Annotated in this window: 43 protein-coding genes and 2 pseudogenes; 29 read left to right on the forward strand and 16 right to left on the reverse strand. The window is 68.7% G+C overall.

The features are described from left to right. Window positions 1-459: 459 nt before the first annotated feature. The gene (locus ACNAVT_RS21140) at window positions 460-876 is read left to right on the forward strand and encodes a hypothetical protein (RefSeq protein ID WP_416298763.1); all 417 of its coding nucleotides are present in this window, start codon (window positions 460-462) and stop codon (window positions 874-876) included. Between the two features lie 741 nt (window positions 877-1,617). Here the strand turns inward: ACNAVT_RS21140 and ACNAVT_RS21145 are convergent. Together ACNAVT_RS21145 and ACNAVT_RS21150 are read right to left on the reverse strand one after the other, a co-directional pair. Then, window positions 1,618-1,728, reverse strand: a pseudogene (locus ACNAVT_RS21145) (IS5/IS1182 family transposase); the annotation flags it as partial. Between the two features lie 212 nt (window positions 1,729-1,940). Then, on the reverse strand, window positions 1,941-2,360 hold the full coding sequence (locus ACNAVT_RS21150; RefSeq protein ID WP_416298764.1) for a hypothetical protein: 420 nt from the start codon (window positions 2,358-2,360) through the stop codon (window positions 1,941-1,943). A 131-nt stretch (window positions 2,361-2,491) separates the two neighbouring features. Here ACNAVT_RS21150 and ACNAVT_RS21155 point away from each other — a divergent pair, with 131 nt between their 5' ends. Next, window positions 2,492-4,582: a bifunctional polysaccharide deacetylase/glycosyltransferase family 2 protein gene (locus tag ACNAVT_RS21155; protein WP_416298766.1), complete on the forward strand. Its 2,091-nt coding sequence runs from the start codon at window positions 2,492-2,494 to the stop codon at window positions 4,580-4,582. 42 nt (window positions 4,583-4,624) lie between these two features. Here the strand turns inward: ACNAVT_RS21155 and ACNAVT_RS21160 are convergent, their stop codons facing one another. Beyond that, window positions 4,625-5,665, reverse strand: a complete 1,041-nt coding sequence (locus ACNAVT_RS21160; protein ID WP_416298767.1) for a glycoside hydrolase family 6 protein — start codon at window positions 5,663-5,665, stop codon at window positions 4,625-4,627. 148 nt (window positions 5,666-5,813) lie between these two features. Between ACNAVT_RS21160 and ACNAVT_RS21165 the strand changes: the two are divergent. Further along, window positions 5,814-6,093 (forward strand): annotated as a pseudogene (locus ACNAVT_RS21165) (transposase); the annotation flags it as partial. Between the two features lie 111 nt (window positions 6,094-6,204). On the opposite strand, the gene ACNAVT_RS21170 reads toward ACNAVT_RS21165, so the two are convergent. Both ACNAVT_RS21170 and ACNAVT_RS21175 read right to left on the reverse strand, forming a co-directional pair. Then, a complete protein-coding gene (locus ACNAVT_RS21170; protein ID WP_416298769.1) occupies window positions 6,205-6,474 on the reverse strand; it encodes an SH3 domain-containing protein in 270 nt (89 codons plus the stop codon). Between the two features lie 565 nt (window positions 6,475-7,039). Then, window positions 7,040-7,822 carry a DUF4352 domain-containing protein gene (locus ACNAVT_RS21175; RefSeq protein ID WP_416298770.1) on the reverse strand — a complete coding sequence of 261 codons (783 nt, stop codon included), beginning with the start codon at window positions 7,820-7,822 and terminating at the stop codon, window positions 7,040-7,042. A 564-nt stretch (window positions 7,823-8,386) separates the two neighbouring features. On the opposite strand from ACNAVT_RS21175, the gene ACNAVT_RS21180 reads away from it, so the two are divergent. Continuing rightward, a complete protein-coding gene (locus ACNAVT_RS21180) occupies window positions 8,387-8,923 on the forward strand; it encodes a hypothetical protein (protein WP_416298771.1) in 537 nt (178 codons plus the stop codon). A gap of 164 nt (window positions 8,924-9,087) precedes the next feature. Continuing rightward, the gene (locus tag ACNAVT_RS21185; RefSeq protein ID WP_416298773.1) at window positions 9,088-11,577 is read left to right on the forward strand and encodes a right-handed parallel beta-helix repeat-containing protein; all 2,490 of its coding nucleotides are present in this window, start codon (window positions 9,088-9,090) and stop codon (window positions 11,575-11,577) included. A 321-nt stretch (window positions 11,578-11,898) separates the two neighbouring features. Here the strand turns inward: ACNAVT_RS21185 and ACNAVT_RS21190 are convergent, their stop codons facing one another. After that, window positions 11,899-15,693 (reverse strand): family 78 glycoside hydrolase catalytic domain, encoded by a 3,795-nt coding sequence (locus tag ACNAVT_RS21190; protein WP_416298774.1) that lies wholly within the window; start codon window positions 15,691-15,693, stop codon window positions 11,899-11,901. A 294-nt stretch (window positions 15,694-15,987) separates the two neighbouring features. On the opposite strand from ACNAVT_RS21190, the gene ACNAVT_RS21195 reads away from it, so the two are divergent. The 3 genes from ACNAVT_RS21195 (at window position 15,988) to ACNAVT_RS21205 (ending at window position 20,800) form a co-directional block, all read left to right on the forward strand. Continuing rightward, the gene (locus ACNAVT_RS21195; RefSeq protein ID WP_416298776.1) at window positions 15,988-16,149 is read left to right on the forward strand and encodes a hypothetical protein; all 162 of its coding nucleotides are present in this window, start codon (window positions 15,988-15,990) and stop codon (window positions 16,147-16,149) included. Between the two features lie 110 nt (window positions 16,150-16,259). Beyond that, on the forward strand, window positions 16,260-17,153 hold the full coding sequence (locus tag ACNAVT_RS21200) for an IS982 family transposase (protein WP_416298777.1): 894 nt from the start codon (window positions 16,260-16,262) through the stop codon (window positions 17,151-17,153). 551 nt (window positions 17,154-17,704) lie between these two features. After that, window positions 17,705-20,800 (forward strand): glycosyl hydrolase, encoded by a 3,096-nt coding sequence (locus ACNAVT_RS21205; RefSeq protein WP_416298778.1) that lies wholly within the window; start codon window positions 17,705-17,707, stop codon window positions 20,798-20,800. Window positions 20,801-21,417: 617 nt separating this feature from the next. Here the strand turns inward: ACNAVT_RS21205 and ACNAVT_RS21210 are convergent. Then, window positions 21,418-22,440: a LacI family DNA-binding transcriptional regulator gene (locus ACNAVT_RS21210; protein ID WP_416298780.1), complete on the reverse strand. Its 1,023-nt coding sequence runs from the start codon at window positions 22,438-22,440 to the stop codon at window positions 21,418-21,420. Window positions 22,441-22,718: 278 nt separating this feature from the next. Between ACNAVT_RS21210 and ACNAVT_RS21215 the strand changes: the two genes are divergently transcribed. The 12 genes from ACNAVT_RS21215 (at window position 22,719) to ACNAVT_RS21270 (ending at window position 35,625) form a co-directional block, all read left to right on the forward strand. Further along, window positions 22,719-24,236 carry a sugar ABC transporter ATP-binding protein gene (locus ACNAVT_RS21215; protein ID WP_416298782.1) on the forward strand — a complete coding sequence of 506 codons (1,518 nt, stop codon included), beginning with the start codon at window positions 22,719-22,721 and terminating at the stop codon, window positions 24,234-24,236. Continuing rightward, on the forward strand, window positions 24,233-25,294 hold the full coding sequence (locus tag ACNAVT_RS21220) for an ABC transporter permease (RefSeq protein ID WP_416298784.1): 1,062 nt from the start codon (window positions 24,233-24,235) through the stop codon (window positions 25,292-25,294). The genes ACNAVT_RS21215 and ACNAVT_RS21220 overlap by 4 nt, the downstream gene beginning before the upstream one ends. Then, on the forward strand, window positions 25,284-26,351 hold the full coding sequence (locus tag ACNAVT_RS21225) for an ABC transporter permease (RefSeq protein WP_416298786.1): 1,068 nt from the start codon (window positions 25,284-25,286) through the stop codon (window positions 26,349-26,351). Before ACNAVT_RS21220 ends, ACNAVT_RS21225 begins: the two co-directional genes overlap by 11 nt. Window positions 26,352-26,389: 38 nt before the next feature. Then, window positions 26,390-27,472: a rhamnose ABC transporter substrate-binding protein gene (gene rhaS, locus ACNAVT_RS21230; RefSeq protein ID WP_416298788.1), complete on the forward strand. Its 1,083-nt coding sequence runs from the start codon at window positions 26,390-26,392 to the stop codon at window positions 27,470-27,472. A gap of 65 nt (window positions 27,473-27,537) precedes the next feature. Continuing rightward, window positions 27,538-27,891: an L-rhamnose mutarotase gene (locus ACNAVT_RS21235; protein ID WP_416298790.1), complete on the forward strand. Its 354-nt coding sequence runs from the start codon at window positions 27,538-27,540 to the stop codon at window positions 27,889-27,891. After that, complete coding sequence (rhaI, locus tag ACNAVT_RS21240; protein WP_416298791.1) at window positions 27,888-29,069, forward strand: L-rhamnose isomerase; 1,182 nt, start codon at window positions 27,888-27,890, stop codon at window positions 29,067-29,069. The genes ACNAVT_RS21235 and rhaI overlap by 4 nt, the downstream gene beginning before the upstream one ends. A 32-nt stretch (window positions 29,070-29,101) precedes the next feature. Further along, window positions 29,102-31,135, forward strand: a complete 2,034-nt coding sequence (locus tag ACNAVT_RS21245) for a bifunctional aldolase/short-chain dehydrogenase (protein ID WP_416298793.1) — start codon at window positions 29,102-29,104, stop codon at window positions 31,133-31,135. Window positions 31,136-31,150: 15 nt separating this feature from the next. Beyond that, a complete protein-coding gene (locus ACNAVT_RS21250; RefSeq protein ID WP_416298795.1) occupies window positions 31,151-31,369 on the forward strand; it encodes a helix-turn-helix domain-containing protein in 219 nt (72 codons plus the stop codon). Beyond that, window positions 31,366-32,799: a rhamnulokinase gene (locus ACNAVT_RS21255; protein ID WP_416298797.1), complete on the forward strand. Its 1,434-nt coding sequence runs from the start codon at window positions 31,366-31,368 to the stop codon at window positions 32,797-32,799. The genes ACNAVT_RS21250 and ACNAVT_RS21255 overlap by 4 nt, the downstream gene beginning before the upstream one ends. Before the next feature lie 2 nt (window positions 32,800-32,801). Then, window positions 32,802-33,596, forward strand: a complete 795-nt coding sequence (locus ACNAVT_RS21260) for a (Fe-S)-binding protein (RefSeq protein ID WP_416298799.1) — start codon at window positions 32,802-32,804, stop codon at window positions 33,594-33,596. Continuing rightward, window positions 33,593-35,023, forward strand: coding sequence for a lactate utilization protein B (locus ACNAVT_RS21265; protein ID WP_416298801.1), 1,431 nt, complete (start codon window positions 33,593-33,595; stop codon window positions 35,021-35,023). The genes ACNAVT_RS21260 and ACNAVT_RS21265 overlap by 4 nt, the downstream gene beginning before the upstream one ends. Further along, window positions 35,020-35,625, forward strand: coding sequence for a LutC/YkgG family protein (locus tag ACNAVT_RS21270; RefSeq protein WP_416298802.1), 606 nt, complete (start codon window positions 35,020-35,022; stop codon window positions 35,623-35,625). Before ACNAVT_RS21265 ends, ACNAVT_RS21270 begins: the two co-directional genes overlap by 4 nt. Window positions 35,626-35,666: 41 nt before the next feature. Here ACNAVT_RS21270 and ACNAVT_RS21275 read toward each other — a convergent pair whose 3' ends face one another. After that, on the reverse strand, window positions 35,667-35,984 hold the full coding sequence (locus tag ACNAVT_RS21275; RefSeq protein ID WP_416298804.1) for a hypothetical protein: 318 nt from the start codon (window positions 35,982-35,984) through the stop codon (window positions 35,667-35,669). A 746-nt stretch (window positions 35,985-36,730) separates the two neighbouring features. On the opposite strand from ACNAVT_RS21275, the gene ACNAVT_RS21280 reads away from it, so the two are divergent. Continuing rightward, the gene (locus tag ACNAVT_RS21280; protein WP_416298806.1) at window positions 36,731-40,135 is read left to right on the forward strand and encodes a glycosyl hydrolase; all 3,405 of its coding nucleotides are present in this window, start codon (window positions 36,731-36,733) and stop codon (window positions 40,133-40,135) included. 691 nt (window positions 40,136-40,826) lie between these two features. On the opposite strand, the gene ACNAVT_RS21285 is transcribed toward ACNAVT_RS21280, so the two are convergent. Beyond that, entirely contained in the window at window positions 40,827-41,963 is a 1,137-nt protein-coding gene (locus ACNAVT_RS21285) for an epoxide hydrolase family protein (RefSeq protein ID WP_416298808.1), read from the reverse strand. An 83-nt stretch (window positions 41,964-42,046) separates the two neighbouring features. Here ACNAVT_RS21285 and ACNAVT_RS21290 point away from each other — a divergent pair, with 83 nt between their 5' ends. The 3 genes from ACNAVT_RS21290 to ACNAVT_RS21300 all read left to right on the forward strand — a co-directional run bounded on the left by ACNAVT_RS21290 (window position 42,047) and on the right by ACNAVT_RS21300 (window position 45,752). After that, a complete protein-coding gene (locus tag ACNAVT_RS21290) occupies window positions 42,047-42,688 on the forward strand; it encodes a TetR/AcrR family transcriptional regulator (protein ID WP_416298810.1) in 642 nt (213 codons plus the stop codon). 662 nt (window positions 42,689-43,350) lie between these two features. Next, window positions 43,351-44,925: an MFS transporter gene (locus ACNAVT_RS21295; RefSeq protein WP_416298811.1), complete on the forward strand. Its 1,575-nt coding sequence runs from the start codon at window positions 43,351-43,353 to the stop codon at window positions 44,923-44,925. A 470-nt stretch (window positions 44,926-45,395) separates the two neighbouring features. Beyond that, window positions 45,396-45,752: a hypothetical protein gene (locus ACNAVT_RS21300; RefSeq protein WP_416298813.1), complete on the forward strand. Its 357-nt coding sequence runs from the start codon at window positions 45,396-45,398 to the stop codon at window positions 45,750-45,752. Here the strand turns inward: ACNAVT_RS21300 and ACNAVT_RS21305 are convergent. Together ACNAVT_RS21305 and ACNAVT_RS21310 are read right to left on the reverse strand one after the other, a co-directional pair. Further along, on the reverse strand, window positions 45,742-46,740 hold the full coding sequence (locus ACNAVT_RS21305) for an SAM-dependent methyltransferase (protein WP_416298815.1): 999 nt from the start codon (window positions 46,738-46,740) through the stop codon (window positions 45,742-45,744). The two genes, ACNAVT_RS21300 and ACNAVT_RS21305, sit on opposite strands and share 11 nt — an antisense overlap. Next, the gene (locus ACNAVT_RS21310; protein WP_416298817.1) at window positions 46,737-46,928 is read right to left on the reverse strand and encodes a hypothetical protein; all 192 of its coding nucleotides are present in this window, start codon (window positions 46,926-46,928) and stop codon (window positions 46,737-46,739) included. Before ACNAVT_RS21310 ends, ACNAVT_RS21305 begins: the two co-directional genes overlap by 4 nt. 1,235 nt (window positions 46,929-48,163) lie before the next feature. Here ACNAVT_RS21310 and ACNAVT_RS21315 point away from each other — a divergent pair. Next, entirely contained in the window at window positions 48,164-49,174 is a 1,011-nt protein-coding gene (locus ACNAVT_RS21315) for a ScyD/ScyE family protein (RefSeq protein WP_416298818.1), read from the forward strand. A gap of 992 nt (window positions 49,175-50,166) precedes the next feature. On the opposite strand, the gene ACNAVT_RS21320 is transcribed toward ACNAVT_RS21315, so the two are convergent. Then, the gene (locus ACNAVT_RS21320; RefSeq protein WP_416298820.1) at window positions 50,167-50,466 is read right to left on the reverse strand and encodes a hypothetical protein; all 300 of its coding nucleotides are present in this window, start codon (window positions 50,464-50,466) and stop codon (window positions 50,167-50,169) included. Between the two features lie 762 nt (window positions 50,467-51,228). Here ACNAVT_RS21320 and ACNAVT_RS21325 point away from each other — a divergent pair. Continuing rightward, on the forward strand, window positions 51,229-52,347 hold the full coding sequence (locus ACNAVT_RS21325) for an FUSC family protein (protein ID WP_416298821.1): 1,119 nt from the start codon (window positions 51,229-51,231) through the stop codon (window positions 52,345-52,347). 182 nt (window positions 52,348-52,529) lie between these two features. On the opposite strand, the gene ACNAVT_RS21330 is transcribed toward ACNAVT_RS21325, so the two are convergent. Both ACNAVT_RS21330 and ACNAVT_RS21335 read right to left on the reverse strand, forming a co-directional pair. Further along, entirely contained in the window at window positions 52,530-52,877 is a 348-nt protein-coding gene (locus tag ACNAVT_RS21330; RefSeq protein ID WP_416298823.1) for a DUF4190 domain-containing protein, read from the reverse strand. A 402-nt stretch (window positions 52,878-53,279) separates the two neighbouring features. After that, window positions 53,280-53,807, reverse strand: coding sequence for a MarR family winged helix-turn-helix transcriptional regulator (locus ACNAVT_RS21335; RefSeq protein ID WP_416298899.1), 528 nt, complete (start codon window positions 53,805-53,807; stop codon window positions 53,280-53,282). 80 nt (window positions 53,808-53,887) lie between these two features. Here ACNAVT_RS21335 and ACNAVT_RS21340 point away from each other — a divergent pair, with 80 nt between their 5' ends. Both ACNAVT_RS21340 and ACNAVT_RS21345 read left to right on the forward strand, forming a co-directional pair. Further along, entirely contained in the window at window positions 53,888-54,616 is a 729-nt protein-coding gene (locus ACNAVT_RS21340) for a DUF4386 domain-containing protein (RefSeq protein WP_416298825.1), read from the forward strand. Between the two features lie 2 nt (window positions 54,617-54,618). Then, the gene (locus tag ACNAVT_RS21345) at window positions 54,619-55,392 is read left to right on the forward strand and encodes an SDR family NAD(P)-dependent oxidoreductase (RefSeq protein ID WP_416298826.1); all 774 of its coding nucleotides are present in this window, start codon (window positions 54,619-54,621) and stop codon (window positions 55,390-55,392) included. Between the two features lie 39 nt (window positions 55,393-55,431). On the opposite strand, the gene ACNAVT_RS21350 is transcribed toward ACNAVT_RS21345, so the two are convergent. Next, a complete protein-coding gene (locus tag ACNAVT_RS21350) occupies window positions 55,432-56,262 on the reverse strand; it encodes a PIG-L family deacetylase (RefSeq protein WP_416298828.1) in 831 nt (276 codons plus the stop codon). Between the two features lie 74 nt (window positions 56,263-56,336). Between ACNAVT_RS21350 and ACNAVT_RS21355 the strand changes: the two genes are divergently transcribed. Continuing rightward, entirely contained in the window at window positions 56,337-57,068 is a 732-nt protein-coding gene (locus ACNAVT_RS21355) for a hypothetical protein (protein ID WP_416298830.1), read from the forward strand. A gap of 109 nt (window positions 57,069-57,177) precedes the next feature. Here ACNAVT_RS21355 and ACNAVT_RS21360 read toward each other — a convergent pair whose 3' ends face one another. After that, window positions 57,178-57,564 (reverse strand): low affinity iron permease family protein, encoded by a 387-nt coding sequence (locus tag ACNAVT_RS21360; RefSeq protein WP_416298832.1) that lies wholly within the window; start codon window positions 57,562-57,564, stop codon window positions 57,178-57,180. Window positions 57,565-57,671 lie beyond the last annotated feature (107 nt).

A 57,671-nucleotide genomic window follows, 5' to 3' on the forward strand; every position in this document is an offset into this window, starting at 1 on the left:
ACACGGCGCCGATGATCGTTCTCGCGTTCCATCCACTTAATCCGTCGGGGGAAGCGCGCCCCCGCCGGGATCATGATGGCCGCCATAACTTCGCCGTCACACCTGGTACAACCGCTGACATTCTCGATAGGAAACGCGTGGTGGCTTCACGCTTCCGTCTGTTCCCGGAGGGGAAGAATTGTCTCGGGTTCTCAAGCGCAGGCCTGAGCCTGGTACTCCAACATCACTTGATCTATCGGCTGGCTTGGCGGCGGATCAAGCACCGGAGTCCTTACATGGGCCACCGGGCATGCTCGGTGCCGGCAACCGCCCCGCCGCGGTCGCCGAGGGTCGCCCCGTTGCTGGGTGCGGTGATCGAGTCGGGCGCGGAGCCCTGTCATTGTGGCTACGCGCCAGGGTTGACAACCTTTGTTGTCGAGCGGACCCTAAGATGAGCTACCTGGCGAGAGGAGTCGCACCATGCGGGAGCTGACACCGGACGAGAAGCAGGAGCTGCGGCGGGAGCTGGGTGCGCTTGCTGCCGATTGGGCGCGGCGGCTGACGGCCGCCGGCGCCGATGCTCGGGCCCTAGGCGACCACGAGTCGGGGGACGCGGAGCGGATGTTGGTCGCCCACCTGGCGCGCATGGCGGCAGGCGAACAGATGCGCCGCCTGCTCGCTGACCTCGTGTCCGACAGCGCGGAGGAAGCGGTGCAGTGCGGTGCCGGGTATCCCGAGCTAGGCGCGGCGGTAGGTGCCAGCCGGCAAGCGGCACGAAAGCGTTGGCCCCACCTGCCGATCTCGAAGAAGCGTGCCGGCGATTGGAAGCAGCCGCCCGGAGGCCTCGGTTCCCAGGCCGGCGAGAGTTACCTGGGATACCCCAAGGGAGTGGTCTAGTATTCCGACCGCGCCTCCGGGAAAGGGCGGCAGGGCAATGCGCCGAGCGGCCGCCCGGAACGCACGCCGTCCACACCGGACGTGCCACCGCTGCGCCACGGCGAGCATCGGCGTGACCGGCCGGTGCGGCACTGGATCCGCCGTGGCCCCTGCCCGGCGCCGAACGGGCTCACCGCCCGCGCAGGCTGTCAGCGCTCCTCATCCTCGCCATCGTGGGGGAGGGAACACTGGGCAGGGGTGAAGAGCCGCGACAACCAAGGCGCCTAGCAGCAGCGACGTGCGAGGCTGATGATTGTGCGCACGCCCGACGACCCGTTCGTACGACGGTGGCCCACCCGCCTGGTCAGCCCTCGTGTCGGTAAGGTGCGCTGACGTCTTTGACGCCTAACGACATTGAATGGGGACTAGCAAACGCCGAATCCGGCCTGGAGTATCCGATCTGGCCGCGTAGCGCGCCCCTTCGGCCAGTCAAACGCTGTCATCGGGTGAGGCAGGCCGAAGCTTCATCCGGCAGGTGCTGGCCCCGTGGACCGGGTCCGGGCCGTGGTCGGCGGGGATGTCCAGGGCGATGGGGAAGCGGTCGACGGGCACAGGTACCACACGCGGTAGCGCCATCGCCGGTGCTCGACAGCGGTGTCCACTTCGGTCCCTGCCACCACGGTCGGTTCCAGGGCCCGACCGGCGCTTAGGCGCGGACACTCCGGCCGCCGAGTATCACAGCCGCAAGCAGGAGCACCAGTCCGACCTGCCAACTATCGTCGTCGTCCTGAGTCGCAGGATCCCAGTGCGTAGCACAAACAAGATCCCGGCCAGGGCGGCCTGGTCGTCGCGAGCCAGGCGTCCGGGGTAGCGGAACGGCGAGCACGAGTCGGGATCAGCGGCGCAGGTCCCAGAGCCCACCAACGATCACCTCTTCACGTACGGCCATCGATCTACCGACCGCCGCGAGGCAATCCACGAACAACACCCTCAACTCGGATGAAACGATCTCTTAAAGGTTGTAGGCGGACGGTACGGGGGTGGCGAAGGCGAATCGCTCCCGCAACTAAGATCCCGCGCGTGGATCAAACCGCCATCATTCCCGTCGTACCCGAGCCACCCCCGGTCTTCGTCGACCCGAGCGGGCGGCGGCGGCGGTGGCTGCGCCGCCTCGCATACGGTTTCGGCGTGCTCGGTGTCGGCTCCACGCTGGTGGTGGGGGTGAGCTTCGCGGGCGGTCCGGCGCGTCCCGAGACCATCGTGCCGTTCGTCGAATCCACCGCGAGCCCGACCTGGGAGCCGCCCCCCACCCTCTCGCCCGACCAATCGCCCAGCACCCGTGCCTCCGCCAGGCCTTCGCCCACCTCGCTGCGTACCGGCACGCCAACGGCCGGCACCGGCGCGACAACCCGTAGCTCCGCCTCGGCTAGGCCGAGTGCGACCAGGCCCTCCGCCCCGGCCACCCCCACATCGCCGAAGCCCAAGCCAGAAAAGCCGAAGCCCAAACCGCCACCCCCGACCGAGCAGGGGCCTGCCGGTGAGTAATCGCCGTGGCGTGGGGCTCGGGGCCCAGCCCCGTCACGCCCGCCGGACATACCGGCGCATCGTTCCCCGACCAAGTTGGACGGTGCTCGCGATGGTCTTCGTGGTGCTCGCAGGGCTGCTCTTCATCGAGGCGTACGCCAACGCCGCCTTCGTGCCCGATCACAAGGCCACCCACAGAGGCCAGGACAACGTGCCCACCGAGGTAAGCAACGGCGGCCCCATCCTCAACGTCGGCGCCGACGGCCGTACCCAGTCGCACCGCCTGCCGCCCCGTACCCTGGCGCTGACCTTCGACGACGGGCCGGATCCACGCTGGACGCCGGAGGTGCTCCGGGTGCTGGCCCGGCACCAGGTGAAGGGAACCTTCTTCGTCCTGGGCACCCAGGCTGTCCGGCATCCCGAGCTAGCCAGGGAGATGGTGGCGGCCGGACACGAACTCGGCGTCCACACGTTCACCCACGCCAACCTTGCCGACCTCCCCGCCTGGCGACGCCAACTGGAGTACGAGCAGACCCAGATGGCGATCACCAGCGCCACCGGGGTCCGGACCTCCCTGCTGCGCTTCCCGTACTCGTCGCGGCCAGACGCCTACACGGACGGGGACTGGCCGCTGCTGCGGCAGGCCGGTGAGCTGGGCTACCTCACGGTGGTCAACGACGTCGACAGCCAGGACTGGGCGAAACCCAGCATCGAGACGATGATCGCGAACGCCACGCCCTCGGGATACGCGGGAGCCATCGCGCTGTGGCACGACGCCGGTGGTGACCGGTCGGGTACCGTCGCCGCCCTTGACCGGTACATCCCGCTGATGAAGGCGCGCGGTTACCGCTTCACCACCGTGACCGAGGGGCTGAACCTCGCGCTGGCCGAGGCGGGCATTGCGGTGGCGGGGCACACCCCGGTCATGCCCGGCGAGCGGTGGCGTGGTGACGTGCTGGCGTTGGCGGTGCGCGGTGCCGATGCCATGTTCAGCGTCTTCGGTGTGCTTTTCGTGATCGTCGGAGTGCTCACCCTCGGACGTACCGTCCTGCTATTCGTGCTTGCCCTGCGGCACGCCCGCCGGCGCCGGCATCCCGACTGGTCGTGGGGTCCGCCGGTGACCGAACCGGTCTCGGTGGTCGTCCCGGCCTACAACGAGAAGGAGGGTATCGCCGCGGCGGTGCGGTCCCTGGCGGGCGGTGACCACCCTGGCGGAATCGAGGTCGTCGTGGTCGACGACGGATCCACCGACGGCACGGCCGACATTGCCGAGGCCCTCCGGCTGCCGAACGTACGGGTGGTGCGCAAGCCGAACGGGGGCAAGCCGAGCGCGTTGAACACCGGAGTCGCGTTGGCCCGGTTCAACCTGATTGTCATGGTGGACGGGGACACCATCTTCGAGCGCGACTCGGTCCGGCGACTGGTCCAGCCGTTCGCCGATCCTCGCGTGGGTGCCGTGGCCGGCAACGTCAAGGTGGGCAACCGCAGCAGCCTGATCGCCAAGTGGCAGCACATCGAGTACGTCATCGGATTCAACCTGGATCGCCGCCTGTACGAGACGCTGCAGTGCATGCCCACCGTCCCGGGCGCGATCGGCGCGTTCCGCCGGCAGGCGCTCAACCAGGTAGGAGGAATGACCGACGAGACGTTGGCCGAGGACACCGACATCACCATGGCGCTGGGCCGGGCCGGCTGGCACGTGGTGTACGAGGAAACGGCCCGCGCGTGGACCGAGGCGCCGACCACCCTCGGACAACTGTGGAAGCAGCGCTACCGCTGGAGCTACGGCACCATCCAGGCGATGTGGAAACACACGGCCTCGGTCTTCGACCATGGTGCCTCGGGCCAGTTCAGCCGACGCTGCCTTGCCTTCCTGGCGCTGTACGGGGTGCTGCTGCCGCTCGGCGCTCCGGTGATCGACCTGCTCGCCGTGTACGGCCTGCTCTTCCTCGACCGGACGGAAACCGTCCTGGCCTGGCTGGCGATGCTGGGCCTGCAGTTCGTCACCGCGATCACGGCGTTCCGGCTGGACCGGGAGAAGCTCGGAGTGCTCTGGGTGCTTCCGCTACAGCAGTTCGCCTACCGGCAGCTGATGTACCTGGTGCTGCTCCAGTCGGTGGTCACCGCGCTGACCGGCGGCCGACTGGGCTGGCAGAAGCTGCGCCGGACCGGGCTCGCGCCGCCGGTACAGGGCCGAGCCTAGCTGGAGCTTGTCTCTGGGTTGATGATTTCGGCGCGTCCCGGGTCAGCCGGCCGCGTCGCGGGCGAGCGCGAGGGCATACTCGGGCCACCAGACGCCGCGCTCGGGTTCGCCGGGGCGGCAGGCTCCGTCGGACTCGCCCGGGTACTTGATCCAGAGCAGCGCGTCGACCCGGTCGAGGCCGGGGGCGTCGGTGGGTTCCTCGCCGAGCGCCCGGCCCGGCGGGTTGCACCAACTCGGCGCGCCGTCCACGGTAGCGCCGCCGGCCGGGCCGTTGCCGTTGCGGCTCGTATCGATGACAAACCGCACATCGCCGCCGAGAGCGTCGGACAACCGGTGGCCGTAACGGACGTTGTCCCGCGTACGGAAGAAGTTGGCAACGTTGAGCGTGAAGCCGTCGGCGTTGCTGACACCGGCCTGGTCGAGGGCCGTGGCCAGCGACGCGGTGTCGCTGACCCACCCGGGGTGCCCGGCATCCAGGTAGACCCGCGCCGCGCCGGTGCTCTTGAGCACGGCGACCGCGTCGCGCAGCAGCAGGAGCCGCTCCTTCAGGTTGCGGACGCACCGATCCACGGCGTCCGGGACCGCACCGGGTTCGAGGACCACGATGACCGGCCTGCCCTTGATGCCGCCGGCCAGCTCCCGGATCCAGCGCTGGTACTCCTGGCCGGTCTTGGCTCCCCCGGAGCTATGCCGCCCGCAGTCGCGATCCGGCACGTTGTGAATGACCAGGACCGGTGTCTGGCCCGCGATCGCCGCCTGAGTCAGGTAGGCCTCAACCTCCTCGCGAACCGGGGCATCGCCGCCGATCAACCACTTCGCGCTCGGGCGGGTGCTGATACGCCGTAGTGTCTCAGCCTCGGCGGCCCGGCCGGCACGCCCCCATCGGTCGACCTCCTGGGCGGCCTCGCTGTCCGGATCCACGTAGAAGACCGGCGGCGGCGGGGGTGGCGAGAACGGCGCGGAGTTGGCGGTGCCACGTTCCGGAGCGCCACCGCCGCAGCTCGCCAGCAACGCGGTCAGTACGACCCCGGCCGGCACAAGGGCCCAGCGGCGTCGCCCGGGGAGGTAGACGGTGCGAACCACGGCGGTCAGGCTACCGGTGCCCGCCGAGCCGACCCGGGGGTGTGCTGAAGTCGGTGCCTGGGCTTGAGCCGACTTGAGGATCTTCGCGTGTCGGAGATCGAGAATGGGTGAGGTCGCCGGTAGATGGTTCAGCGACCGAGCAGAACCGGCCTTGGAACCCGGCCACAGTCCCTGGGCGGCGCCGCTGGATGCTCAGCGGCTCGCGTCGGGCGAGGATGCCGCCACGGTCACCGCCGGACAGCTGCGCCAATTCGTGCAGCGACCCATCACCGCCGGACAGTGGCGCACCGGTAACCTCGACATCCTCATCGTCGCCGACGCCGACTACGACACGCCCGACTGGCCTACTGCTGCGCGAACTGCCGGTGCAGGTGCTGGGCCGGATGCGCTCCGATCGAGTCCTGGACAGCCGCGCTGCCCCGTCCCGACATGGGCGTGACATGGCTCGGTCCTGCCCAAGAGGTCGGACCGCTATCAAATCCGGGGCGGTTCACGTGCACACCTGCAAGGAACTTGAGCCGGCGTTGACACGGGGTGGGTCAACGGTCTGCTTCGAGAGCCCGGATGGGCACCCAGCCTTCCCGACCACTACTGGACCGGCACCATTGCCAACCGCTGACGAGGTCTTCGGCCACGACTTCGAGCACTTCACCGGCCTTGGTGGGTAGTTCGGCCGTGTCATAAGCCGTGGTCACGATGGCTCGCCCGGACGACTGGGAAAGGTGCCGTGCCGGTACCCAGCCGGTGCCGTGAGGTGCGGTCACGAACACGAACTCCGGCCACTCGGTGTCCCGGTCGCCGACCTGCACCTCCTCCCCGGCTGCCAACTGAAGGGAGCTCGGTCCGGAATCTCATGCGCGATCCGCGCTACCACTCGCCTCACAACCACCACCATGCCCGCGACCTGTGACAGTTTGCCGCGCAGCGTGAGCCAGAACTCGATCTGAGGATGTGAACGCGACCGATTCGCCGAGATCGGCGGCCAGTGCGCTGCCGTCTTCCTCCCGTACGGCTGATCGGCGCCGTCATCGAACGCGCCGTCCAACAGGCCCGTCGGCACCAACGAGACCGCCGAAGGCGCCATCGTCGGGCATCCAGCCTCCGCAGGTCGAGCCACCGGGGAAGTCGCCATTGTGTGCGGACCGGAGGACTTCGCCGCCTTCGCCGAAGGTCAGATGCTCGTCGCGAAGGCCGCCGTCCCTGCATGGACGCCGCTGTTCGCGCGCGCCTCCGCATTGGTCACGGACGGCGCAGTGACGCTCGCGGTGTGGGCGGACGGGCTGGAGGGGGTGAGCCCGGCCTGGCAGCGACAGCCCGGAGTCTTCCGGGCTGTCGCTGTTCTCGCCAGTCATGCATCTCGCGGCTGGGGGCCGATCACAGGGTGACGACGGCGTCCTCGGCGAGGGTGAACAGGCCGGCGCTGAAGGTGATCGTCTTCAGCTTGGTGCCCTTCGGCACGTCGAAGTAGACGCTGGCCTTCACCGCATTGCCCGGATTGATCTCGTCGAGGAAGCCCTTGGCGTCCTCGTTGCCGTAAATTCCGGCCGTCCCGTCGGGGCTGAACTCCCGGCCGCTGCCGTCCTGCGCGGTGAGGACGCTGTCGGCGTGGAAGGTATGCGCCTTCTTGGTCACGTTCTTCGCGGTGACGCTGACCCGGCAGAAGGTGCCCTGCGCCTTGGTGTTGAGGAAGCTGGTGCCGACCTTGGAGATGCCGCACTTGACGCTGTTGACGGTGTACTCAAAGTCTCCGCCGCGGACCTTGTCCCCGATGCCGGAGGTCTTCGGCTCGGCCGGCACCGGCGGGGTGGTCTTCACCGGAGCGGGAGCGGTCGTGGCGGCGGCGGTCGTGGCGGCGGCGGTGGTGGCAGGCGCCGGCGCGGCAGAGGCCGTCGTCGGCGCGGCCACCGCCGGGGGTTCACTCGCCGACACGCTCGCCGGCTTCGGGTCGCCGAAGATCGCGCCCGCGGCGCCGATCCCACAGCACAGCAGCACCAGGGCGCCGACGCCGATGGCCGTCGGCACGAGCCACGCTGGGCGCTTGCGCGGCGGGGCGATCGCCGGGAACTGGGCGGTGGGCGGAGGCCCGTACGGCGCCGGTCCACCGGTAGGCGCGCCAGGGTGCTGCTGGTTCTGGCTCGGATCGCCAGGCATAGTCATGTTTCTATCCCTACAGGTTCAAGACGCGGCGCCCCCGCCGCGTTAAGCCCGGTAGACGGTATCGGCGGCGCCCTAAAGGGGCACCCGCGAGTCCGCTATATGACTCCGCACTACTGTGCGAAAAGTTCGGCCGAACTGTTGCCCGCCGGCAACCGTTAAGCTGATCATGAAACCCTCGTTGCCGCGGGTCACGCCCGTCCTGCCGCGACCGTTCACGCACCGGCGGCAGCATCGGTGGTGGTCGGGTAAATCGTGTGGGACCTCGTCCTGGTGGTGGACGCGATTCCCGCAGGGGAGGAGACCTCCCTGGTGCGGCGGCGACGGGAGTTACTCGGCGGCGAGGGTGCCAACCAGTGCGGTCGGCCTGGCCCAGCTCGGCGTGCCGGTTGGACTGCTCGGGGTTCGGCGACGACGAGGTCGGCGACCGGCTGCTGGCCCAAGCCCGCGCCGACGGCAACGACATCTCCACCGCCGTCCGCCCTGGCGGGGCGCCCAGCGCGCTGATCGTGGACGTGGCGGACCGGCGCGCGCTGGCGCCACCTGGAGGACATCCCGGCGCCGACGATGCTCACCGAGGCGGACGTCGCCGGCGCGGCCGAGGCGCTGCGCGCCGCCCGGATCGTGGTGGTGCAGTTGCAGCATCCCCCGGCGACGACTCTGGCGGGGGCGCGGTGCATGCGGGCCGCCGGGCGGCGGGTCGTGCTCGACGGCGTACCCGAGAGACACGTGGCGGACGAGCTGGTCGCGGACGCGGACGCGGACGTGCTGCGCGCCGACGCGAAGGAGACCCGGTTGCCGGCCGGCACGACCGTGGACGATTTGGCGACCGCGCTGGGGGTCGGCCGGGACCTGCTGCGGCGTGGGCCGTCGCTGGTCGCGCTCGCGGTCGGCCGGCGACCACGGCAACGCGTTCGTCTGGGCGGACGGGCAGGACATCGTCCCGTTGGGCCGTACGACCGTGGTGGACACCGCGGGGGCCGGGACGCGTTTATCGCGGTGCTCACCGCCGGGCTGCTGCCCGGCGAGGCGCCGGAGACGCTGGCCCAGCGCACGGTCGCCGCGGCCAGTGCCACGGTCGGGCACCCCGGTGGCCGGCGCTGAGCGAGCGGGCGATCGCCGAGCAGTTGGCTCGGATCGGCGCCTGACAGCCCCCGCCCCAGCACACGTCGCCACCTGATGCCGCCGGGGACGCGGAAATGTTGATCGCCGAGTCTAAACTGCCGCTCGTGGCGTGGTGGCGTAATCGCGAAGACAATGTCCCTCGGGTGCTGCGGGTCGGCGACGGCGGGTTCCGTGATATCGGGTCGGCGGTCCGGGCCGCTCGCGACGGCGACGTCATCGAAATCATTGGCGGCACGTACATCGAACAGGTCGAGATCGACAAGATGATCGAGCTGCGCCCGGTCGAGGGCACCGGTGCGGTCGGCCTAGCGCACAATGACGGCCCCCTGACGCTGCGGGCCCATGCCACCGTTCGCGGCCTCATCGTCGCGGTCGGCGACGACGGATCCGGCGACGCCCTGGTGATCGAGGGTGCCGGCGTTGCGCCACTCGTCGAGGGCTGCCTGGTGAGCACCAACTCCGGTGCGGCGATCGCGGTGACCGGCGGTGCTGCCCCGACAATCCGTGACTGCCGGGTGGAGGGCTCGGAGGACGGGCTGCGGGTCAAGGGGGCGGCCGGCCGGTACGAGCGGTGCGAGTTCATCGAGCCGACGTCGTACGGCGTGATCGCCAGCGGGGGCGCGACCCCGACCCTGGTCGGGTGCCGCATCGTACAGCCGGAGGACGACGGGGTCTGGGCGGCAGACCGGGGCACGGTGCTCACCGTCCAGGACTGTGTGATCGAGGAAGCGTCCCTCGACGCCGTCAGCGCCACCGACGGCGGCCGGGTCGTACTGGTCGGCACCACCCTGCGCGACGCGGAGCTTAACGCGGTCAGGGTGCGCGACCGGGCATCGAGCGCCGAGCTGACCGGCTGCACGATCTCCGGACGCAACATCGCCGGCGTGACGGTCCAGTCGCACGGGACGGCGACGATCGCCGACTGCCGGATCTCCGGGGTCGACTCGGGCGTCGACGTCTCGGGTCGGGATGCAACCGCCACGGTCATCCGCACCAGGATTCAGGACGCCGCCCACGCCGCGGTGACGGTCATGGACCGGGGGCAGGTGACGATCACCGACAGCAGCGTGCACGGCGGCTCCGCCAGCCTGCGGGCGGACGACGGCGGGACGCTGGTCGCGGAGAACGTCATGATGGACAGTGGCGAGTGGGGGATCGAGGTACTAGGCGGTGAGGGACGGTTCACCCGCTGCCGGGTGACCGGGGCCGCCGAGACGGGCGTGTTCGTCGGCGGTGGCCGGGTCGTCCTCGACCACTGCGAGGCCAGCGATGGGCGGAACGCGGGCTTCCACCTCGGCGACGGCGACGCCTTCCTGACCGGATGCGTGGCGCACGACAACCGGGGGCGGGGCTTCGAGCTGTACACGAGGGCGAAGCTGACCGCGTGCGCCTCGTACGCCAACGGCGAGGAGGACGAGGTCGGCGTGCAGCCGGGCGCACCGGTCCCCGACGACGTGGCCGCGCCGTCCGAATCGCCACAGGGGCCGGTCGCGGAGGTCGTGGCGGGGTTCGAGAACGTCGTCAACGAGGTACGGCGGCTCGTCGAGGAAGCCGAAGGCGGCACTCTGGCCGACCCGAAGGATCGGGCGGCAGCCGAAGGGATCCTCACCGACCTGGCGGCTCGTGTCGACGCGTTGCGGGAGCTAGCCAAGACGGTTCCCGCCGGCAGCCCCCTGTCCGATCCCAACGACCGGGCGACCGCGAAAGCGCTGGCCGGCGACATCAAGGAGCGCCTGGGCGCGTTGGAGCCGCTGCTCGAGGGACGGGCGGGGAGCACTCCCCCCGACGTCGGCGAGCCGGCCACCGTCGAGCAGTTGCTCGCCGCACTCGATGCGCTCGTCGGGTTGGCCGAGGTCAAGGCCGAGGTGCGTACCCTCATCGACATCATCGTCGTCGGGCAGCGCCGCGCCGCGGCCGGCCTGCGCACGCCACCGATGAGCCGCCACCTCGTCTTTACCGGCAACCCGGGCACCGGCAAGACCACCGTGGCCCGGCTGTACGGGCGGATCCTGGCCGCGCTGGGGCTGCTCAGCCGGGGACACCTGGTGGAAGTGGCCCGGGTCGATCTGGTGGCCGAACACGTCGGCGGCACCGCCGTGCGGACGAAGCAGGCGTTCGACCGGGCTCGCGACGGGGTGCTCTTCATCGACGAGGCGTACGCGCTGTCCCCGGTTGATCCCGGGCGGGACTTCGGCCGGGAGGCCATCGACACGCTGGTGAAGCTGATGGAGGACCACCGCGACGAGGTGGTGGTCATTGTCGCCGGATACACCGGCGAGATGGCGCGGTTCAACGCGGCCAACCCGGGCCTCGAGTCGCGCTTCGGCCGCACCATCCAGTTCCCGGACTACAGCCCTGAGGAACTGGTGCGCATCACCGAGTTGCAGGCGCGCGCGCACGACTACACCTTGACCGACGCGACCCGGGCCGAGCTGCTGGCCTACTACGCGCAGCTGGAGCGGGGCGTGGGCTTCGGCAACGGCCGCACGGCCCGCCGTACCTTCGAGACAATGGTGGCCGAGCAGGCGAACCGACTCGCCCGCGGCAGCGGCGACACCGCCGAGGAGTTGACCACCCTGCGGCCGGAGGACCTGCCCGACGAATGGACCGCCCGCGGGATCCTGGCGCGATAGTCCGGTATCCACTAACGCTCACCGGATTCCCCGGTTGGGTTGTGGATCCTCGCCCTTTGGCGAGCGACTCCCCCAAGATGGTGGGGCGAGCCTCCGTGGGCCCGGATCCACTTCGCCGCCTGGGGTGGGCGGCGGGGGCCACGCCGGGACCACCCAGGTAGATTTCGGCTGGCGCGACAGTGCGTGACCACCCCCCCAGCACGGCTGCGCAGGATGAAAATGGCTCCAGGATCGGGACAGTCCGACAGAGAGCGAAGTGGTGCCCTCAGATGAAGGGGTCCTGGCGCCCAAGCGCCAGGACCCCCGTTCCGGTCTTCTCTTCTACTTCGTCACGACGAACGTGTAGGTGCCTGACCCGACCTCGTACACGATCGCGTCGTCCTGCGGGCCCACGAGCCTTACGCCCGGTGTGTTGGCGGCGACGAGGGGCCTGCCGGACCCGGTCTCCTTGACCGCCCCTGTGCTGGCAGCGGGGACGTGGACGCGGGCGGTCGTGTTCGCGGGGATCGTGACCCTCATGGTGAGGGTGGTGTTGTCGTCGATCCACTCCGACTTGATCAGCCCGCGCACGGTGTCGACGCTGGCCGACACCCTGTCCACGCCGTACTCGTGGCCCGGCATCGGCCGGATACTGATCGTGCGGTAGCCGGCCTCGGCGGGCTTGATGCCGGCGAGCTCCTCGTAGAACCACTGGCCGATCGAGCCCTGGAACTGGTGGTTCCGGGTGCGGGTGCTTGACTCCCAGTACTCACCGACGCCGGTGTAGCCCAAGCCGACGTGATAACCGTAGGACGGGTACGTCGTCTGCTGTGCCACCTTGAACAGGGCCTCCTTGGCGTACGGCACGCCCTCGTGAGCGGCATCGCTCAACACCGGCCAGATCCAGCGGATTCCGACGAAGCCCACCATCGCGTGCCCGGTCCGGGTAACGGCCACGTCGTAGGCCAGCTTTTCCTGCAGCGACCGCTTGTACTGGTCCGGCACCAGACCGAAGCCGATGGCCCACGCCTGGAATCCCTGACGGAACTCCTGAGTCGGGGTCTCGGCGTAGAAGCCGCGGCTCGCGTGCCACCAGCGTGCGTTGAAGGCCGCCTTGATGTTCTCGAACAGCTTCTCGTACTTCTTCGCGTCGTCGAGGTACTTCGAGTCGCCGCTGTCCTTGTAAAGAAGGCGAGCCGCCTCAGCCGTCTTGGTGGCCAGGTAGGCGGTGAACGCCGTAGACGAGGCCGCCTGGAAGCCACCCACGTTGAGATTCGTGCCCTCAGCCGCGTTGCCCTCCGCACCGGTCACGAAGGCCCAGTCGCCCAGGCCCGAGTTCAGCGTCCAGTCATTCGAGCCATCCCAGACGAACCAGCCGCCCGGGCCCTCGTCGTACGGCTTGCCGCCCTGGATGTTGACATCCATGTACTTAGTCATGGCGTTGTACGCCGTCTTGATCGGCTCGAGGTCGTCATACCGGAGGTAACCCTCAGCTGGGACCACCTGCAGGAAGGCATCCCAGATCGGCGTCGCGCCGCCACCACTGGACTTGAAGACGGCGAGGGAGGGCGAGCTGCCACACGGCACATAGACGTTTGGCGTCGAAGGGCTCGATGGCGAGCAGTAGCCGTACCCCTCGGAACCCGGAATCAGCAGGCCCACCTGGCCGTTGGCGAGCTGGCTGTCGACGGCGTCCCGAGCAGACTTCCGCATGGACCGCTGGATATCGAAGATGTTCGCGACCGTCGGCAGGATGATCTGAGCGTCACCAGTCCAGCCGTCCTTCTCGTAGGTCGGCGTGTCCATCGAGTAGCCAGCCACCCAGTCGCCGGCGACGGAACCTCGCACATTGGCGTAGATCTGGTTCAGCAGCGGAACAGAGGACTCGAATGTCCCGATCTCAGGCAGATTGGTTCGGATCTCCTGCACCGAGTCAACGTCGACCTTCACGTTGTCCGGCAGCGCCGTCCCGTTGGAGCCGTCGATTTGCACCCACTGGAAACCGGCGAAGTTCCAGTTCGGCGCGTAGACCTCCGGGTGCTCCTTGGTGCCCGTGCCGTCCGAGACGTAGTACTCCTGCTGCAGGTTGCCTGCCAGCTGCAGCGCGCCGTCCTGTCCAGTACCCGGGACGTCCGGGTCGTCCTTGGTCGTGTCGTCGTTGCGACGCTCGACGTAGACGATGCGGATGACCTGGCCCTTCTCGGCGCCCCAGACCTTGATCGTCGCCCAACCGGTGCGCTGACGCTCGGTGTCGAACGCGTAGACGCCCGGCGAAGGCTTCCAGCTCCGGAACGGACCTGGGTGGGACTTCACCATCTCGGTGCGCTCCTGCTGCATCGCGACAACCTGGCCCTGCGGGCCATTGACCACACGGGCGTCGGCCCAGTCGGAGTCGTTGACCGTCGCGGTGTTCCACCCCTGGATCTGCTTGCGGGCGTCGTACGTCTCACCGTTGTCGAAGTCGTTGTACCGAGTGGGACCGTTGATGCTGGTCTTCCACGAGTCGTCGCTCTTCACCAGCTGCTCGGTGCCGTCCGCGTACGTGACGTACAGGTCAGCGCGCAGCGTTTCGAGGTTGCGCCACTGCGCGTTCTCGAACCGGTGGTTGCTCGGCACCGACTCCGAGTCATACCGCCCCGCGCCCAGCTCCGCCGCAAGGACGTTCTTCTTCGGTGCGGTGGCGTCCTGTTTGATGAGTTCGGTCACGTCGTCAGTGGTGTACTGAACAGTGTCTTTGTAGTCGGTGAAGCCCGGGTTGAGGTGACCGTTCGGGTCGGCCTTTTCCCCGTTGAGGCTCGCCTCACCCCAGCCCAGGCCGGTGGAGTACAGCCGCGCCTTCACGACCTTGCCGTGCTGGGATGCGGGCGCGACGTCGAAGCTCTGCCGGAGCAGGAACGTCGGACGGATGGGCTTGCACTGACCCGCATTCGGTGAGTTGCCGACGGGCCGGCAGATGTCCGCGTCCCCCGGCTTCCGGACCGCCGTTCCGACCGGCCGGTCGGCTATGAGCGCGGGGTTGATGTCGATGCCGGTTCCCGGCTTCACGAGGGTGCCACCCAGCGCCACCGCACGGTTGAGAGCCGTCGCGGTGCCGACGCCGGAGCCAAGCCCGCGGGCCGGTGTGTTGTTCGGGTAGCCCGAGGTGAGCGCGGCGTCGAAGGTGATCCCCGTGCCGGTCGCGCCTGCCGTACCGACGGCGGTGACCGTCCGGATCGACGCGTTCGCATCGCTGCCGATGATCATCTTCTGGCCGACGGCGAAGCCGCCGGTGTTGTTCACCTTGATGTTGGTGTCACCCGCGGCCGCCGGGGCCGAGAGCGTGCGGCTTGCCTGCGCGGCCGTGCCCACCTCGGTGACTGTCACGGTGCTGCCGTCGACCACGACCTGGTCGTTTACGGCGAGCCCGTTGACGCTGGCGAGGTACAGCCGCGAATCGCCGGCAGGCGCCGGTGCTGCGAGGGTCGTGCTGGTCGACGCCGTACCGATGCTCGTCATGGTGACGGTCTGCGTGGAATCTCCGAGTCCGACCGTCACCTGGTCACCGGTGGTGGCGCCGGCAATGCTGCTGACCTTGATGTTCGTGGCGCCGGCGGGCGCCGCGACGGTGAGTGTGCTGTTCGGCAGGCAGCAGGCGTCGTCGGCCGTTCCCTCCTGTGTGGTGGGTGACGCGACAGGACGTTGCGGTCCGGCGATCCAGGAGCCCCTCCACTCGCTGGGGTCCAGGTAGGCGGTCTCGAACCACGCAGCGGGTGCCCACTTCGTCACGCCGGGAACCCACGCCCGCACGCTCCAGTAGTAGCGGGTGCGGGACTTGAGCCCCGGCCCGTTGTACTCCAAGACCATGGCGTCGGACTCGACCTCACCTGAGTCCCACACGTCGCCCACACCGGCCGCTGCTTTGGCGGCTGTGCTCGCGACAACTACGCGGTACTGCTTCTGCCTCACAGCCCGCTCGTCGGACTTGATCACCCAGGAGAACTCAGGCGTCGCATCGTCGATTCCCAACGGCGTCGGATCGGCGTTGGTCTCCAGCCTGCCGGCCTCCGCAGTCTTGATCGCGGCGTCCGCGCGGAGAGGTGGTATGGACATCGATGCGGCGAGCGTGACGACCGCCAAGGGGACGATGGACTTGGCCAACCGGAGGGGCCGCTTTACGGGCGGAGGGGCCATGTCTTCTGGAGGCAAGGCGATTCCAATCTGTTAGGGGCATGTTGCCGGCCGGAGTCACTGAAACGCTTCAATAGACTGTTGTGCGGCTCGTCACACTGTCAAGGGGTTGGCCGTAATCGGCCAACTCCCTGACCTCGGCCTTCTTGTCCGGTTATCGGCCGTAGTTGCCGGGTATGAGCCTTTAACGTTTCAGTCAGCAGTGCCGCTGAACCGGCCGTCTACGGTGCCGACCAAAGCCATACGGGCGCAGCGCGGAGCGGCATGCATTTCCACGACTTTCGCCACACCCACAAGGCCTGGCTCATCGAAGGCGGCATCCCCGAATTCGCCCAAGCCCGCCGCCTCGGACACCGCCTCGCCGGGGTGCGGGGCATCTACAGCCACGTCACCGTACCTTGTACTTCGGCAGGTTCTTCTGCATGAACGGGTCCAGCAGCGCGGAAAGGTGCTGCTCGCCCCGGTGCACTAGACGAGTAGTTCCGATGTCAGGGGTCGATGTCTGGGCATGAAGAGAGGGCATCCAAGATCATGTTGTGACGCAAGACCTGGACACCCTCTTGACCGCACTCTACGTGAAAATCGATGACACCATCCGGACGCCCCGGTGGCGGGGCAGGCCACCGCTGCTCACCGACTCCGAGCTGGTCTGCCTGGCCGTGGCGCAGGTTCTGCTCGGTGCCCGCTCGGAGGCGCACTGGATCCGCTACGCCCGCATCCACCTGCCCGGCATGTTCCCGTACCTGCCGCAGCGTCCGGGCTACAACAAGCGGCTACCCGCGGCGCTGCCGCTGATCAAGAAGGCGATTCGGGATCTGGCCCGCGACAGTGACTTCTGGTTCGACAACCACTGGATCGTCGACTCCACCCCGATCCCGTGCGGCATGTCCCGCCCGACGGTCCAACGCTCGGACCTTGCCGGCTGGGCCGGCTACGGCTACTGCGCCTCACACTCCCGGTTCTTCTGGGGACTGCGGCTGTACCTGGTGTGCACCCCGACCGGGATGCCGATCCTGTGGGCCCTGGCCAACCCGAAGATCGGCGAGCGGGAGGTCCTGGCCGCGATGCTGCAGGTGGAGGCCGGCGTGCTCGCCGAGCACGACGGGATCCTGCTGATCTCCGACAAGGGCTTCGCTTCCAGGCCCTTCGAACGGGAACTGGCCGAGCAGGGCATCGAACTGCTCCGCCCATCCCGGAAGAAGGAAAAGACCCGCTACGGCGAGCCGATGCTCAAGAAGGTCCGCCAGCTCATCGAGTCGGTCAACGACACCCTCAAGGGCCAACTCGACCTGGAAGAACACGGCGGACGAACCTTCACCGGCGTCGCCGTCCGTGTCGCTCAGCGTCTGCTCGCCATGGCCGCCGCGATCTGGCACAACAACAAGACCGGCGCACCCATCACCCGATCACTGATCGCCTACGACCACTGATCGAGTTCGGAACTACTCGTCTAGTCATCCCGTGCTTCAACGAGGCCGGTTATCTCACCCCCCAGGATCGGGGAGCCTGTGGGCCCCGTCGGGTGCGCTGAACGGCGTTGAACGGCATCCAACAGCGCGCAACGGCGTTCAACTGTACCCGCGCCTACCTGCGGCTCCGCCCGTCGACGCGCAAGTGACGAGTGCCCTGATGGCGGGTGGCCGGATTCGGTCAACCTTGGGCCGCTCCGTTGACCCATGAAGGTGACGCCGGTCATAGTGTTGGACAAGCATGGGATGAAACGTTCCAACTCGTCACGCCCGTGCCGGACCGGCGGGCCCGCGCGAGGACGGCCGGAGCGTTCATCCGGCTGAGTTTGCGATCACTGACAAGCCGTCCGCCGAAACTCGCGGCACATAGAAGGAGAGTTGATGTGAAGCTGAGATTTTCCATCGCGCTGCTGTCAGCGTCGTCCCTGATTCTGCTGAACCAGGGGGCGGCGCCGGGCGCTGCACAAGCGGCCGCCGAGCGGAGCGGGACTAATGACGCGTTCGTTACCCGGATGGAGGCGCTTTACGACAACATCGAGCCCGAGTATCGGCCCGGCGTTCGGTGGTGGCTGGCCGAGGGCTTGAACACCGACGAGACGCTCCAAAAGAACGTCAAGGAGATCGCAGACTCGGGTTTCGGCGCGGCCGAGTTCCTGGCCATGCCAGAGCCTGGCGCCCCCGACAACGTGTACGGGTGGGGTTCAGACGAGTGGACCCATGACTCCCGTATGGTCATCCAGGAGGCGATCGACCGTGGTCTCGGTTTCTCCCTGACCAGTGGTGCTCACTGGGCGACCGCCAACCTACCCGACACCTACACCTGGCAGGGCGCGAAGTACAGCCCTGACAACAAGGCGGCTTCGAAGGAGCTCGACTACTCCACGGTGCTCCTCGCCCCGAACGAGTCGTTCAACAGCAACCTGCCCCGCTCGGTACTGCCGAGCCAGTCGGCCAATGCTCAGGAGCTCGTCTTCCAGGGCGTCGTTGCCGCCAAGATCACGGCGCCGCGCACGAACAGCGGACAATCCAACGGCTTCCGTGAAGGAAGCGGTACCGGGACGCTGGACTTCGCCTCGCTGGTCGACCTCACCGATCGTGTCGTGAAGAGCGGTGACAACTACTCGCTCGACTGGACCGCGCCCGGCGACGGGCGGTACGGCCTGTTCACCTACTGGATGCACGGCACCGGGCAGACGGCCGACCCGTCGGTCAGCAAGAACTATGCCATCAACTATGTCGACAGCTACGGCGCTCAAGCAGTCAAGGACTACTGGGACTCGGAGGTCCTGACCCCCGAGCTGAGAGACCTCATCAAGCGCAGTGGCCGCGGCGAGATGTACATGGACTCCCTGGAGATCGCCAGCTACGCCGCGGGCGGATTGCTGTGGGGATACGACTTCCAAAAGGAGTTCAAGCAGCGGCGCGGCTACGACGTCAGGCCGTACCTGCCGCTCCTCACCTGGGACAAGGTGCGCCACGACTCCAACCGGAACCCGGTGTATGACTACGCGGTGGCAAACGCGGCGGATCAGGCGGCCCTCAAGAAGATCCGTTTCGACCTGGCCCAGACGTTCTCCGAGATGTATGAGCAGAACGTCCTGAAGCCGCTCCAGGAGTGGCTGCACGGGCTGAACATGAAGCTGCGCGCCGAGCCCTCGTACGGGTTCACCTACGAGATCTCCACGCCCGGGAAGTACCTCGACGGCATTGAGACGGAGACCTTCGCGCATAACGGCGACCTCGACGTGTACCGCGGAATGGTCGGTTCGGCGCACATGTACGGCCGGCCGTTCTCCAGTGAGACCGGCGCCATCGGCGGCCGGAACTACTACAACAACATGGACTACTGGACCCAGCTGTCCTACCTGCAGTTCGCGGGCGGCGTGAACCGGGTCGTCTTCCACGGCTACTCCGGAATCGAGGGCTCGGAAGCGGACACGTACTGGCCGGGTCACGAGGGCATGTACACCACCTTCTCCGACCGGTTCAACCACCGGCAGCCCGCCGCAGCTCAGTACCCCGCGTGGACGGAGATGCTCGGCCGCAACCAGAAGGTGCTGCGCCAGGGCCAGCCGCAACGGGACATCGCGATTCTGCGTACGGACAACTCCTTCATCTCGTACGGCCAGCCGAGCACGAACACGCCGGCGGAGAACAGCTACTTCATGAACGACAAGCCGTACTTCTGGAAGGACCTGTCCCTGCAGCACGCGGGCTACACGTACGACTACTTCTCGCCGCAGCTCCTCGAGGACGAGGGCAACGTGAAGTGGACCGGCGATGCCCTGCAGCCGGACGGCCCCTCCTACCAGGCGGTCGTGCTGTACCAGGAGGCCCTGGAACTGGGCAGCGCGAAGAAGCTCCTGCAGATCGCCAAGGCCGGCCTGCCTGTCCTGTTCGTCAACAACACCTCTGAGATCCAGTTCCACCTTGAGCCGGACATCCAGCACGGACAGGCGGCCTCGAAGAGCCGATCCCTGGGCGTCACTGACGCCGAGCTCCAGGCCGTCGTCGCGCAGATCAAGGCTCTGCCGAACGTGCGCACCATCGACAAGCAGGCGGACGCCCTGTCGACCCTGCACGGCATGGGGGTGAGCCCGCGGGTGGCGTACGACAAGCCGAACGACAAGATCATGACGATCTCCAGGCTCGACAAGAAGGAGAACGTCCTCTACACCTTCGCGTACTCGTTCAAGTTCGAGAAGGACAAGGGCGCCGCTCCCTACACGTTCGACCTGTCGATGGACGCGCCGGGCAAGCCGTACACGATCGACGACTGGACCGGCGGTGTCAATGCGGTCGGGGCTTACCAGGTCCGTGACGGGCACACCAACGTCCGGCTCACCCTCAAGCCGGGCGAGGCGCAGATCATCGCCCTCGACCTGAACGACGCCGGCAAGGGGGTACACGCGGTATCCACGACCGCGGACAAGGCTCTCCAGGACAATGGGAACATCTCGATCCTGGCGACCGGCTCCGGCGAATACTCCACCACGTTGAGCAACGGTCGGACTGTCCGCACCGAGGCCAGCGTGCCGAACCAGATCCCGCTCGACCGGTGGGACATCACCGTGGAGGACTGGGACGAGGGCGAGCGGGTCGTCAACACCGAGGAGAAGTTCGGACACGTGACCAGGGAGACCTACTACACCACGAAGAAGACCCCCTTGCAGTTCCCGAACAGCCAGCTGATGCCGTGGAAGTCCCTCCCCGCCACCGCCGAGCAGTTGTCCAAGCTCTCGGGAAGCGCGCCATCGATGGCGCACGTGTCGGGAATCGGGACCTACAAGACCACGTTCGAGCTGCCCCGCAACTGGAACGCCAAGAACGGCGCGTACCTGCGCATCGGTTCCACCAACGGCGGTGAGACGCGCGTGGTCGTCAACGGCAAGGAGGCTCCCGGGCTCGACCTGAGGGCGCTGCAGGTCGACATCACCGATCTGCTCAGGAAGGACAGGGAGAACACGATCGAGGTCACCGTGGCGACCACCCTGACCAACCGGCTGCTCCAGCGTGGCTACCGCACCCGTGGGCCTGCCCAGGACTACGGGATGACCGGCGACGTACGGATCGTGCCGTACACGATCGCCAATGTGTCGCACGGCTAAAGGTGACGAGGGGAGACTCACACCTCACCGCGCGTTGCCTCGGTAACGCGGAGAGGACGCCGGCCAGGAAGGGGGAGTGCGTCCCTCGCTAGGCGTCACCTGCAACGGTGGCCGCGTCGATGCGAATGCATCGACGCGGCCACCCTCACGCTCGCTCCTCTGATGGCAGGTGGCAAGGCCAGCGCAGAGTTCCTGGTCGGGAGGTCCACCAGGCGGGCTGGGTGACTGTCGCTTCGTACCCGCCCGATTGTCATCGACGGCCAACCGGAAGAGCTGATGCGGTGGCGCGACGTCGACCAGCCTCACGAGAAGGGGCTGCGCCTCCTCGGCGAAACTCGGTCAGATCGGCGGAGCTAGTTCCGGCTCCCGGCCGTGGGCGCGGCACGGGCCCGCCGGGATGACCGCGAATAGCACGGGGGCGGTCCCGGCGCAGGCAGCCGGGGCGGCAGCACCAGCAGCGGTGGAGGATGAGGCCGAGACAGAGCAGCCCGGCCACTCGTGCTCGGGGCGGGCGTGGCCACCCGTCGCATCGAACTCACAATGCGAGGGCTCCGCCAATCGTGCCTGGTGTCCTGAGGTGTCGGATGCCAGGGCCTGTAACACCTCGGCCCGGCCGATCAGCTCCGGGGGTTTTGGCTGGAGCGGCGGACGACGAGTTCCGGTTGGAACACCACGTGTCGGTGCTGGTGTTTCTTGCCGGCGTCGGCCTCTTCGAGCAGCAGTTGGGCGGCTGCCCGCCCCAGTTGTTCGCGCGGCTGGCGCACCGATGACAGCGGAACAGCGGCAGCGCCGGCGAACTCGATGTCGTCATATCCGACGATCGCCACGTCATCCGGTACGCGCAGCCCACGAGCGGTCACCTCCTGAAGCACACCGAGCGCAATCAGATCGTTAGCGCAGAAGACAGCGCTGGGACGCTGCCGGGCAGGCAGGGTCAACAACTCTTCGGCGGCCCGTCGGCCGGCGGCTACCGTCAGGTTGGTCGTCTTCGCGATACGCAGCTCGCCGCCGGTGTCGTGCTCGGCCAGTGCCGCCGCGGCGCCGGCGTGCCGGTCCGCCACCTGCGAGATGGAGAAGGGACCACCGAGGTACGCAACGTGGCGGTGGCCCTGGTCCAACAGGTGCTCCATGGCGAGCCGGCCGCCCAGCACGTCATCGACCGCCACGGAGCAGCGGCTGGCCCGACCAGATCCCCGGTCAACGAGCACGACCGGAATGCCCCGGTCGTGCAGGCGATCGAGGTCAGGTTGCCGGTCATGGCTGACCGGTGTGATGAGCACTCCGCGTACCCGCTGCTCCTCCAGCAGCTCAAGGTGCCGCCGTTCCCGCGCGTCGTCCTCGCCGCTGTTGCAGACCACGAGCATTGCCCCGGCCTCCTCGACGACCTGCTCGGCGCCGCGGACCACGTCGGTGAAGAAGGGGTTGGCCACGTCGAGGACGACGATGGCGATGGTGCGGCTCTGGCCTGCGCGCAGTTGCCGGGCGGAGTCGTTGCGGACGTAGCCGAGTTCGGCGATGGCGTCGAGGACTCGCTGACGGGTGGCGGGTGCGACCGCGTTAGGCCGGTTCAGCACATTGCTGACCGTGCCGAGAGACACGCCGGCGTGCGCCGCCACCTCCTTGATGCTTGCCGCTGCCATGGCTCCCCCGACGATGTGAACTTCCGACGTTACCGCCCGCGACGGGCAGGAGTAGCCGGCCAGCTGGTGGTGGGCAGTAGTCTATAGCGCCCTAAAACGTTTCATCTACCCCCGGGTCTTGCGGGCTTCGCTCTACCTGCCCCATAGGCGGCGATCCCCCTGTGTCGGCAGCGATTTCTCCGAAACCGACGAGAAATCTCCCGGAAACTATTGACGCTCGTTCGCGGCGAACTCTACCGTCCTTGCACAACGGATGAAACGATTCAGGAGGGGGTCGGATGAGCCCCGGTGCATCGGACGGCGCTCCGCTGCTGGTACTGGACGGCGTGACGAAGTCCTTCGGGGCGGTCGCCGCGCTGCGTGGGGTGCACCTGGCGCTGCACCCCGGTGAGGCCCACGCCTTGGTGGGAGAGAACGGGGCCGGCAAGTCGACCCTGGTGAAGATTCTGGCGGGAGCTCACGCGCCGGACGCGGGCCGGATGACCCTGGACGGCCGAGCGGTGGAGTTGCGTAGCCCCGCCGAGGCCCGGGCCGCCGGCATCGCGGTGATCTATCAGGAGCCGACCCTGTTCCCGGATCTGTCGGTCGCGGAGAACATCTTCATGGGCCGGCAGCCGCTGCGCGGCGTGCGCCGCATCGACACCCGGGCGATGAACCGGGATGCTGAACGACTGTTCGCGCGCCTTGGCGTGCGGATCGACCCCGCCCGCCCCGCGCGCGGGCTTTCCATCGCCGACCAGCAGCTCGTCGAGATCGCCAAGGCGATCTCCCTCGATGCCCGGGTCCTGGTGATGGACGAGCCCACTGCGGCGCTCTCCGGCGTCGAGGTGGAGCGGCTGTTCGGGGTCGCCCGGTCGCTGTGCGAGCGCGGCGCGGCGGTGCTGTTCATCTCGCACCGCTTCGACGAGGTCTTCGACCTGTGCCAGCGGATCACCGTGGTACGCGACGGGGCGTGGGTGTCCAGCGACCGGGCCGCTGACCTCAGCGTCGACGAGGTGGTGCGGCGCATGGTCGGTCGTGAGGTCTCGTCGCTGTATCCGAAGCAGGACGCCCGGATGCGCGACACGCTGCTGGAGGTTCGCGGGCTCAGCCGGGCCGGTGTCTTCTCCGACGTGTCCTTCACCGTGCGCGGCGGCGAGATCGTCGCCCTGGCCGGGCTGGTGGGCGCCGGGCGCAGCGAGGTGGCCCGTGCCATCTTCGGCGTCGACCGTTACGACGCCGGCGAGGTACGCGTTGCCGGACGGATCCTGCCGCCGGGCCGCCCTCGCAAGGCGATCGCCGCCGGCATGGCCCTGGTGCCCGAAGACCGCCGCCAGCAGGGCCTGGTCATGGAGCTGTCGGTGGAGCGCAACGCCACCCTCGCGCGCCGCCGGGCGCTGAGCCGGCTGGGGCTGCTCCTCGGCGGCGCCGAACGGGCCGAGGCCCGCCGGTGGACCCGCCGGCTGCAGGTCAAGGCTGCCCGGCTCGCCGCACCGGTGGCCACCCTGTCCGGCGGCAACCAGCAGAAGGTCGTCCTCGCCAAGTGGCTCGCCACGGAACCTCGGATCCTGATCATCGACGAGCCCACCCGGGGCATTGACGTCGGCACCAAGGCAGAGGTCCACCGGCTGCTGTCCGAGTTGGCCGGCGAAGGGCTGGGCATCCTCATGATCAGCAGCGAGCTGCCCGAGGTGCTCGGCATGGCCGACCGGGTCCTGGTCATGCACGAGGGGCGCCTGGTGCGGGAGTTGCCCCGGGCCGAGGCAGACGAGACGTCCGTGATGTTCGCCGCCACCGGTCAAGGAGCGACCGCATGAGCCTCACCGACACCGGCGCGCCTACCCGGGCCGCCGAGAACCCGCCGCCCGGGCCCGGCCGGCCTCGCCGTGGCCTGATCGAGCGGCTGCTCGCTGTCCGCGAGCTGAGCCTGCTGATCGCGCTCGGCGCGCTGATCCTGGTCACCACGCTGCGCAACGACCGGTTCCTCAGCGGGCAGAGCATCAAGGACCTGCTGCTCGGCTGCGCCATCCTGGTCATCCTCGCAGTCGGCCAGACCCTGGTCATCGTCACCCGCAACGTCGACCTGTCCATCGGGTCGATCCTCGGCCTGGTCGCCTTCGCCACCGGCGAACTCTTCCTCGCCGCACCCGGCACCCCCTGGCCGGTCGCGCTCCTGATCGGCGTCGGGCTCGGCGCGGTCTGCGGGGTGGTCAACGGTGGCCTGATCGCGGTGGCCAAGGTTCCCGCTCTGGTCATCACCCTCGGCACCCTGTACGCCTTCCGCGGCGTCGACTACTACTGGGCCGCCGGACGGCAGATCAACGCCGCCGACATGCCCCGCTCGTTCCTGCGCCTGGGCAACCAGACCGTGCTCGGCGTACCCGTGCTCTTCCTGGTCGCGCTGGTCGTGGTGGCCGCCGTCGGCTTCTACCTGCGCTCCTACCGCAGCGGCCGGGAGCTGTACGCGATCGGCTCCGAGCCGGTCGCCGCCCGGTTGTCCGGCATCCCGGTCGGCCGGCGCGTCTTCGCCGTCTTCGTCGCCAACGGCGCGCTCGCCGGGCTCGCCGGGGTGCTCTACGCCGCCCGCTTCGGCACCCTCGACGCGGCCGCGGGCAGCGGCCTGGAACTGCAGGTCGTCGCCGCTGCGGTCGTCGGCGGGGTAGCGATCTTCGGCGGCAGCGGCAGCGCGTACGGCGCGGCGCTCGGCGCCGTCCTGCTCACCACGATCGGCAGCTCGCTGGCCGTCCTGCGCATCGACCCGTTCTGGCAGCAGGCCGTGGTCGGCGCGCTCATCCTCGCCGCCATCGGCCTGGACCGGCTCCTGGCCCTCCGGATGGCGGCCCGGCTTCGAGGGAGAAGTTCCCATGGCGCATGACAGCCTGTACGCCGCACCGCCGTCCGGCGCGGGCGCCGAGACCGAGCGGGAGGCCGGCGGCTTTGCGCGGCTGCGCGGCGCCATCGGCTCCTGGGACGCAGCCATCGTGGCCACCCTGGTGGTGGCCGTGCTGCTGGCCAGCCTGTCGGTACAGAACTTCGCCACCGGCCGCAACATGCAGTTCCTGCTGCTCGACCTGGTGCCGCTGGCGCTGCTCGCGCTGCCCATGACGCTGATCGTCATCACCGGCGAGATCGACCTCTCGGTGGCCAGCATGGTCGGGCTGTGCAGCACCCTGATGGGGAAGATGTGGCTGTCCAGCGCCCTGTCGCTGGAGCTGATCTGCGTGCTGGTGGTGCTGCTGGGCGGCGTGCTCGGCGCGGTCAACGGCGTCTTCATCCCCGGGTTCGGTCTTCCGTCGCTGGCCGTGACCATCGGCACCCTCGCCCTGTACCGGGGACTGTCGTTCGTCGTGCTCGGCGACCAGGCGGTGGCCGACTTCCCAGCCAGCTGGACGGCCGCCGCAGCGCAGAACCTCCCCGGCACCTCGATCCCCGCCGCGGTCGTCCCGGTGGTGCTGCTGGCGGTGGTCTTCGGCGTCGTCCTGCACGCCACGCCGGTCGGGCGGGCGCTGTACGCCATGGGCAACAACGACCAGGCCGCCACCTTCGCCGGGGTGTCGGTGGCCCGGACCAAGTTCTGGCTGTTCGTCGTCTCCGGGGCTGTCAGCGGGCTGGTCGGCATCTTCTGGACCCTGCGTTACGCCAGCGCCCGCGGGGACAACGCCACTGGCCTGGAGCTGACCGTGGTGACCGCCGTGCTGCTCGGCGGCGTGTCCATCTTCGGCGGCCGCGGCGGCCTGCTCGGCGTCGTGGGCGGCGTGCTCCTGCTCGGCGTGCTGCGCAACGCGCTGCAACTGGCCGACGTGGACGCCAACGCGCTGACCATCGTCACCGGAGGCCTGCTGATCGTCTCCGTGGTACTGCCCAACGCCGTCGCGGACGTCCGCGCCCGGCTGCACCGCCGACGGCAACGCGCGCAGCTCAGCGCGTCGTGACCGTCACCGCTTCCCCCACCACCCTCGAAAGGATGTCGATGTTCACGTACAGACGGCTCCGCGCCGCAACCACCGCCCTCACCCTCGCCGGGCTCCTGGTCGGCGCCACCGCCTGCGGCGGCACCACCCGCGAGAACTCGGGCAACGACACCGGCGGTGGCGCGCAGGTCAGCGGCGCCGCGAACCCGGACGCCAAGATCAAGGAAGGGCTCAAGATCGCTTTCCTGCCGAAGCAGGTGAACAACCCGTACTTCACCACCAGCGACAACGGTGGCAAGGAGGCGATCACCGAGATCAAGGGCGAGTACAAGGAGGTCGGCCCGTCCGAGGCCAGCGCCTCGTCCCAGGTCAGCTACATCAACACCCTGTCGCAGCAGGGCATGGATGTCATCGTGACCTCCGCCAACGACCCGAACGCGATCTGCGGTGCGCTGAACCAGGCGAAGGCGGCCGGCGCCAAGATCGTGACCTTCGACTCCGACACCAAGCCGGAGTGCCGTCAGATCTTCGTCAACCAGGTGACCGCCGAGGGCATCGCCGAGAACCAGGTCAAGCTCATCTCCCAGCAGATCGGCGGCGAGGGCGAGATCGCCATCCTGTCCGCGACCGCCAACGCCACCAACCAGAACGCCTGGATCGCGCTGATGAAGGAGGAGCTGAACAAGCCCGAGTACAGCAAGCTCAAGCTGGTCACGGTGGCGTACGGCAACGACGAGGACCAGAAGTCCTTCCAGGAGACCCAGGGCCTGCTGCAGTCGTACCCCAACCTCAAGGGGATCATCTCCCCGACCACCGTCGGTGTCGCAGCGGCCGCCCGCTACCTGAGCGGCTCGAAGTACAAGGGCAAGGTCAAGCTGACCGGCCTGGGCACCCCGAACCAGATGCGTGAGTACGTCAAGGACGGCACCGTCGACGCCTTCGCCCTGTGGAACCCGGCCGACCTGGGCTACCTCGCCGCCTACGCGGGCGCTGCGCTCGCCTCCGGCCAAATCACCGGCGCTGAGGGCGACAAGTTCAAGGCTGGCAAGCTCGGCGACTTCACCGTCGGCAAGGACGGGGTGGTCGTCCTCGGCCCGCCCACCGTCTTCGACAAGAGCAACATCGACAAGTTCCAGTTCTGACGTGCCACCCGGCCGGTGCCGGCGCCCGCACCGCGGGCACCGGCCGGGGCGCCGACAGGAGAACCATGCCCCGCATCTGTTTCACCCTCCAGGTCGACCCGGCCCGACTAGAGGAGTACCGCGCCCGGCACGAGCGGGTCTGGCCGGAGATGCTCGCCGCCTTGGCCGAGTGCGGCTGGCGCGACTACTCGCTCTTCCTCCGCGCGGACGGCCTGCTCGTCGGGTTCCTGGTGACCGACGACTTCGCCGCAGTCCAGGCCGCCATGCAGTCCCGCGACGTCAACACCCGCTGGCAGGCGGAGATGGCGTCCTTCTTTCTCGACCTCGACCAGGGCACGCCCGACCGGTCCATGCGGCCGATGGACGAGACCTTCAACCTCGAGGCGCAGCTCGCCGCCCAGACGGGAGAACCACGATGACCCAGACCGACGTGCCGACCCACGAGCGAGTCAAGCAAGCCCTGCGCGCGCAACGCATCGAAACCCCGTCCTGGGCGTACGCGAACTCCGGCACCCGGTTCAAGGTATTCCCACAGGAAGGCGTACCGCGCAACCCGCACGAGAAGATCGCCGACGCAGCGATGGTGCACCGCCTCACCGGGGTAGCGCCGACGGTGGCCCTGCACATCCCATGGGACCGGGTCGACGACTACGCCGACCTGGCGAAGCATGCGACCAACCTGGGGGTGACGCTCGGCACGGTCAACTCAAACGTGTTCCAAGACCCGGACTACATGCTCGGCAGCGTCACCAACCCGGACCCCAGGGTCCGCCGCAAGGCGACCGACCACCTACTCGAGTGCGTCGACATCATGGACGCCACAGGTTCCCGCGACCTGAAGCTGTGGTTCTCCGACGGCACGAACTACCCCGGACAGGACGACATCCGCGCCCGGCAGGACCGCCTCGCCGCCGCGTTGCGGGAGGTGTACGACCGGCTCGGTCCGAATCAGCGGATGCTGCTGGAGTACAAGCTGTTCGAGCCGGCCTTCTACACCACCGATGTGCCGGACTGGGGCACCGCATACGCGCACTGCCTGGAGCTGGGCCCGAAGGCACAGGTCGTCATCGACACCGGCCACCACGCCCCCGGCACCAACATCGAGTTCATCGTGGCGTTCCTGCTGCGCGCACGGAAACTGGGGGCATTCGACTTCAACTCCCGCTTCTACGCCGACGACGACCTGATGGTCGGCGCCGCGGATCCGTTCCAGCTGTTCCGCATCATGTACGAGATCGTTCGCGGCGACGCCCTGCGCCCCGAGGCTGGCATCGCGTTCATGCTCGACCAGTGCCACAACCTCGAGCCGAAGATCCCGGCGATCATCCGCTCGGTGCTCAACGTCCAGGAGGCCACCGCCAAGGCGCTGCTCGTCGACGCCGACGCACTCGCGGCCACGCAACAGGGCGGTGACGTGCTGGGCGCGAACGCGGTGCTGATGGACGCGTACAACACGGACGTGCGGCCACTGCTCGCCGAGCTGCGCACCGAGATGGGCCTGGAGGCGGATCCGATGGCCGCCTACACCGGCTCCGGCTACTTCGAGCGCATCCGCGCCGAGCGCATCGGCGGCCAGCAGGCCGGCTGGGGCGCCTGATCACCACGACGACGCAGACAGAGGAGAGGACGATGCACTCTGAGGTTCAGGCGCTGATCGCGCGCAGCAACCGGCTCGGCGCCGACCCGACCACGACCAACTACGCCGGCGGCAACACCTCCGCCAAAGGCGAGGCCACCGACCCGGTGACCGGCGGCCCCGTCGAGCTGCTCTGGGTCAAGGGCTCCGGCGGCGACCTGGGCACGCTTACCGAGGCCGGGCTGGCCGTGCTCCGCCTCGACCGGCTCCGCAGCCTGGTCGACGTCTACCCCGGAGTGGACCGGGAGGACGAGATGGTCGCCGCGTTCGACTACTGCCTGCACGGCCGGGGCGGAGCGGCGCCGTCGATCGACACCGCGATGCACGGTCTGGTCGACGCCGCCCACGTCGACCACCTGCACCCCGACTCCGGCATCGCGATCGCCACCGCCGCCGACGGGCCCGAACTGACCAAGGAAATCTTCGGCGACCGGGTGCTGTGGGTGCCGTGGCGGCGGCCGGGCTTCCAGCTCGGCCTCGACATCGCCGCCGTCGCGCAGGCCAACCCGCAGGCCATCGGCGTCATCCTCGGCGGGCACGGCATCACCGCCTGGGGCGCCACCAGCGACGAGTGCGAGCGCAACTCGTGGGAGATCATCCGCACCGCGCAGGCGTACCTCGACGAGCACGGCCGGCCCGAACCGTTCGGCCCGCTGATCCCCGGCTACGAGCCGCTGCCGCCCGACCAGCGGCAGGCCCGGGCGGCGGCGCTGGCCCCGGTGATCCGGGGACTGGCGTCGACCGACCGACCGCAGGTCGGGCACTTCACCGACAGCGACGTGGTGCTCGACTTCGTCGCCCGCGAGCGGCACCCCGCCCTCGCCGCGCTCGGCACCTCGTGCCCGGACCACTTCCTGCGCACCAAGGTCCGCCCGATGGTGCTCGACCTGCCGCCCACCGCCCCGCTCGAGGACACCGTCGCCCGGCTCAAGGAACTGCACGCCGCCTACCGGGACGACTATCGCGCCTACTACGAGCGGCACGCCAGCGCGGACAGCCCGCCGATGCGCGGCGCCGACCCGGCCATCGTCCTCGTGCCCGGGGTGGGCATGTTCAGCTTCGGGGCCAACAAGCAGACCGCCCGGGTCGCCGGCGAGTTCTACGTCAACGCCATCAACGTCATGCGCGGCGCCGAGGCGGTGTCCCGCTACGCCCCGATCGACGAGGCCGAGAAGTTCCGCATCGAGTACTGGGCTCTCGAAGAGGCCAAGCTGGCGCGGATGCCCAAGCCGAAGCCGCTGGCCACCCGGATCGCCCTGGTCACCGGTGCCGGCTCCGGCATCGGTCGGGCCATCGCCCACCGGCTAGCCGCCGAGGGCGCCTGCGTCGTCGTCACCGACCGGGACACCGCCGCCGCCGAGACCGTCGCCGGTGAGCTGGACGGCCCGGACGTCGCGGTGGCCGTACCGCTGGATGTCACCGACGCCGAGGCGGTGGCCGCCGCGGTCCGCGCGGCGGTGCTCGCCTACGGCGGCCTGGACCTGGTGGTCAACAACGCCGGACTGTCGCTGTCCAAGTCGCTGCTGGAGACCACCGAGGCGGACTGGGACGTGCAGCACGACGTGATGGCCAAGGGTTCCTTCCTGGTCTCACGGGAGGCCGCCCGGGTCCTCATCGACCAGGCGATGGGCGGCGACATCGTCTACATCTCCAGCAAGAACTCCCTGTTCGCCGGCCCGAACAACGTCGCCTACGGGGCGGCGAAGGCCGACCAGGCGCACCAGGTTCGGCTGCTGGCCGCCGAACTCGGCGGCCACGGCATCCGGGTCAACGGAGTCAACCCCGACGGGGTGGTGCGCGGTTCGGGCATCTTCGCCGGCGGTTGGGGTGCCCAGCGCGCCGCCGTCTACGGCGTGCCGGAGGAGAAACTGGGGGAGTTCTACGCCCAGCGCACGCTGCTGAAGCGGGAGGTGTTGCCCGAGCACATCGCCAACGCCGTCTTCGTGCTCACCGCCGGTGACCTGTCCCACACGACGGGGTTGCACGTTCCCGTGGACGCCGGCGTCGCCGCGGCCTTCCTCCGCTGACCCGGCCGGTGCGAGATGGGGACGACGGTGATCGTGGAGAATCCGGCGCTCGACGAGGAGGACCTCCGACTGCTGCGGCTACTGGCGGCCGGACTGCCGCCCGAGACGGTGGCGCGGCGGCTGGGGCTCTCCGAGCGGACCGTGCGCAGGCGGATACGAGCCGTCTGCGACCGGCTCGGCGTGACCAGGCCGATCCAGGCCGTGGTCTGGGCGGCCCGACGGGGCATGCTGTGAACGGAGTCGTCCACCTCGCGGCCGTCGACCTGGGAGCCTCCAGCGGCCGGGTCATGCGCGGTCGCGTCGCGCCGGGCCGGCTGGAGCTGACCGAGGTGCACCGGTTCCCCAACGAGCCGGTACCCGTCGGGGGCAGCCTGCACACGGACATCCTCGCCCTGTGGCGCGGCGTGCTCGACGGGCTGCGGGCCGCTGGCCCGGTCACTAGCATCGGCATCGACTCCTGGGCCGTCGACTACGGGCTGCTCGACGCCTCCGGCGCGCTGCTCGGCAACCCGGTGCACTACCGCGACGGGCGCACCGACGGGGTGGCCGAACGGGTGGCGAAGCAGCTGGGGGAGGAGCGGCTGTACGCGGCCACCGGGCTGCAGTACCTGCCGTTCAACACCCTCTACCAGCTCGCCGCGGCCACCGGCACGCCGCAGATGGAGATCGCCGACCGGCTGCTGCTCATCCCGGACCTCATCGCGTACTGGCTCACCGGTGAGATCGGTGCGGAGGTCACCAACGCCTCGACCACCCAGCTGTACGACGTGCGCCGCCGGGCCTGGGCCGTCGACCTGATGGCCGACGTGGGCATCCGCGCCGACCTGTTCCCCCCGCTGCGCGAGCCCGGCACCAGGATCGGCCCGGCCCGGGCCGACCTCGGTCTTCCCGGCGCACCCGAGGTGGTGGCGGTCGGCTCGCACGACACCGCGTCCGCGGTGGTGGGCGTGCCGGCGACTGGGCAGAACTTCGCCTACATCTCCTGCGGCACCTGGTCCCTGGTGGGAGTCGAGCTCAGTGCCCCGGTGCTCACCGAGGCGAGCCGGCGGGCCAACTTCACCAACGAGTCCGGCGTGGACGGCACGATCCGCTACCTGCGCAACGTGATGGGCTTGTGGCTGCTCCAGGAGTCGCTGCGGGCCTGGAACACCACGGACCTGCCGGAGCTGCTGCGGAAGGCGGCGCAGGAGCCGGCCTTCCGCTCCGTCGTGGATCCGGACGACCCGGCGTTCCTGCCGCGCGGTGACATGCCGGCCCGCATCGCCGACGTCTGCCGGCGAACCGGCGAGCCGGTACCCGCCACCCCCGCCGCCACGGTCCGCTGCATCCTCGACAGCCTCGCCCTGGCGCACCGCCGCGCCGTCCGCCAGGCCCAGGAGCTCTCCGGCTGGCACGTCGACGCCGTACACATCGTCGGCGGCGGCGCCCGCAACGAACTGCTGTGCCAGCTGACCGCCGACGCCTGTGGACTGCCGGTGTTCGCCGGTCCGGCCGAGGCCGCCGCGCTCGGCAACATCCTGGTGCAGGCCCGCGCCACCGGCGCCATCGGCGGCGACCTGGCGGCCCTGCGGGCCGTCCTACGGGACACTCAGCACATCGTGCGGTACGAACCGCGCGGCGACCAGCCGGCATGGCAGGCCGCCGAGACCCGGATTGGCGGTTGAGGATGCGCATCGCGCTGTTCGTCACCTGCCTCGCCGACACGCTCTTCCCGGATGCGGCGAAGGCGACGGTGCGGCTGCTGGAGCGCCTCGGCCACAAGGTCGACTTTCCCGCCGACCAGACGTGCTGCGGGCAGATGCACGTGAACACCGGCTACCCGGACGACGCGTTGCGGCTAGTCCGGCGACACGTGCGGGTGTTCGCCCCGTACGACGTGGTGGTCGCCCCCTCCGGTTCGTGCGTCGGCTCGGTCCGGCACCAGCACGCGACGGTGGCGCGCCGGGCGGGGGACGAGCGGCTGGCGAGCCGGGCCGAGGAGGTCGGCCGGCGTACGTACGAGCTCTCCGAGTTGCTGGTGGACGTGCTGGGGGTGACGGACGTGGGCGCCTACTATCCGCACCGGGTCACCTACCACCCGACGTGCCACTCACTGCGGATGCTCCGGGTGGCCGACAAGCCGCTGCGCCTGCTGCGCGAGGTCCGCGGCCTCGAGCTGGTGGAGCTCCCGCAGGCGGAGCAGTGCTGCGGCTTCGGCGGCACCTTCGCGGTGAAGAACGCGGACACCTCGACGGCCATGCTGGCGGACAAGATGCGCCACGTCCTCGCCACCCGCGCCGACGTGTGCACGGCGGGGGACGCCTCCTGCCTGATGCACATCGGCGGCGGACTGTCCCGGCTCAGAGCCGGCGTACGGACGGTGCACCTGGCGGAGATCCTCGCCAGCACCGAGGGTGCTCGCGCCGGCGACGGCAGGCCAGCGACCGAAACGGCTGCGCCGATCGCCGGAGGTGCGCGATGAGGCGGACCTTCCTGGGCATGCCGACGACCGCGCCGCCGGGCGTCGGGCACCTGCGCGGAGAGGAGCCCTTCCCAGCCGCCGCCAGGCAGGCGCTCGGCGACGCGCAGTTGCGCCGCAACCTGCGCCACGCCACCACGACGATCCGCGCCAAGTCCGCCGCGGTGATCTCCGAGGTGCCGAACTGGGAGCAGCTACGGGCCGCAGGCTCCGCGATCAAGGCCGACGCCATGGCCCGCCTGCCGGAACTGCTCGAACAGTTGGAGGCAGCAGTCACCGCGGCCGGCGGCACGGTGCACTGGGCCGCCGACGCGGTCGAGGCGAACCGGATCGTCACCGACCTGGTCCGGGGCGCCGGCGCCGAGCGGGTGACGAAGGTCAAGTCGATGGCCACCCAGGAGATCGGCCTCAACGAGGCCCTCGAGGCCGCCGGGATCGAGCCGGTGGAAACCGACCTCGCCGAGTTGATCGTCCAGCTCGGCCACGACCGGCCCAGCCACATCCTGGTCCCGGCCATCCACCGCAACCGCGCCGAGATCCGCGAGATCTTCCTGCGCGAGATGCCGGATGTGGACCCCGACCTCACCGACGACCCACCGGCCCTGGCCGCCGCCGCCCGCCGGCACCTGCGCCAGACGTTCCTGGCCACCCGGGTGGCCATCTCCGGGGCCAACTTCGCCGTCGCCGAGACCGGCACCCTCGCCGTGGTCGAGTCCGAGGGCAACGGACGTATGTGCCTGACCCTCCCCGACACCCTGATCACCGTGATGGGCATCGAGAAGGTCATCCCCACCTGGGACGACCTCGGGGTGTTTCTGCAACTGCTGCCCCGCGCCTCCACCGGGGAACGGATGAACCCCTACACCTCCATGTGGACCGGGGTAGCCCCCGGCGACGGCCCGCAACGGGTACACCTGGTGCTGCTGGACAACGGTCGCAGCGCCGTGCTCGCCGACCAAGTCGGCCGGCAGGCCCTGCACTGCATCCGCTGCTCCGCCTGCCTTAACGTCTGCCCCGTCTACGAGCGCACCGGCGGGCACGCCTACGGTTCCGTCTACCCCGGGCCGATCGGTGCGGTGCTCTCCCCACAACTCACCGGCGTAGCCGACAACCCGTCCTTGCCCTACGCCTCATCCCTCTGCGGCGCCTGCTACGACGCCTGTCCGGTGAAGATCAACATTCCGGAGCTGCTCGTGCATCTGCGCGCCGAAGCCCCGCACACGAAGAGCGAGGCGGCGGCGATGGCCGCCGCGGCGTACACCATGGACCACCCGGCGCTGTACGCGGCCGCGCAACGCGCCGCGCGCCTGTCCCGCCTCGCCGGCCCCCGCGGCCGGGGCCTGCCCCCGCCGCTGAACGGCTGGACCGCGAGTCGCGACCTGCCGGAGCCGCCACCGCAGACCTTCCGCCAGTGGTGGGCCGACCGGTGACCGCACGCGACCTCGTCCTCGGCCGAATCCGCACCGCCCTCGGCGACACCCCGGCGGCACCGGTCAACGTGCGACGCGAGCACTGGCCCGCCGGCTCCGACGCCGCCGACCTCGACCTGCTGGTCCACCGGCTCACCGACTACCGGGCCACCGCCCATCGGTGCGCCGAGGACGGCGAGGTCGCGCAGGTCGTCGACCGGATTCTCGGCGGCCAGCGCATCGTGATCCCGCCCGGACTGCCTCGGCACTGGCTGCCCGACGCCGTCGCCGCGGTGACCGACGACAACCTCACCGCCGAGCAGATCGCCGCCGTCGACGGGGTCGTCACGGCGGCCGCCGTGGCCATCGCCGAGACCGGCACCATCATTCTCGACGCCGGCCCGGACCAGGGCCGCCGGATCATCAGCCTCCTACCCGACGTGCACGTCTGCGTGCTACGGACCGGCCAGATCGTCGCCGACGTGCCGAGCGCCCTCGCCCGGGTCGAGCCGCGCCGGCCATTGACCTGGATCAGCGGGCCCTCCGCCACCAGCGACATCGAACTCAACCGGGTCGAGGGCGTCCACGGTCCCCGCCACCTGCACGTGATAATCACGCCATAGGACCGTGGAGGCAAGGCCGCCACGCTCGTGCCAGTGGTAGATCATCGCGGATGGTGATCATGGGTTTGTGGCTCGTGTTCCCTTTCGAACACGAGCCGCAGCGGCGGCACCAGCAATCGATTGATGTGGCTATCCGGGCGTGAGTGTTGCGGTTCCCCAAGCCCCTCCAGGCTGTTGCGGGTGCGTTGCGCCTTGGCTCCGAACGCCCGGTACGCCTCCCGCCACGCCGCCACGTGCGGGAGCTGCTCCACCAGCCGATCGCGCAGCGCCTCCCGGGCTGTGGCCTCCGCCGCCTGAAGCAGCTCGTCGCTCGCCTGGTCGCTCGGGCCTGGGACGAGCCCGTCGACGGCCAGCAGCATGGCGCGGTCGTCGGGCCACAGTGCGCACACCGTGGCGTCGCCATGACCGCAAGGAACGGGGCTTGTCGCTCACCGGTCCGGACGGGCTGCTCAAGCATCTGACCAAGATGGTGCTCGAGACGGCGAGGTTCGCGTGCGATGATCGGGCCGCCGCATGGCCACCAACCGGACCGAATCGGTGCAAAGGTCGTCACAGCCAAGAGGCAACCCTAGGGGCCTGGTAGCAACAGGGTTTTAATTCAGTCGAAACCTTGACGTAGGGCGGCTCGCTGCTTTAGCGTCTAATCACATAACGTCAATGAAACGTTTCATCCGCCCTGCTGAGCCGTGGGTGGGCAGCGAGCTGGCAGGTCCCTGCCGGGACGCGGTGTGGCCACTTCATGGAGTTGTATCCAGCGAGACAACGTACGCGATAGGAACGCCGGCAATGCTACGGCGCGCCCTACGGGTTAACCCTGCAAATTTACCTGTTTTGCCGCTCGGCAACTCAGGTGTTGCGGCATGACCAGAATTCGCTGTCAGTCGGTTAGGCCGCAGCAATAAGCGTTCCACGATCGCGATCGAAGGTTGGCTGTCCTTAAGCGTCTTCTTCTCGAAACGAGGCAATGATGGCAACAAGACGTGTATTTCTTCTACGAGCCGCCGGGGTCGCAGGAGCCGTAGCCATCGGTGAATCACTTGCGACGCCCGCTGTCGCAGCCGTGCCCACCAACACGCAGGCGCAGCCAGCCGCTGTAAGAACTGCAGTGACCACCCCAACCTCCGCGTTCGCGGAGAGGCTGGAAAGCAAGTTCATCGACCCGGACCGGATCTACAGCACCGACGTCCGCTGGTGGCTGGGCGACGCGTCGCACACCGACGAGACCCTGCTGGAGGAGATCCAGGCCCTGTACGACGGCGGGTTCCGGGGTGTCGAGCTGTGCATGCAGAACGACAGCGGTGCGCCGGACGCCACGTATGGGTACGGCTCCGCGATGTGGACCCACAAGTGGAACTTGGTGATGAACAAGCTCCTCGACCTGGGCATGGGCGTGTATCTCACCTCGGGCACCAACTGGTCCACCTCGAACGTGCCTGGACTGGACCCGACGAGCCAGGCGGCAATGCAGAACCTGACCCTGGGCACCGGCACGGTGAACGCCGACCAAAACCTGGCGGTACTGCCGTCGCCGGCCTCGGGTTCGCGGAAGGCCGGGGCGACGTTCGTCACCGCGTACGCATACAAGGTGGTCTCGGGCAACACCGTCGACCCCAATAGCTTTGTCAACCTGGCACCCATGCTGACGCAGGGTGCCGACGTGTGGAACCAGAACCTGAATTGGACGGCGCCGAGCGGCGGTCAGTACCGGGTCTTCGCCCTGTGGACCCAGGGGACCTACCAGACCTCCAGCCCAGCCACCCTGCCGAGCTACGCCACCAACTACTTCGACGAGCGCGGCGTGGGGGCGCTGAGGGAGTTCTGGCAGCAGCACTACCTCAGCGACACAGCGCTGGTGGACAAGATCAAGCGCGGCGACGTGCAGTTGTTCATGGACTCCCTCGAAATGAGCACCGGCAACGGCTTCACCTGGTGGGCCCAGGACATGGCCCAGCAGTTCCAGGCACGGAAGGGCTACGACATCACGCCGTACCTGTTCCTGATCAGCGGTGTCGGCAACGTCTGGAACAATCCCTATCACTCGGTAGCCCTCGCCGGGACGTACAAGCTGGACGGCGCCGAAGACCGCCGCCAGAGGATCGTCAACGACTACCAGGACGTGCTCACCCAGCTGTACCGGGAGCGGATGCTTCAGCCGCTGAAGCGGTGGCTGAACTCGGTGGGCATCAAGACGCGCGCGCAGATCTCGTATGGACAGCCGCTGGAGATCTCCGAGCCCATCATGGATGTGGACTACCCCGAGGCGGAGAACCGCAACCAGTACAACCAGGTTGACATGTTCCGGTACTGGACCGGTGGCGCGAAGCTGGAGAACAAGGTGCTCTCGTCCGAGACCACCGCTCTCACGTTCGGTGCGAACGCCACGCTTCAGCTGCGCCTGCAGGATGCCTACTCCCAGTTCGCTGCTGGCTTCCAGCGCACAATCTGGCATATCTGGACCGCCGGCTACGGCTACGGCAACTACCAGTGGCCCGGGTATTCCTTGGGTGGCAGCTTCGCGCTCATGGCGGAGCGGTTCCCTGGGGCCGAGAATTACGACGAGTTGAACGCACATCTGGGTCGTGTGCAGCAGCTGATGCAGACGGGCAAATCCCGCGCCGATGTCGGCTTCATTCAGCAGAAGTTCGTGCACGGCATGGCCTACGGTGGCGGCATCGGAAGCAATAACCAGCTGATGAACTGGCAGCTCGCGCACCAGGGTCTCCAGTACCGTTCCACCGAGTTGCAGGACAACGGGTACACCTACGACTACTTCAGCCCGCGGTTCCTGTTCGATGACGACGTGTACTTCGACGAGAAGACCAAAACGATCGAGAAGGCCGGTTACAAGGCTGTCGTGCTGTACCAGAACTGGCTTGACCTCGACGGCGCCAAGCGGGTTCGCGACTGGGCCGAGAAAGGCCTGAAGGTCGTCATCCTGGGCAATGCCGCCTCGCAGACGCCGTACAACGACGGCAAGGACGCGGAGCTGGCGAGCGTCGTGGCCGAGCTCAAGACGCTCCCAACAGTCAGGACAGCCACCGTCTCCGACAGCCCCGCCGACTACTTCAGCTCGGCTGCGGGCGGGTACCACGACAACGTCATGGAGAAGCTGCAGGAGCTGGGCGTGTACCCCTACACCGGGTACTCGCAGCCCAACGAGCAGCTACTCACCCAGACCAGGCAGGACGCCGAGGGCAACCGCTACGTCTACGTCTACAACTACGACGACGGCTCCTACCGGGACAAGAGCCTCCGGCCGGAGATCCGCGACGCACCCAACCCCGGCACCAACATCAAGACCCGCCTCGTGGTGGACGGTCAGTACATCCCGTACCTCATCGACGCCTGGACTGGCAGGTCCACGCAGCTCGCGGACTACAAGTGGGAGAACGGCAGGACCGTGGTCCCGATCGACCTGGACTACAACAACATCGCCCTGATGGCGTTCGAGAAGGTGGATAGCCAGAAGCTGCACATCAACTCCACCAACGCCGACTCTGCTCATGCCACCCCCGGTGGGGTGGCCGTCCGCGCCACCCACAGCGGGACCGTGACGACCGAGCTGAGCGATGGCCGGCACTACCAGCAGGATGTGACCGTCCCGGCTCCGTACGACGTCACCGATTGGGACCTCACCGTGGAGTCCTGGCGGCCCAGCAACATCGCCGGTGACCTGGTCCGCATCGAGACCATCGATGGCGTGACGACCACCAACCGCAAGACCTCCACGGTCAAGATCCCGATCCGGGTGGGGCTGGACAAGCTGACCACCTGGAACAAAATTCCCGAGGTCGGCAAGGCGGTCTCCGGCACCGGTCACTACGAGGCCACCTTCAACTGGGACGCCAGCAAGGCGACCGGCGCCTACCTCGACTTCGGCGACATGCTGGAGGAGAGCATGGAGGTGTGGATCAACGGCCAGAAGGTCGGCGGCCGGGTCTCCACCAACCCGACCAAGGTCAAGAAGGACGTCGGCGGGGTCGGTAAGCCGACCATCAACGACGGCACCGGCCAAGAGGTCCCGCTCGTAGGCAAGGACCAGTACACCGGCGGCGTGAGCTGGATGAAGCCGATCGCCGATGTCAGCGGCTACCTGGTCGACGGCGAGAACGAGATCGTCATCGACTACAACTCGGCTCTGTCCAACGTCCAGCTCGACCGAGGGGTGGCGAGGGTCACCCAGAACGCGAACGGCTGGTGGGGTTACAACATCGATTACCTGGACTTCGGTCCGAAGCAGGCGAAGATCGTTCCTTTCGTGGAAATGCAGTACCCCGGGAACGACTTCGCAGCCGTCCGCTGGCACATCGATCAGGCCGAGCAGGCGGGTGAGCTGAGTGGCACGGCTCTCATGCAGGTGCGCAACCACGTCGACCAGGCGCAGAAGCTTGCCGACGGACACGCGGCTGCGCGCGCGGTGATCGCGCAGCTCGACAACGCCGCTCGAACGGCGGCGGCGAGCCCCGCGCTCGTCCAAGCGCTGCAGGCGTTGGAGGCCACGTTCCGCTGAGTCCCCAACCGGTGTGCCCGGCAGACCTCGCGTCGCCGGGCACACCGGTGTCTCCCCCCGGGAGCCCAGCCCAACTGCCGACGACCGGGAAGGCGGAGACAGACTGAGCGCGCCACAATAGATGGGACTGTAAGACGAACGGAGACCTCTCTGTTTCCGACGACTTGACACAGAGAGGTGCCGTTCGTCTGACAGGCCCCTGTGAGGGGCCGGCCGTAGGGCGCTGACCTGGGACGTACCGCGCTTGCGGTAGGCGGCCGGCAGGCAATTACCGCAGGTGGTTGACGACGTGGCCGGGGGCGGTGGCGAACCTCGAGAGAGGTCTGAACGCCGTCTCTCGGAAGGTTCCTGTGGTGAGATCACTGGCTCGTGCGTGCTACCGGTGGCGGCGTGCCACTCTGTTCGGTTGGGTCGCCGCGCTGCTGGCGCTGGCAGGGGTCGTGGTGGCGCTGGGGACAGCGTTCACCGACGTCGCGAACATGCCGGACAGCGAGTCGGCCACCGCTTACAGCGTCTTGGCGGAGGCCGGCGTCGGGCAGCCGGCCACGACCTCCGGCAACATCGTCTGGCACTCCACCAGTGCCGCAGCCGCGCAACCTGCGGCGACTCAAGGTCGAGGTGCTCACTCGGTGGGGCACGGTCGTGCCCGATCGGGACCGGATCCCCGACCGGGCACGTGAGCGGCCGATGCTCAGCGAAGCGAGGCGAAGAACTCCCGGATGTCGCCGGCCAGCACATCGGTCGCCTCGTGGGCCGCGTAGTGCCCGCCGACGTCGCCGCGCCCCTCGACCTCGGTCTGGTACGCCGTCCAACGCACGATGTTTCCGTGGTCCCGCTCGGCGAAGCGGCGGATCGACTGGAAGTCGCCTGGAAACATGGCCAGCGCCGTGGGCGTGGTCGTCGGCCCGGTCGGGTGCTCGGCGGTGTGCGCGTCCTCCCAGTAGAACCGCATGGACGAGGCGGCCGTGCCAGTGAACCAGTAGATCGCCGTGTTGGCCAGGATGAAGTCGGCGTCCAGGCTCTCGTCGAAGAGTTGCGCGTTCCAGGCGAGCAGCCCGACGGGTGAGTCGGCCAGCGCGAACGCCAGGGTCTGCGGCTGCTGGCTGTGGACCTGGTTGAAGGAGAACTTGTTCTCGTAGAACCACTGAAGGTGTTTGAGGGCGGCCTGGTCGGCCTCGGAGAGTCCGGCGAACTCGGCCGGGTCGCCGGACGGGAATGAGAAGAGTTGGGTGACGTGCACGCCGAGCACGTGCTCGGGGTCGATCCGGCCGACCTCGGGCGACACCAACGAGCCGCCGTCGTTGCCGACCGCGCCGTAGCGGTCGTAGCCGAGGCGGGCCATCAGCTCCGCCCAGGCGCGGGCGGTGCGGTGGCGGTTCCAGCCGGCGTTGCGGGTCGGGCCGGAGAAGCCGAAGCCGGGCAGCGACGGGATGACCAGGTGGAACGCCGGCGACTCCGGGTCGGTCGGCTCGGTCAGCGGGGCGATCAGGTCCAGGTATTCGACCACCGAGCCGGGCCAGCCGTGGGTGAGCACCAGCGGGATGGCGTCCGGCTGGGAGGACCGGACGTGCAGGAAGTGGATGTCCTCGCCGTCGATCTCGGTGACGAACTGCGGGTGCGCGTTGAGCCGCGCCTCCACCGCCCGCCAGTCGAACGTCTCCAACCAGTGGTTCACCAGCCCGCGGACCCGGTCGGTCGGCATGCCGTACGCATTGCCGGCGCCGGGCAGCTCTCCGGGCCAGTTGATGCGGCGCAGCCGGGCGGCCAGGTCGTCGAGGGCGGCCTGCGGGATCTCGACGCGGAACGGGCGGATGGTGGTGCTGGACATGCGCTGCTCCTTCAGAACGGAATGCTTCGTTCCCCTTGACCATAGCAGAGCGGAACGATCCGTTCCACTGGTAGTCTGGAGTCATGCCCAACCCGACCGAGGCTTCCCGGCTCCCCGGCCGCCGTGCGCAGGCCGCCCGCAACGACGCGGTGATCCTGGAAGCCGCCCGCGCCGTCTTCCTGGCTGACCCGAAGGCGCCCATCGCCGCCGTCGCCGAGCGTGCCGGCGTCGGCATCAGCGCCCTCTACCGGCGCTACGCCGGCAAGGAGGACCTGCTCCGCAAGCTCTGCCACGACGGCCTGCGGCGGTACATCGCCGTGGCGGAGGAGTCCGCCGCCGACCCGGACGGCTGGCGGGCCTTCGCCAAGTTCCTGGAGCGTGTCGTCGATGCCGACGTGCACTCGCTGACCGTGCATCTCGCCGGCACCTTCATGCCGACCGAGGAGATGGGGCGGGACGCGGTGCGCTCCGGTGAGCTCACCGCGGAGCTGGTCGAGCGGGCCAGGGTCGCCGGTCGGCTCCGCGCGGATGTGGTGGTGCAGGACGTCGGGTTGCTGCTGGAGGGGTGCGCCGCGATCCGCGTACCCGATCCGGAGCGGACCCGGCAGCTGCGTCGCCGGCACCTGGCGCTGCTGCTGGCCGGTCTCGCCGTGACCGAGCCGCCACTGCCCGGGCCGCCGCCGGCGGCTGGCGAGTTCGACTGGCGGTGGCGACGCTCCGAGTAAGCCAGTCACACCGCTGGAGCTGAGCGGAACAGACTCAACTCTGGTTGTGTCTATCCCAGTGAGCACGCCGATCCGGGCCCCCGCGGCACCGGGCCTGTCAAGACACGGATCCAGCGACCTAGGCAGTGACTCGAAGTGTGTGTAGCCACTCGTTGATGGCGGTGACGTGGATGGTGGCTTCCCGCGGGTGCAGGCCGGCCACCACCGCCTCAGCCATAGCCGGATCGTAGCGGCGAACGCAGGACACAGACGAGATCAGCGATGATGGCGGGCGGACGTGACTCACTTCTGACGATCAACAAGGCGTAGAGAACCTCGATGATCATCTGAACTGGTCGTGCCCGCCCTGCTACCACCAGCAAGGGCGCGTCTACACCAACCACATCAAGCCGGGCACCCCGCGGCTCTGCCGTGACCCTGCTGTAGTAGGTCACCCTCTACACCATCCAGCGGGACGCAACCCTTCGTTCGGGCAATCCGTACACCGATGAGGGCAGCCAACGGGCCATCGTCTACTACATCCTGGTGAGGGAGTTCGTCCCTCACCAGGATGTGCTGCTTGCGGACAGCGTCAGCGGAGACTCATCTGGGCCTACCACCCTAAGCGGTCAAATACTCACCAAGACGCATATAACGCTACACGTCTCGATACTCTCCCGGCTATGACCGAGCCAAGCCGGACCGGCGCCGCGGGTGCAGGGGCGCACGGGTCGCCCCATCCGGGAGCCGACCCGAAATGGTGGACTCTCGCGGCGGTCTGCGTGGGCACCTTCATGCTCCTGATCGACCTGACGATCGTGAACGTGGCACTGCCCGACATCCAGGCGTCGCTGGGGGCGTCCTTCTCCGACGTGCAGTGGGTCGTCGACGCGTACGCGCTCACCCTGGCCGCTCTCCTGCTGACCGCGGGGTCGCTGGCGGACCTGTACGGCCGCCGGCGCCTCTACCTGGTCGGCGTGGTCGTCTTCACCGCCGCGTCCGCGCTGTGCGGGATCGCGCAGTCCCCGCTCATACTCGAACTGTCCCGCGGCCTGCAGGGCATCGGTGGGGCCATCATGTTCTCCGTCTCACTGGCCCTGCTGGCCAACGCGTTCCGCGGCCCCGAGCGCGGCGTGGCCTTCGGCGTCTGGGGCGCCCTGGCCGGGCTCGCCGCAGCCGTCGGCCCCATCATCGGCGGCGTGCTGGTGTCTGGCCTGTCGTGGCGGTGGATCTTCTTCGTCAACGTGCCCGTCGGTGTCGTCGCGCTGGCCCTGACCATCCGGAGGGTTGTCGAGTCACGCGACGAGCAGGCCGCGCGCCCGGACTGGCCGGGCTTTGCGCTGTTCTCCGGGGCACTGGCCGCCTTGATCTACGCCCTCATCGAAGCGGGACGCAGCGGCTTCACGGGGACGGTTGTCATCGCGTGCTTCGCCGCGGCCGCAGTGCTGCTCATCGCCTTCCTGCTGGTCGAGATCCGCAGTTCGCACCCGATGTTCGAGCTACGGCTGTTCCGGGTGCCCACCTTCGTGGGTGGTGACATCGCCGCGTTCGGCCTTTCGTTCAGCATCTTCGCCATGCTGCTCTACGTCGTCCTCTACCTGCAGAACGTCCTCGAATACACCGCACTGCAGACCGGCGTACGGCTGCTCGTCCTCTCCGCCGGCGTCCTGATCGCCAGCGCAGTCGCGGGATGGCTGAGCGAGAAGGTGCCGATCCGCACCATCGTCGGCCCAGGGCTGGTGCTGATCGGCGTCGGGCTACTGCTCATGCGCGGCCTGACCGCAGCCTCGTCGTGGACACACCTGATCCCAGGGCTGATCCTGGCCGGCGTGGGCGTCGGGTTCGTCAACCCACCGCTGGCCTCCACCGCGGTCGGGGTCGTGGAGACCCGGCGATCAGGGATGGCCTCGGGTATCAACCTGACGTTCCGGCAGGTCGGCCTTGCTACCGGCGTCGGACTATTGGGCACCCTGTTCGCCAACCGACTGACCACCGTGGTGCATACGCAGACCGCTGGAACGCCGTTGGCCGGGCACAGCGCCGACATCGCGACTGCACTCCGCAACGGCAGCGTGAGCCGCTTGTTCGCCACCGTCCCGCCACAGCAGCGCGGCCTACTCGTCGAGATCGCGCGCGGCAGCTTTGCCAGCGCCCTGAACGAGATCCTGTTGCTCGCGGCGATCGTCACCATCGTCGCCGGGATCCTGTCCTTCGTCCTGATCCGCTCCAAGGACTTCATCTCGCCCTCACAGGGGTGATCCGCCGGCTACGGATGACGGCACCCATCGTCGGGCCGGTGAGACCGGGGAACTCAACGGCCACCGGGGAGCCGGGGAGGTCACGCCCGCCGCGTCTGTCCGGTCAGCCGCGGAGGTGCCGTTCGAACACCATCCGCTGCTCGCGGACGTACTCCGCGTCGTTCAGGAACCGCGCGTCGGCAACCTAGCGGCTTCTTCCACCATCGGACCTGCTGCCCCCGGTACCTCGCCATCACCCTCCGCGCGCGCCCGTACTGCACGAAGCAGGCCCTGGCGCCGACAGGTCGGCTCGCAACCGCCACATTGTCCGTTATCGCAGCCAAGGCCTGAAGTCGCGCGCTGGACTGGCGTCCGGGCCACCGCATCAGCATCCATCCGCGTGCCGGGATGCTGGTGATCGCCTCGGCGCTGGCCGGGCCTCATGTGGTGGGCAGCCGGGGGAGTTGCCGCTACCGGTCAGCGCGCGGCAAATGTGGGCCATCGCGCCGGGGCAGCCGCTTCTGCTCGCCGCCGCCTGCCGCCGCGGCGGCGCGCTCGGGCTCCGGCTGGCTGACCTGGATACCGACCGCGGACTCCTGCGGCTGACCGAGAAAGGTGCCACCCTGCGGTGGCAACCGATCACCCTCGACCTCGCCGCACACCCCGACGAACACGCCCACACCCGAGGCGCGGTCCTGCCCACCGACCTTCTGCTGCGCTACCGCAACGGGCGGGCGATCACCAGCCGCCGCCACGACCACCTGTGGAAACGCATCGGCCAGCAGTTGCCATGGGTGGCCGCTCAGGGCCGCACGGCGCGCCGGTATCCCGCGCGGCTTACTGCTTGACGCACTCGGCGAACAGGTTGATCCGTTCGGCCTCGAAGCGGATCGACGTGCTGGCGCGCCCGAATGCCGAGGCCGCGTAGAGTCGGTCCAGGTCGGCCTCATCCCGGTGGATCAGCGGCCAGGCCAGCACGTGGTCCATGAACGCCTTGGTGCCGTTGGCCGGGTGGAAGTTGCCGAGAATGAGCCGGCCGCCGGGGCGTAGCATGCGGTGGGCGAGGTTCATCAGGGCGACGACGATCCGGTCCGGAAAGTAGTCAATCAGACCGATCGAGTACACCAGGTCCTGGTCGGCAACGGGCAGCGGACGGCGCCCGGCGGCCGCGTAGACGAGGTTCTCCTGGATGAAGGTGAGTTGCGTGTCGACCGGGGTACCGGCCACTCGCGCCCGGACGTGATCCAGTGCCAGGGCGTCCACGTCGACCAGGGTGGCGGCGATGGCGCCTGGGTCGTCGAGGGCGGCGAAGACGTCCAGTAGTTCCTGGGCCGGGCCGCAGGCCAAGCTGGTGACCTGCAGCGGCCGGTCGGGTTGCTCAGCCAGACCGCAGCTGATCTCGTCGGCGAGTAGCCGGCGCCGGTTGTAGACCGCGCGGCAGGCCGACACGTGGAGGAAGCCGCGGTCCAGGGCCGGCCCGATCCGACCCACGCCAGCCGCTTCGTCGCCATAGATCCAGGCGATACTGAGAAAATCGCCGGCGTAGCCGCGCGGCTTGGCGTACCAGCGCTCGGCGTTGCGAGACAGTAGTAGGTACGGCAGCAGCTCGGCCTGTGTACGGGCGCCGAGCATGGCCTGCTCCTGCGGTGTGGCTGCGTCGGCAAGCACGTCGGCCAGCAGTGCCGGCAGTGCCGTGACGGCGGAACTGAGCTGGTCGGCCGCCTCTGCCGGCAGGCTGCCTGCCTTCAGCGCCGCCCGGTCCGCCTCCACGACGGTCCTCTTGAATTCCTCCAGCGGCTTCGCCAGCCGGCTCCACAGGTCGATGGTCGCGATCACGGCTGGCCTCCCGTCAGCTGCGGGCCTGCGGCGCGCTGCGCCGGCATTGCCTTCGGGTAGTCGTCCGTCGATACGCCGTCGAGGTTGAAGGCGCCGTCCAACTCGGTCGCGCCGATGCCCTTGGCGATCAGGGCGTGGCGGAGTCCCGGGACCGTGACGACCTCCAGCGCCAGCAACACTATGCGCATGATGACTCCACTCCATGCTCCGTCGAGCACAACGCAACGGATGGTCCACCGCATGACGCGGCGTGGACATACCGCGTGGTCGGCCAGCAGGCCCGATAGTCAGGGATGCTGTCTCGACCCGCCGGAATCAAGGTTCGCGCGACGGGCCGTGGTTGTCGTCCAACCCGAGACGGATCGGGATCAGTCCAGGGAAGGACGCGGGGCACCCATCAGATGTATATCTGCCGCAGGTTGCAGTTGTTCTCGCAGGTTTCGGGGTGCGTTCGGGCGGCGGTTTCACGGATTCCCTTTCGGTCCCGAGAACTACGGGGACTGTAAATTGTTCCTCTGTCAAGCGGCGGCCGGTTGGCGGGTGACGACCTCGGCGTGTGGTGCTTGGTAGACGACGTCGGAGAGACGCCGCTTGAGGACACGGAGGGCTTCCAGGCCGGCCGTCGCCGCTGGCTTTTCGGCGTGCGACGAGGTCTCGCGCGGGTGGGTGGCAGCGGGCTTGGGTCCAGCCGGGGGCGGCGGGGCGCACGGAGACCTACCTAGGCGTCTCGGCGCCCGGATCGAACATCACCTCGGCCTGCCGGCCGTATCTGCTGATCTGCTCCACCGGTCTGGACCCGCACAACGGCCCCGGGCCGCTGGATGTCGGCACCAGACGTCGGGCCCTACACCATCGCAGTCGACAAGGGAGCCGGCATCCTCGACGCGTACGCCTCGGCGGTACGGCTGGGGGCGACCGGCTGGCATGCTCGATAACCGCTAGCACGTACATCCGCGCTCCGCTGAGGGTGACCGTTTCCAGGAAGTCACACGCCAGCAGGGCGTCGGCTTGGGAACGCAGGAACGCGGCCCAGGGGCTGGAGGCCCGCTCGGGCGCCGGGTCGATCCCAGCCTCCTTCAAGATCTCCCATACGGTCGGGCCGGCGACTTTCACGCCGAGGCACATGGACTCGATCATCTCGGTCTTGTCTGACCCTCCTGATTTGATCTCCTCGAACAACGGCCTTTCTGCAGTAGCTCGGCGATAGATGGACCGAGAGGTGCTAACCCTTCGGCTCGCAAGCGAGGGTGTGTTGGGCGTGGAGAGCAGAAGATCGGGTTTCGAGCCAATCCTTTTCTCCGATGGCCGCTCGTCCGGCGAATCCTAATGTTCGGGACGTGACTCGGCGCGGTCCACGCGTCGGAAAGGGGGTCAACGCATGGTACGAGCACATTCGCAAGTGGCCGTCGTAGCCGTCGTTGCCGTGGCGCTGGTGCTGCCGGGTGCGGCGCCCGCTTCGGCGGCAACAGTCTCGGACCCGGTCATCAGCGGACTGGCCGGGCCGCTGCAACTTGCCGTGGGAAGTGACGGGACGGTCTACGTCTCACAGTCTTTCGCGGGGAAGCTGACCGCGGTGGGAAAGAAGGGTAGGACGGACCTCGTGTCCACGCCCGGCGCGGAGATCGCGGGTGTCGCCGCGGAAGGGCTCGGAACGGTGACCTTCACGACCAGCGCAGAGGACGGGTCGTTCGCCCAGGTGAAACGCGTCCTACCGAACGGAAAGATACGCGCCATCGGCGACCTGGGTAGGTACGAGGCAACGGTCAACCCGGATCAGGTCAACAGCTACGGCTTCCAGGGACTCACCCCCGAGTGCGCGGCGCAGGTGCCCGCGGAAATCGGCGCCGATCCCTATCCCGGGATTGTCGAGTCGCACCCGTACTCCGTCGCTATCCTGCCCGACGGATCACGCGCCGTCGCTGACGCGGCAGGCAACGACATCGTCCGCGTCGCGCCCAACGGCACAATCAGCACCATTGCCGTGCTGCCGCCCGCACCATCGGTCATCACCGCCGAACTGGCAGCCAGCGTGGGCCTGCCCGACTGCACTGTCGGAAAGATCTACAACTTCGAACCCGTGCCCACCGACGTCGAGCTCGGCCGGGATGGCCTGCTCTACGTGTCGAGCCTGCCTGGCGGTCCGGAGGACCCGAGCTTCGGCGCCCGAGGCGGGGTCTACTCGGTGAACCCGACAACGGGCAAGGTCACCCGGATCGCCAGCGGATTCCTCGGCGCGACCAACCTCGCCGTCGCCCCCGACGGCACCATCTATGTCGCGGAACTGTTCGGCAACCGGATCTCCACGGTCTCCCGCGGTGGCGCAAAGCCTTTCGCCAACGTGCCGTTCCCGGCCGCCGTGGAGTGGGCCAACGGGAAGCTGTACGCGACGACCGACGTGTTCGGGAACGGCTCGGTGGTGACTATCACGCCCTGACCACGTCGAGGCCCACAGCTCACGGCCGGGGTAATCTCGCTGCTCACAGGAACGGCAAGTGCCGGCTCTGAAGAGATCCAGAGCCGGCACTTGCCGTATGCCGATGTTGCGGCGGCGCCTCCCACGCGGCCGATCTCGAGCGTGGTGCCCCGGGACCCTGCCTTGCCGAAACCTCGTCCGTGTAGGTCACGCGGCATGCTCGTACCCGTGTGAGGTTCGGCGATCGTCGTTGTCAACGGGTGAAGCGGGCGGGCGTTCGCGATGCCCTGGTCCGGGCGGTGTCCGTTGTAGAACTGTTCGAATTCATGGAGGGCGTGGAGTAGGTGCCGCTGATGCCAGATCAACGTGCGGTCCAGCAGTTCACGGCGGCAGTTCTGTACCCACCGTCTTATGATCGAGTTCATTCTGGGCATCTGGATGCCGCTGAGCATGATGCCGATGCCTGCGTCTGCGAGGACGGCGTCGAACATCTCGGGGAACTTGCCGTCGCGGTCCCGGATCAGGAACAGGGCCCGGCAGCCGGTGTCCTCAAGGTCCATGACGAGGTTCTTCGCGGCCTGTAACAGCCAGGTGGCGGTCGGGTGGGCAGCGGCGCCCAGGATCCGGATCCGGCGGTTGGCGTACTCGACGACTGCGAACACGTACATCCGCGCCCCGGACAGGGTGACTGCCTCGAAGAAATCGCAGGCCAGCAGGGCGTAGGCCCGGGAGCGAAGGAAGTTGGCCCAGGTGCAGGAGCCGCCCTTGAGTGCCGGGTCGATCCCCGCCTTCGTCAAGATCTCCCATACGGTGGACGCGGCCACATTCACGTCCAGGACGAGCACTTCGCCGTGCAGGCGCCTGTACCCCACGGGAATGCCGCTGGCCGGCACCCCGGGTTCAGGGGTGCCGGCCAGCGATGTTGTTGCCTTTCGGCTGTCAGTCGTTCCAGTACTGGGCGACCAGGTCGGCGGCCTGCCGGGCGCTGCTGGAACAGACCCAGCGAGTCGTGGTCATTGGCGTCGCCGAGGTGGCTCAGGTTCTGGAGCTTCGACTTCTGCATCGACGTGGACCACCTTGTGGGTCAGGGCGCCGATTGCCTCGACCTCTGGCTCTTCCGGGGTGAGCTGTTCGATCAGGTGCTTGCCCATGTCCGGCTTGTCCGCCTGCACCTCCACGGCCGGGGCGGCGTGCACCGGCTCAGCAGCGTGCATCGGCTCAGCAGCATGCGCGGCGATCGGACCGGCGAACACACCACCGGTGATAGCCAGATCAGCAACACTAAGAACCGTCTTACGCAGCATCGGGTTCATGATCAAAGCTCCTTTCGAGGGTTGACACCATGGCCCAAAGGGGTCAGGCCACGCAGCAAGTACCACGTCAGGCGCTCAAACAGAAAAGGGGAAAGCGGCCTTCAACCGGCTGGCTCGCGGGGCAAGGGGGATCGCCTCTTCGCGGCGCCTGGGCCGGCCATATCCAACGACCGGAGGCCCACCAACATTCCGGGGCCGCACACCACCCCGCCTCGCGGGGCGTCGTCTTCCTCGGCCGTCCAGGGTGTTTCAACACCCCCCGACAAACCGGACACGGGACGCGCAGACCGCACACGCGGCAGCGAGCGCGCGACGGGGATGTGGCCGTGCCGGGCGGCCGTTGAGGCACCCGTGGCGCTTCAGACGAGGTTGTTGGACCGGCGGACAACGGTGACCAGCTCGTCGATGATGCCGGTCAGCGCGAAGCCCTTCGGAGTGAAGACGCGGGCCACGCCGGCTGCACGCTGGGCCGCTATGGCTCGACGGCGCTATGCAGGCGGCGGAGACCCAATCAGCGGGCGAATCCCTCCGCCGGTCTCACAACCGCTGGCGTTGCTCGCCCGGCTCAGCGATCGACTTGGACATCGGTTATGGCGGGTACGCGGCCGGGGATATCTCCAGCAGCAGTGGGAAGCCTGTCGCATGGCGTCTCCGGACGGCCGTGGCCGGGGATCGGGCCGCCCCACCGGGCCCTTCGAACGTGCCCGGTGGCTGTCGGCCCTACGGCACTTTCTGGCCGCCCGGCAGTTGGAGGCCATCGGGGTGCTCTCCGTCCAGTGCGGGCTCGCCACAGCCGCGGCGTGGATCATCGCTACGAACTTCCTCGGCCGCGATGCGCCGGTCTTCGCGCCCGTGGCCGCTCTTGCCACGATCGCCTCCGCCACGGGTCAACGCGCCAGGCAGACGGTGGAACTGCTCATCGGCGTGGGGCTGGGCATCTCGGTGGCCGACGTTCTGCTCTACTTCGTGGGCAGTGGCGCCTGGCAGATCGCGGTGGTCGTCTCGGCTTCCATCGCGATCGGCCTGTTGGTCGCGGGCCGTAGTGGTGCCCTGGTCAGTCAGGCCGGCGCGACCGCCACCTTGTTCGCCACGCTGGCTGGGAATGAACGCAGTCTCGAGCTACCCCGGATCATCGATGCCGCCGTGGGCGCGTCGGTGGGGTTCCTCACCGTAGCGCTGCTGCTGCCGCTGGATCCGTTGCGGACTGTCGACCGCGCCGCCCAGCCATTCTTCACCGACCTGGCTGCCGCCATCCACACCAGCGCCCAGGCCTTGGCCGGCCGCGACCGGAACCTGGCCATGCAGGCCCTGGATCGCGTCAACACGATCGACACCGACACCACGCGCCTCAACGAAGCCCTGCGGGCCGCGGAGGAAACCGTGACTATCGCCCCGTGGTGGCGCCGCCGGCGCGATCGCTACCAGCAGTACCGGGCCGCCGTCGACCAACTCGGCGCGTTCGCCATCGACGTGCGGGTGATGGCCCGCAGGGTCGCCACCCTGCTCGAATACCACGAACCCGTCCCGCCCCCACTGCACCAAGCCGTCGACATCCTCGGCGACGCCCTGGCTCACCTCCACCAGGACTGCACCACCACCCGACAATCCGGGCGTACCCGTCAGACCGTGCTTGAAGCCGCTCGCCTGGCTGGACATGCCAGCAGACACAAGCGCCGCATCTTCGGCGATACCGTCGTCCTGCAGATTCGCAGTGCCGCCAGCGACCTGCTCCGCGCCACCGGCCTTCCTGCCGGGCGGGCAAACCAGATGGTCCGCGAGGCCGCCACCCGGCCTACACGATCGCAGACCAGCGATTCCGCCATGACCGTCTACGCCACTTCCCGTCGGTCACAGGGTCGGTCCGGAAAGAAGATCAACTAGTGCAACGCCAGTACAGATGAGCTCCGCAGGTGCTGTGAAACGTCGAGAGGCGGCGACGAGAGCGGCCGAGGTCGGAGTACCAACGAGTCCGCTTCCGCCCGATGCGAGCCAGGCTCGCGGGTTAGGGATTCGAGCCCCCTCTCGCTGCGGACAGGTCAAGCTTCTGGATCGACCTGGGCCGCCTACCAGCAGGGGTCGAGCGGGACGCCGCCGGCAGGCGGGCAGCCCACCACCGTCAGATAGACGAAGGAGAAGGCCTGGGCTGCAAATACGGCTGCGCCAGCCACGCACCCGGCAATCGCCAGACCGCGACCACGTTGCCCAGTCGTCTCGATCTCCTTCAGCCCCGCGACGCCTAGGGCAATCGCGCAGACGCCGAGCCCCAGCGCAAGGGTGAGAAGTCTGATGTCCCGGTCTATCAGCAAGGCATAGCCCGCGCTGACGTACAGCAGCGGAACCAGGCCCATGCAGAAGGCCCTGATCGCCAGAGGGCTGTACGTTCGCTGATTCTCAAACAGCTGACCGGTCATGGCACGCCGCACCCTTCTCATTGCTGCTCGAATGCTCCGGCTACGGCGTCACGAGGCGCGCCCGCACGTCCGAGGATCATGAGCGAAGACACCAGGATGGACCAGGCTGTCAAGGGAAGGCGGCCGAGAATGCTCCCAGGTGCCGTCGGGGCGCTGGATGTCGGCAGCCTCCGCCAGTGAACCCGCCGCCCTATGTCGCCTGTGGGCTTGATGACCACGGACGGCACCGCAACAGCGCCACCCAACGACGAAAGAACCCGTCTCTGCCTCGGGGCTCGGCGCGAGCGACGCGTGGAACCGTCCGATCATCAGGCTGACTCGTTGATCAACCGGCAGGGCTGGGCCGGGCTCCTACCGCACCCGCAGGCGCCACAGCGCCTGCGACGGCATGTCACCCATCGGCTACTTGCCGTCGCGTACTGCAGGCTTCGTGGAATCTGTTAACCGGGTGTAGCCGGGGTGTACCCCGGCGGTGAGTCCCTGCTGGTCGGCGATACGGCCGAGCAGGGCGACGAGCTGCGCGTGTTCGGCCTGGTCGAGGGCCTGGCACAGGTCGCGCTCATGGGCCCGGGCGACGTCCTGGAGGCGGCGCATCAAGGCTTCCCCGTCCTGGGTGAGGTGCAAGGCGTACTGCCGGCGGTCGGCGCGGCTGCGTTCGCGCCGGAGGAGGCCGCGTGATTCCAGGTCGTCGACGAAGGCGACCACGCGGCTCGGTAGCAGCCCCAGCTGGGTGGCCAGCTGCTGCTGGCTGCTGGCCGGAGCGGCGGCGATCGCGCGGAGCAGCCCGGCCTGCGGTGGGGTCAGGCCGAGGTCGGCGATCCGTTCTGCGAAGCGGCTGCTGGCGTGGGCGCCCACCTGGGCAAGCAGGAACGCGGCCCCGCCGCGTCGCCGGCTCGCGCGCGCCGATTCGCCGTCGTGGGTTGCGGGCATGAGAGACACAGAGATAGCGTACCGAGAGAACCGTTCACGCGTTGAATCATTCACGATTGACATCAAGGGAGGAAGCTGACGTGCTCAAGAACCAGACCAGCCAACGCCCCGAGACGCGAGATACCCGATCGCAGACGCGGCATGTGGGTGCAGCGCCGTTGCTGCCGCCGGCGATCGCCTACGTCGTGCTGGCCCTCGCCGGCATCGTCGCGCCAACGGCCGTGGCGGGCGTGGCACCCTACTCCTCGGACGCCGACTTGCTCGACTTCTACACCCACCACCTGGGCGCGGCGCACCTGTCCGCCTTTCTCCTGCTGGCCTCGGCCGTGCCCTTCGTCGTGTTCACCGCCATCGCGTCGCACCGGGTCCAGGCCGCCGGGCTGGACGTGCCCGGCCAGCTGATCGCCCTGGTCGGCGGCACGGTCGCGGCCGCGCTGCTCGCCATGTCCGGGCTGGCCACCCTCGCGTTGACCCAGGAGCACGTGGCCGACAGTCCCGTCGCGATCCGCACGCTCAACGCCTTGGCCTTCGCCACGGGCGGCCCGGGTTTCGTCGTCTTCTCCGGCCTGCTGCTGGCCGGCATCTCGCTGCCCGCGCTCGCCGGCCGGATGGTCCCGCGCTGGGTCGGCTGGTTCGGCCTGGCGATCGCGGCGGTCTGCGAGCTGGCCGCTCTCACCGCCGCAATCCCCGCCCTCGATCCACTCCTGCCGGTCGGCCGCTTCGGTGGCCTGGTATGGGTGCTCGCCACCGCCCTGACCCTCGCCAGGCCGCGAGCCGCAGGCCGCGGCAGCGCCGTCGAAAGGCAGTGATGATGACCCCCTCAGCGATCCCCACCGACGGCCTGGCCGGCAAGGCAGCCATGGTCACCGGCGGCTCCCGAGGCATCGGCGCCGCCACCGCCCGCAGGCTCGCCTCACACGGCGCGCTGGTCGGCGTCGGCGGCCGCGACCGGACGGCGATCGACACCGTCGTCGCCCAGATCCGCGCCGACGGTGGCACGGCGGCCGCCGCCCCAGCCGACACCACCAATGCCGACGAACTGGCACACGCGTACGCGCAGCTGAGTGAACAATTCGGCCCCGTCGAACTGCTGGCCGCCTTCGCCGGCGGGAACGGCCGTCCCCGCCCAACCGAACAGGTCGAACCGGACGAGTGGCGCCGGGTGATCGAGGGTGACCTCACCTCGGCGTTCCTCACCATCCGCGCCGCCCTGCCCGGGATGATCGAGCGGGGCAGCGGCGCCATCGTCACGATGTCCTCATCCGCGGGCCGCCAGCCCGGCCAAGCGGCGGCCGCCTACGCCGCCGCGAAGGCCGGGGTCGTGATGCTGTCCAAGCACCTGGCGGCCGAGATGGGCCCCCGCGGCATCCGGGTCAACTGCCTGGCACCCTCCGCCGTGCTCAACGAGAAGATGGCCACCACCATGACCGACACGCAGCGGGCGCAGCTGACCCGGGCCTTCCCCCTGGGGCGCATCGGCCAACCGGACGACATCGCCGCAGCTGCCGCGTTCCTGCTCTCCGACCAAGCGTCATGGATCACCGGCGTAACCCTCGACATCAGTGGCGGCCGAATCATCACCTAGTGCAGCACCGCGTTGGTTCTTCGGGGTTTCCGGGCTCGGTCAGCGTAGTCCGGCGAACAGGTCGTCCTCGGGCGTCGGCGCATGGGTGATGTCGCGGACCCGGACGAAGGTCTCCACGCCCATCAGCTCGGTGAACCGCTCCTGGCCAAGTTGCAGGAAGAAGATGTTCTCGGCCTGACTGGCGTGCGCAGCCAACGATTCGAACTTCTGCGCGCCGTAGCCGCTCGTGTCCACCCAGGTGGTGATCTCATCGTCGGGCAGGCCGAGCTGCGGCATCTCCTCCGACGGCCCGTCCGGCTCGGGAAACTCGACGCCAATCTCCTTCATGACGCGGCCGAAATCCTGAAACGCACTGCGCGGCACGGTGGTCCAGTACACCTTCGCGGGGATGTTCGTCCGCTCGACTGCGGCCATGGTGATGCGGTGCGCCTGGATGTGGTCCGGATGGCCGTAGAAGCCGTTTTCGTCATAGGTGACGACGACGTCGGGCCGATAGCGGCGGATCAACTCGCTCAGCCGGTCGGCTGCCTCCGCCATCGGCGTGTTCCAGAACGCGCCGGGCGCGTCGTTGGTCGCCCAACCCATCATCCCGGAGTCGGCATAGCCGAGCGTCTCCAGGTGCGTGACCTTCAACGCGTCGCAACTGGCTGTCAACTCGGCCTGGCGCATCCCTGCCACGGCTTCCGGGTCGTGCCCCGGGTCGCCCGGCTTGACCCCGCCGGGCCCGTCGCCGCACCGCCCGTCCGTGCAGGTCACGAGCACCGTCGTGATCCCCTCCGCCGCGTACCGGGCGAGGACGCCGCCGGTGCTGGTCGCCTCGTCGTCGGGGTGCGCGTGCACCGCCATCAAGGTCAGAGATCGCTCAGCCATCCCACCACAATACGAGGGACGCCCCGACGTATAGCGTTGCCGCGATCCGTGACGGCTGCTGATACGAGGCCGAGATGCGTCGGCTCCGGCAGTTGCTGGGTGGCAGACGGGTCCAGCTCAATCCGGGGCGGCAGCAGGCGCTGCTGCGGGACGTCCGGCACCGATACGGCGCCCGTTCACAGGTCCGGTTTCCGGAACAGGTCGAGGCGATCACCCGGGTGCTGAACGACGACGACGGCCTGGTGGCGGGGGCCCGGATCGTGAGCGAGACCGCCGACGAGGCCCACGTGGACCTACAGGCCCAGGCTCACGACGTACACCGACGGACGGGCCGGCGGCTCCTGGTGCACCGCCGAAACTACCGGCCGCTGTCGAAGGAGGCCGGAAAGGCGCTGCGGTGGCCCCTGTTCGCGCTGCCGTGCGGCCTCCATCCGTACGCGCAGGTGGCCGCCGCCGCGGTGCTCAGCAGCCGGGCTCCCCGGCTGGGCCGGGAGTCCGGCCCGAACCCGCTCCTGGCCCGCGTGTTCGAAGTGCTCGACCTCACCACCGCTGGTTGGGAGTACGGCGGGGTGCGGGTAGACACCGATGCCGTAGCCCTGGCCGATCGACTGATCTCGACCGCCGGGCAGGTCCTCGCGACCATCGACGACCCGCCCCGGCTGCCGCCTCCGGTCCGCGAGCTGATGCGCGCAACAGCGCCCTCGATGTTCACGACCGACCGGTCCGTGGGTGGTCGACGGAATCAATCTGGGCGCGAGAATGCGGGAGACTCTCCTGGTCTGAGACACCGCAGCGGGCCTGGTTGAGGTCCACGGGTAAGGCCGTTCGTCACGTCTGCGGTCGTCGCCCCCTGCGGTCCGTGCCGCCGGGTGCCGCTATGCCAGCCAATCCGGCAACTTCCTCACAGGCCCGGGTTCAGGAGCTCTCGCGATCCTCCAGCCCGACCGCGTCGCGTAGCTCGGTTACCGCGTCGTGCAGTCCCCGGCGATCGTGGATGTCGGCGGTATGGGTCATCAGAACCGCGACCGCCTCGGCCAAGGCGTTGAGCTTGTCCTGGGTCGACTGGTCGTTGCGGGTCTGGGTGTTCTGCAGGAGCGCCACCAGCAGGAAGGTGACGATGGTGGTCGCGGTGTTGATGATGAGCTGCCAGGTGTCCATGTTCTGGATCACCAGGATCGACGGCGCCCAGATAACCACCAGCAGCAGGCAGGCGGCGAAGAACCAGGCCCGTGAGACGAACTGCGAGGCATGGGTGGCGAATTTGTCGAAGAACGACAGCTGGGGCGTGACGTCGCTGGGCATGTGGGGTGCCGGCCGCTGATTGGGCGCGACAGGTTGGCTGGTACTCATGCCTGCTGGTACCCGAGCATGGGCCGCCGTGAAACGGCGCCTGTGAGTAGTCGGGAGCT

It is taken from the genome of Micromonospora sp. SL4-19, assembly GCF_047921475.1.
Classification (GTDB): Bacteria; Actinomycetota; Actinomycetes; order Mycobacteriales; family Micromonosporaceae; genus Micromonospora.

Excerpts from the sequence above, each read along its gene's own strand:
- ACNAVT_RS21360 (WP_416298832.1), bottom strand. The coding sequence starts at position 57,564 with ATGCCCAGCGACGTCACGCCCCAGCTGTCGTTCTTCGACAAATTCGCC.
- ACNAVT_RS21320 (WP_416298820.1), bottom strand. The coding sequence starts at position 50,466 with ATGAACCCGATGCTGCGTAAGACGGTTCTTAGTGTTGCTGATCTGGCT.
- ACNAVT_RS21295 (WP_416298811.1), top strand. The coding sequence starts at position 43,351 with ATGACCGAGCCAAGCCGGACCGGCGCCGCGGGTGCAGGGGCGCACGGG.
- ACNAVT_RS21205 (WP_416298778.1), top strand. The coding sequence starts at position 17,705 with ATGGAGGCGCTTTACGACAACATCGAGCCCGAGTATCGGCCCGGCGTT.
- ACNAVT_RS21250 (WP_416298795.1), top strand. The coding sequence starts at position 31,151 with ATGGGGACGACGGTGATCGTGGAGAATCCGGCGCTCGACGAGGAGGAC.
- ACNAVT_RS21140 (WP_416298763.1), top strand. The coding sequence starts at position 460 with ATGCGGGAGCTGACACCGGACGAGAAGCAGGAGCTGCGGCGGGAGCTG.
- ACNAVT_RS21245 (WP_416298793.1), top strand. The coding sequence starts at position 29,102 with ATGCACTCTGAGGTTCAGGCGCTGATCGCGCGCAGCAACCGGCTCGGC.
- ACNAVT_RS21290 (WP_416298810.1), top strand. The coding sequence starts at position 42,047 with ATGCCCAACCCGACCGAGGCTTCCCGGCTCCCCGGCCGCCGTGCGCAG.
- ACNAVT_RS21215 (WP_416298782.1), top strand. The coding sequence starts at position 22,719 with ATGAGCCCCGGTGCATCGGACGGCGCTCCGCTGCTGGTACTGGACGGC.
- ACNAVT_RS21235 (WP_416298790.1), top strand. The coding sequence starts at position 27,538 with ATGCCCCGCATCTGTTTCACCCTCCAGGTCGACCCGGCCCGACTAGAG.
- ACNAVT_RS21260 (WP_416298799.1), top strand. The coding sequence starts at position 32,802 with ATGCGCATCGCGCTGTTCGTCACCTGCCTCGCCGACACGCTCTTCCCG.
- ACNAVT_RS21300 (WP_416298813.1), top strand. The coding sequence starts at position 45,396 with ATGTGGGCCATCGCGCCGGGGCAGCCGCTTCTGCTCGCCGCCGCCTGC.
- ACNAVT_RS21175 (WP_416298770.1), bottom strand. The coding sequence starts at position 7,822 with ATGACTATGCCTGGCGATCCGAGCCAGAACCAGCAGCACCCTGGCGCG.
- ACNAVT_RS21210 (WP_416298780.1), bottom strand. The coding sequence starts at position 22,440 with ATGGCAGCGGCAAGCATCAAGGAGGTGGCGGCGCACGCCGGCGTGTCT.
- ACNAVT_RS21225 (WP_416298786.1), top strand. The coding sequence starts at position 25,284 with ATGGCGCATGACAGCCTGTACGCCGCACCGCCGTCCGGCGCGGGCGCC.
- ACNAVT_RS21180 (WP_416298771.1), top strand. The coding sequence starts at position 8,387 with ATGCTCACCGAGGCGGACGTCGCCGGCGCGGCCGAGGCGCTGCGCGCC.
- rhaI (WP_416298791.1), top strand. The coding sequence starts at position 27,888 with ATGACCCAGACCGACGTGCCGACCCACGAGCGAGTCAAGCAAGCCCTG.
- rhaS (WP_416298788.1), top strand. The coding sequence starts at position 26,390 with ATGTTCACGTACAGACGGCTCCGCGCCGCAACCACCGCCCTCACCCTC.
- ACNAVT_RS21350 (WP_416298828.1), bottom strand. The coding sequence starts at position 56,262 with ATGGCTGAGCGATCTCTGACCTTGATGGCGGTGCACGCGCACCCCGAC.
- ACNAVT_RS21355 (WP_416298830.1), top strand. The coding sequence starts at position 56,337 with ATGCGTCGGCTCCGGCAGTTGCTGGGTGGCAGACGGGTCCAGCTCAAT.
- ACNAVT_RS21345 (WP_416298826.1), top strand. The coding sequence starts at position 54,619 with ATGACCCCCTCAGCGATCCCCACCGACGGCCTGGCCGGCAAGGCAGCC.
- ACNAVT_RS21195 (WP_416298776.1), top strand. The coding sequence starts at position 15,988 with ATGCATTTCCACGACTTTCGCCACACCCACAAGGCCTGGCTCATCGAA.
- ACNAVT_RS21155 (WP_416298766.1), top strand. The coding sequence starts at position 2,492 with ATGGTCTTCGTGGTGCTCGCAGGGCTGCTCTTCATCGAGGCGTACGCC.
- ACNAVT_RS21285 (WP_416298808.1), bottom strand. The coding sequence starts at position 41,963 with ATGTCCAGCACCACCATCCGCCCGTTCCGCGTCGAGATCCCGCAGGCC.
- ACNAVT_RS21265 (WP_416298801.1), top strand. The coding sequence starts at position 33,593 with ATGAGGCGGACCTTCCTGGGCATGCCGACGACCGCGCCGCCGGGCGTC.
- ACNAVT_RS21335 (WP_416298899.1), bottom strand. The coding sequence starts at position 53,807 with ATGCCCGCAACCCACGACGGCGAATCGGCGCGCGCGAGCCGGCGACGC.
- ACNAVT_RS21310 (WP_416298817.1), bottom strand. The coding sequence starts at position 46,928 with ATGCGCATAGTGTTGCTGGCGCTGGAGGTCGTCACGGTCCCGGGACTC.
- ACNAVT_RS21220 (WP_416298784.1), top strand. The coding sequence starts at position 24,233 with ATGAGCCTCACCGACACCGGCGCGCCTACCCGGGCCGCCGAGAACCCG.
- ACNAVT_RS21330 (WP_416298823.1), bottom strand. The coding sequence starts at position 52,877 with ATGACCGGTCAGCTGTTTGAGAATCAGCGAACGTACAGCCCTCTGGCG.
- ACNAVT_RS21275 (WP_416298804.1), bottom strand. The coding sequence starts at position 35,984 with ATGCTGCTGGCCGTCGACGGGCTCGTCCCAGGCCCGAGCGACCAGGCG.